The organism is Enterobacter cloacae complex sp. P2B (genome assembly GCF_014895985.1).
Lineage (GTDB): Bacteria > Pseudomonadota > Gammaproteobacteria > Enterobacterales > Enterobacteriaceae > Enterobacter > Enterobacter bugandensis.
The window spans coordinates 113866-171536 of sequence record NZ_JADBQQ010000020.1; the positions used below are offsets into that span (position 1 = coordinate 113866).

At 58.2% G+C, this 57671-nt stretch carries 46 protein-coding genes (2 of these 46 only partly in view); 32 read left to right on the top strand and 14 right to left on the bottom strand.

Features of this window, described 5'->3' with window-relative positions; genetic code table 11:
• The 10 genes from nuoE to nuoN all read left to right on the top strand — a co-directional run.
• Window positions 1-391 carry the 3' portion of an NADH-quinone oxidoreductase subunit NuoE gene (nuoE, locus tag IM313_RS17695; RefSeq protein WP_006176513.1) on the top strand. 110 nt of this gene lie to the left of the window's left edge, so only the last 391 of its 501 coding nucleotides appear in the window; its start codon lies off the left edge, out of view; the stop codon is at window positions 389-391.
• Entirely contained in the window at window positions 388-1725 is a 1338-nt protein-coding gene (gene nuoF / locus IM313_RS17700; protein ID WP_006811381.1) for an NADH-quinone oxidoreductase subunit NuoF, read from the top strand. Before nuoE ends, nuoF begins: the two co-directional genes overlap by 4 nt.
• 55 nt (window positions 1726-1780) lie before the next feature.
• Window positions 1781-4504, top strand: a complete 2724-nt coding sequence (nuoG, locus tag IM313_RS17705; protein WP_192971261.1) for an NADH-quinone oxidoreductase subunit NuoG — start codon at window positions 1781-1783, stop codon at window positions 4502-4504.
• Window positions 4501-5478 carry an NADH-quinone oxidoreductase subunit NuoH gene (nuoH, locus tag IM313_RS17710; protein ID WP_008500211.1) on the top strand — a complete coding sequence of 326 codons (978 nt, stop codon included), beginning with the start codon at window positions 4501-4503 and terminating at the stop codon, window positions 5476-5478. The genes nuoG and nuoH overlap by 4 nt, the downstream gene beginning before the upstream one ends.
• Window positions 5479-5491: 13 nt before the next feature.
• The gene (gene nuoI, locus IM313_RS17715) at window positions 5492-6034 is read left to right on the top strand and encodes an NADH-quinone oxidoreductase subunit NuoI (RefSeq protein WP_003861491.1); all 543 of its coding nucleotides are present in this window, start codon (window positions 5492-5494) and stop codon (window positions 6032-6034) included.
• Between the two features lie 10 nt (window positions 6035-6044).
• Entirely contained in the window at window positions 6045-6599 is a 555-nt protein-coding gene (nuoJ, locus tag IM313_RS17720; protein ID WP_008500212.1) for an NADH-quinone oxidoreductase subunit J, read from the top strand.
• Complete coding sequence (gene nuoK, locus IM313_RS17725) at window positions 6596-6898, top strand: NADH-quinone oxidoreductase subunit NuoK (RefSeq protein ID WP_003861496.1); 303 nt, start codon at window positions 6596-6598, stop codon at window positions 6896-6898. Before nuoJ ends, nuoK begins: the two co-directional genes overlap by 4 nt.
• A complete protein-coding gene (gene nuoL / locus IM313_RS17730) occupies window positions 6895-8736 on the top strand; it encodes an NADH-quinone oxidoreductase subunit L (protein ID WP_045629894.1) in 1842 nt (613 codons plus the stop codon). The genes nuoK and nuoL overlap by 4 nt, the downstream gene beginning before the upstream one ends.
• A gap of 76 nt (window positions 8737-8812) precedes the next feature.
• Complete coding sequence (gene nuoM / locus IM313_RS17735) at window positions 8813-10342, top strand: NADH-quinone oxidoreductase subunit M (protein WP_008500214.1); 1530 nt, start codon at window positions 8813-8815, stop codon at window positions 10340-10342.
• 6 nt (window positions 10343-10348) lie between these two features.
• Entirely contained in the window at window positions 10349-11806 is a 1458-nt protein-coding gene (gene nuoN / locus IM313_RS17740) for an NADH-quinone oxidoreductase subunit NuoN (protein ID WP_028013929.1), read from the top strand.
• A 51-nt stretch (window positions 11807-11857) separates the two neighbouring features.
• On the opposite strand, the gene IM313_RS17745 is transcribed toward nuoN, so the two are convergent.
• A complete protein-coding gene (locus tag IM313_RS17745) occupies window positions 11858-12862 on the bottom strand; it encodes a chemotaxis protein (protein ID WP_008500216.1) in 1005 nt (334 codons plus the stop codon).
• Between the two features lie 64 nt (window positions 12863-12926).
• Window positions 12927-13844, bottom strand: coding sequence for a ribonuclease BN (gene rbn / locus IM313_RS17750; RefSeq protein ID WP_192971262.1), 918 nt, complete (start codon window positions 13842-13844; stop codon window positions 12927-12929).
• A gap of 71 nt (window positions 13845-13915) precedes the next feature.
• Here rbn and IM313_RS17755 point away from each other — a divergent pair, with 71 nt between their 5' ends.
• From IM313_RS17755 to menE, 8 genes are all read left to right on the top strand, one after another.
• A complete protein-coding gene (locus IM313_RS17755) occupies window positions 13916-14377 on the top strand; it encodes a GNAT family N-acetyltransferase (protein WP_045629890.1) in 462 nt (153 codons plus the stop codon).
• 53 nt (window positions 14378-14430) lie between these two features.
• Window positions 14431-14736 (top strand): stress response protein ElaB, encoded by a 306-nt coding sequence (elaB, locus tag IM313_RS17760; protein WP_028013924.1) that lies wholly within the window; start codon window positions 14431-14433, stop codon window positions 14734-14736.
• A gap of 85 nt (window positions 14737-14821) precedes the next feature.
• Complete coding sequence (gene menF, locus IM313_RS17765) at window positions 14822-16117, top strand: isochorismate synthase MenF (protein WP_192971263.1); 1296 nt, start codon at window positions 14822-14824, stop codon at window positions 16115-16117.
• 88 nt (window positions 16118-16205) lie between these two features.
• Entirely contained in the window at window positions 16206-17876 is a 1671-nt protein-coding gene (menD, locus tag IM313_RS17770) for a 2-succinyl-5-enolpyruvyl-6-hydroxy-3-cyclohexene-1-carboxylic-acid synthase (RefSeq protein WP_192971264.1), read from the top strand.
• Complete coding sequence (gene menH / locus IM313_RS17775; protein ID WP_192971265.1) at window positions 17873-18649, top strand: 2-succinyl-6-hydroxy-2,4-cyclohexadiene-1-carboxylate synthase; 777 nt, start codon at window positions 17873-17875, stop codon at window positions 18647-18649. Before menD ends, menH begins: the two co-directional genes overlap by 4 nt.
• A complete protein-coding gene (menB, locus tag IM313_RS17780) occupies window positions 18646-19503 on the top strand; it encodes a 1,4-dihydroxy-2-naphthoyl-CoA synthase (RefSeq protein ID WP_192971266.1) in 858 nt (285 codons plus the stop codon). The genes menH and menB overlap by 4 nt, the downstream gene beginning before the upstream one ends.
• Window positions 19503-20468: an o-succinylbenzoate synthase gene (gene menC, locus IM313_RS17785; protein WP_192971267.1), complete on the top strand. Its 966-nt coding sequence runs from the start codon at window positions 19503-19505 to the stop codon at window positions 20466-20468. Before menB ends, menC begins: the two co-directional genes overlap by 1 nt.
• Window positions 20465-21826 carry an o-succinylbenzoate--CoA ligase gene (gene menE / locus IM313_RS17790; RefSeq protein WP_192971268.1) on the top strand — a complete coding sequence of 454 codons (1362 nt, stop codon included), beginning with the start codon at window positions 20465-20467 and terminating at the stop codon, window positions 21824-21826. Before menC ends, menE begins: the two co-directional genes overlap by 4 nt.
• Here menE and IM313_RS17795 read toward each other — a convergent pair whose 3' ends face one another.
• Genes IM313_RS17795 through IM313_RS17805 form a run of 3 tightly spaced genes read right to left on the bottom strand, consistent with a single transcriptional unit; the run spans window position 21827 to window position 24776 of the window.
• Window positions 21827-23341 (bottom strand): tripartite tricarboxylate transporter permease, encoded by a 1515-nt coding sequence (locus tag IM313_RS17795; RefSeq protein WP_192971269.1) that lies wholly within the window; start codon window positions 23339-23341, stop codon window positions 21827-21829.
• Window positions 23342-23352: 11 nt separating this feature from the next.
• Window positions 23353-23784, bottom strand: a complete 432-nt coding sequence (locus IM313_RS17800; protein WP_014884622.1) for a tripartite tricarboxylate transporter TctB family protein — start codon at window positions 23782-23784, stop codon at window positions 23353-23355.
• A gap of 11 nt (window positions 23785-23795) precedes the next feature.
• The gene (locus IM313_RS17805) at window positions 23796-24776 is read right to left on the bottom strand and encodes a tripartite tricarboxylate transporter substrate binding protein (protein ID WP_192971270.1); all 981 of its coding nucleotides are present in this window, start codon (window positions 24774-24776) and stop codon (window positions 23796-23798) included.
• A gap of 137 nt (window positions 24777-24913) precedes the next feature.
• Between IM313_RS17805 and tctD the strand changes: the two genes are divergently transcribed.
• From tctD to IM313_RS17825, 4 genes are all read left to right on the top strand, one after another.
• On the top strand, window positions 24914-25588 hold the full coding sequence (gene tctD, locus IM313_RS17810) for a transcriptional regulator TctD (protein WP_028013915.1): 675 nt from the start codon (window positions 24914-24916) through the stop codon (window positions 25586-25588).
• Window positions 25575-26984 (top strand): sensor histidine kinase, encoded by a 1410-nt coding sequence (locus IM313_RS17815; protein ID WP_192971271.1) that lies wholly within the window; start codon window positions 25575-25577, stop codon window positions 26982-26984. Before tctD ends, IM313_RS17815 begins: the two co-directional genes overlap by 14 nt.
• A 128-nt stretch (window positions 26985-27112) precedes the next feature.
• Window positions 27113-27652, top strand: coding sequence for a YfaZ family outer membrane protein (locus tag IM313_RS17820; protein ID WP_028013913.1), 540 nt, complete (start codon window positions 27113-27115; stop codon window positions 27650-27652).
• Between the two features lie 93 nt (window positions 27653-27745).
• Window positions 27746-28945: a nicotinamide mononucleotide deamidase-related protein YfaY gene (locus tag IM313_RS17825; RefSeq protein WP_041908955.1), complete on the top strand. Its 1200-nt coding sequence runs from the start codon at window positions 27746-27748 to the stop codon at window positions 28943-28945.
• Between the two features lie 33 nt (window positions 28946-28978).
• Here IM313_RS17825 and glpC read toward each other — a convergent pair whose 3' ends face one another.
• From glpC to glpA, 3 genes are read right to left on the bottom strand one after another with little or no spacing between them, the layout of a single operon-like run.
• On the bottom strand, window positions 28979-30169 hold the full coding sequence (gene glpC / locus IM313_RS17830; RefSeq protein WP_192971272.1) for an anaerobic glycerol-3-phosphate dehydrogenase subunit GlpC: 1191 nt from the start codon (window positions 30167-30169) through the stop codon (window positions 28979-28981).
• On the bottom strand, window positions 30166-31383 hold the full coding sequence (gene glpB, locus IM313_RS17835) for a glycerol-3-phosphate dehydrogenase subunit GlpB (RefSeq protein WP_192971273.1): 1218 nt from the start codon (window positions 31381-31383) through the stop codon (window positions 30166-30168). Before glpB ends, glpC begins: the two co-directional genes overlap by 4 nt.
• Window positions 31373-33001, bottom strand: coding sequence for an anaerobic glycerol-3-phosphate dehydrogenase subunit A (gene glpA / locus IM313_RS17840; protein WP_192971274.1), 1629 nt, complete (start codon window positions 32999-33001; stop codon window positions 31373-31375). Before glpA ends, glpB begins: the two co-directional genes overlap by 11 nt.
• A gap of 250 nt (window positions 33002-33251) precedes the next feature.
• On the opposite strand from glpA, the gene glpT reads away from it, so the two are divergent.
• Together glpT and glpQ are read left to right on the top strand one after the other, a co-directional pair.
• Window positions 33252-34604 (top strand): glycerol-3-phosphate transporter, encoded by a 1353-nt coding sequence (gene glpT, locus IM313_RS17845; protein WP_028013908.1) that lies wholly within the window; start codon window positions 33252-33254, stop codon window positions 34602-34604.
• Window positions 34605-34615: 11 nt separating this feature from the next.
• The gene (gene glpQ / locus IM313_RS17850; RefSeq protein WP_041908960.1) at window positions 34616-35668 is read left to right on the top strand and encodes a glycerophosphodiester phosphodiesterase; all 1053 of its coding nucleotides are present in this window, start codon (window positions 34616-34618) and stop codon (window positions 35666-35668) included.
• 23 nt (window positions 35669-35691) lie between these two features.
• Here glpQ and yfaE read toward each other — a convergent pair whose 3' ends face one another.
• The 4 genes from yfaE to ubiG all read right to left on the bottom strand — a co-directional run bounded on the left by yfaE (window position 35692) and on the right by ubiG (window position 40487).
• Window positions 35692-35946 carry a class I ribonucleotide reductase maintenance protein YfaE gene (gene yfaE, locus IM313_RS17855; RefSeq protein WP_192971275.1) on the bottom strand — a complete coding sequence of 85 codons (255 nt, stop codon included), beginning with the start codon at window positions 35944-35946 and terminating at the stop codon, window positions 35692-35694.
• A complete protein-coding gene (nrdB, locus tag IM313_RS17860; protein WP_041908962.1) occupies window positions 35946-37076 on the bottom strand; it encodes a class Ia ribonucleoside-diphosphate reductase subunit beta in 1131 nt (376 codons plus the stop codon). The genes yfaE and nrdB overlap by 1 nt, the downstream gene beginning before the upstream one ends.
• 49 nt (window positions 37077-37125) lie before the next feature.
• Window positions 37126-39411 (bottom strand): class 1a ribonucleoside-diphosphate reductase subunit alpha, encoded by a 2286-nt coding sequence (gene nrdA / locus IM313_RS17865; protein ID WP_028013905.1) that lies wholly within the window; start codon window positions 39409-39411, stop codon window positions 37126-37128.
• A gap of 347 nt (window positions 39412-39758) precedes the next feature.
• Window positions 39759-40487 carry a bifunctional 2-polyprenyl-6-hydroxyphenol methylase/3-demethylubiquinol 3-O-methyltransferase UbiG gene (ubiG, locus tag IM313_RS17870; protein WP_020690665.1) on the bottom strand — a complete coding sequence of 243 codons (729 nt, stop codon included), beginning with the start codon at window positions 40485-40487 and terminating at the stop codon, window positions 39759-39761.
• A gap of 146 nt (window positions 40488-40633) precedes the next feature.
• Between ubiG and gyrA the strand changes: the two genes are divergently transcribed.
• Window positions 40634-43270: a DNA topoisomerase (ATP-hydrolyzing) subunit A gene (gene gyrA, locus IM313_RS17875; protein WP_028013903.1), complete on the top strand. Its 2637-nt coding sequence runs from the start codon at window positions 40634-40636 to the stop codon at window positions 43268-43270.
• A 134-nt stretch (window positions 43271-43404) separates the two neighbouring features.
• Window positions 43405-46251 (top strand): two-component system sensor histidine kinase RcsC, encoded by a 2847-nt coding sequence (gene rcsC, locus IM313_RS17880; protein WP_047367976.1) that lies wholly within the window; start codon window positions 43405-43407, stop codon window positions 46249-46251.
• 112 nt (window positions 46252-46363) lie between these two features.
• Here rcsC and rcsB read toward each other — a convergent pair whose 3' ends face one another.
• The gene (gene rcsB, locus IM313_RS17885) at window positions 46364-47014 is read right to left on the bottom strand and encodes a response regulator transcription factor RcsB (RefSeq protein WP_006176468.1); all 651 of its coding nucleotides are present in this window, start codon (window positions 47012-47014) and stop codon (window positions 46364-46366) included.
• 16 nt (window positions 47015-47030) lie between these two features.
• The gene (gene rcsD, locus IM313_RS17890) at window positions 47031-49703 is read right to left on the bottom strand and encodes a phosphotransferase RcsD (RefSeq protein WP_047363050.1); all 2673 of its coding nucleotides are present in this window, start codon (window positions 49701-49703) and stop codon (window positions 47031-47033) included.
• 743 nt (window positions 49704-50446) lie between these two features.
• On the opposite strand from rcsD, the gene IM313_RS17895 reads away from it, so the two are divergent.
• From IM313_RS17895 to mgtE, 6 genes are all read left to right on the top strand, one after another.
• Window positions 50447-51559 carry a porin OmpC gene (locus IM313_RS17895; RefSeq protein ID WP_028013899.1) on the top strand — a complete coding sequence of 371 codons (1113 nt, stop codon included), beginning with the start codon at window positions 50447-50449 and terminating at the stop codon, window positions 51557-51559.
• Window positions 51560-51673: 114 nt separating this feature from the next.
• Window positions 51674-52729, top strand: coding sequence for an FAD:protein FMN transferase ApbE (gene apbE / locus IM313_RS17900; protein WP_192971276.1), 1056 nt, complete (start codon window positions 51674-51676; stop codon window positions 52727-52729).
• Window positions 52730-52801: 72 nt separating this feature from the next.
• On the top strand, window positions 52802-53860 hold the full coding sequence (ada, locus tag IM313_RS17905; RefSeq protein WP_192971379.1) for a bifunctional DNA-binding transcriptional regulator/O6-methylguanine-DNA methyltransferase Ada: 1059 nt from the start codon (window positions 52802-52804) through the stop codon (window positions 53858-53860).
• On the top strand, window positions 53860-54516 hold the full coding sequence (alkB, locus tag IM313_RS17910) for a DNA oxidative demethylase AlkB (RefSeq protein ID WP_041908975.1): 657 nt from the start codon (window positions 53860-53862) through the stop codon (window positions 54514-54516). The genes ada and alkB overlap by 1 nt, the downstream gene beginning before the upstream one ends.
• Window positions 54517-54585: 69 nt before the next feature.
• Window positions 54586-56229, top strand: a complete 1644-nt coding sequence (locus IM313_RS17915) for a multidrug ABC transporter permease/ATP-binding protein (RefSeq protein ID WP_192971277.1) — start codon at window positions 54586-54588, stop codon at window positions 56227-56229.
• Window positions 56230-56376: 147 nt separating this feature from the next.
• Window positions 56377-57671, top strand: partial view of a magnesium transporter gene (gene mgtE, locus IM313_RS17920; RefSeq protein ID WP_028013894.1) — the 5' portion only. 142 nt of this gene lie beyond the right edge of the window; 1295 of the gene's 1437 nt are visible here — the first part of the coding sequence; it begins with the start codon at window positions 56377-56379; its stop codon lies off the right edge, out of view.

Genomic DNA, 57671 nt, shown 5'->3' on the forward strand with positions numbered 1-57671 from the left:
TGAAGCGCTGAAAATCGTACAGAAACAGCGTGGTTGGGTGCCGGATGGGGCGATCTATGAGATCGCGAAAGTGCTGGGTATTCCGGCAAGCGACGTAGAAGGCGTGGCCACGTTCTACAGCCAGATCTTCCGTCAGCCGGTTGGCCGCCATGTGATCCGCTACTGTGACAGCGTCGTCTGCCACATTACCGGCTATCAGGGCATTCAGGCTGCGATTGAGAAAAAGCTCAATATCAAGCCGGGCCAGACCACGTTCGATGGACGCTTTACTCTGCTGCCAACCTGCTGCCTGGGTAACTGCGACAAGGGGCCGACCATGATGATTGATGAGGACACTCACAGCCATCTGACGCCGGAAGCGATTCCTGACCTGCTGGAGCAGTACAAATGAAAACTGTAATTCGTACTGCTGAGACGCATCCGCTGACCTGGCGTCTGCGCGATGACAAACAGCCGGTATGGCTCGACGAATACCAGAGCAAAAACGGCTATGCCGGTGCGCGTAAAGCCCTCGGCGGCATGGCGCCGGACGACATCGTTAATGCGGTGAAAGATTCCGGCCTGAAAGGCCGTGGCGGCGCGGGCTTCTCCACCGGTCTGAAGTGGAGCCTGATGCCAAAAGACGAATCCATGAACATCCGTTACCTGCTGTGTAACGCCGATGAAATGGAGCCAGGCACCTATAAAGACCGCCTGCTGATGGAGCAGCTGCCGCACCTGCTGGTGGAAGGCATGCTGATCTCCGCGTTTGCGCTGAAAGCGTACCGTGGCTACATCTTCCTGCGCGGTGAGTACATCGAAGCGGCAGAAAACCTGCGTCGCGCGATTGCCGAAGCCACCGAAGCCGGCCTTCTGGGTAAAAACATCCTGGGTACCGGGTTTGACTTCGAACTGTTCGTGCACACCGGTGCCGGGCGTTACATCTGCGGTGAAGAAACTGCGCTGATTAACTCCCTGGAAGGCCGCCGTGCGAACCCGCGTTCCAAGCCACCGTTCCCGGCAAGCTCCGGCGTGTGGGGTAAACCGACCTGCGTAAACAACGTCGAAACCCTGTGTAACGTCCCGGCTATCCTCGCCAACGGCGTGGAGTGGTATCAGGGCATCTCCTCAAGCAAAGATGCCGGTACCAAGCTGATGGGCTTCTCCGGGCGCGTGAAGAACCCTGGCGTCTGGGAACTGCCGTTCGGTACCACCGCACGCGAAATTCTTGAAGACTACGCCGGCGGCATGCGCGATGGCCTGAAATTCAAAGCCTGGCAGCCGGGTGGGGCAGGGACAGACTTCCTGACCGAAGCCCACCTTGACCTGCCGATGGAATTCGAAAGCATTGGGAAAGCAGGCAGCCGTCTGGGTACGGCGCTGGCGATGGCCGTCGACCACGAGATCGGCATGGTCTCGCTGGTACGTAACCTGGAAGAGTTCTTCGCCCGTGAGTCCTGCGGCTGGTGTACACCGTGCCGTGACGGTCTGCCGTGGAGCGTGAAGATCCTGCGCGCCATCGAGCGCGGCGAAGGCCAGCCGGGCGATATCGAGACGCTTGAGCAACTGTGTCGATTCTTAGGGCCAGGTAAAACCTTCTGCGCCCACGCACCGGGTGCCGTCGAGCCGCTGCAGAGCGCGATTAAATATTTCCGCGACGAATTCGAAGCAGGCATCAAGCAGCCGTTCAGCAATACCCATTCGATCAATGGTATTCAGCCGAACCTGCTGAAAGCGCGCTGGTAACGACAAGAATTTTGATTAACGCTCGGTTTCGACTGAGCCAACTGGAAGCATGCTAATGGCTACGATTCATGTAGACGGCAAAGAATACGAAGTCAACGGGGCGGACAACCTGCTGGAAGCTTGTCTGTCTCTTGGCCTCGATATTCCGTACTTTTGCTGGCATCCGGCGCTGGGCAGCGTCGGTGCTTGCCGCCAGTGTGCGGTGAAGCAATATCAAAACGCGGAAGACACGCGTGGTCGCCTGGTAATGTCCTGTATGACGCCAGCCACCGAAGGCACCTTTATTTCGATTGATGACGAAGAAGCCAAACAGTTCCGCGAAAGCGTGGTGGAGTGGTTGATGACCAACCACCCGCACGACTGTCCGGTTTGTGAAGAGGGCGGTAACTGCCACCTTCAGGATATGACCGTGATGACCGGTCACAGCTTCCGTCGCTATCGCTTTACCAAGCGTACCCACCGTAACCAGGATCTGGGGCCGTTCATCTCTCACGAAATGAACCGCTGCATCGCCTGCTACCGCTGCGTGCGTTACTACAAAGACTACGCGGACGGTCAGGATCTGGGCGTGTATGGCGCACACGACAACGTCTACTTCGGTCGTACGGAAGACGGCGTGCTGGAAAGCGAATTCTCCGGTAACCTGGTCGAAATCTGCCCGACCGGCGTCTTCACGGATAAAACCCACTCCGAGCGTTACAACCGTAAATGGGACATGCAGTTTGCGCCAAGCATCTGCCAGCAGTGTTCCCTCGGCTGTAACACCAGCCCGGGTGAGCGCTACGGTGAACTGCGTCGTATCGAAAACCGTTACAACGGTACCGTAAACCACTACTTCCTGTGCGACCGCGGTCGTTTCGGCTATGGCTATGTGAACCTGAAAGACCGTCCGCGTCAGCCGGTTCAGCGCCGTGGCGACGACTTCATTACCCTGAACGCTGAACAGGCGATGCAGGGCGCGGCAGATATTCTGCGCCAGTCGAAGAAAGTGATCGGCATCGGCTCCCCGCGCGCCAGCATCGAAAGCAACTTCGCGCTGCGCGAGCTGGTCGGGGCGGAAAACTTCTATACCGGCATCGCCCAGGGCGAGCAGGAACGTCTGCAACTGGTACTGAAAGTGCTGCGTGAAGGTGGTATCCATACCCCTGCGCTGCGCGAAATTGAATCCTATGATGCGGTTCTGGTGCTGGGTGAAGACCTGACGCAGACCGGCGCCCGCGCGGCCCTGGCGGTTCGTCAGGCGGTGAAGGGTAAAGCACGTGAAATGGCAGCGGCGCAGAAAGTGGCTGACTGGCAGATTGCGGCAATCCTCAACATCGGCCAGCGCGCTAAGCACCCTCTGTTTGTAACCAACGTCGACAATACCCGTCTGGATGATATCGCGGCGTGGACCTACTGCGCCCCGGTTGAAGATCAGGCGCGCCTCGGCTTTGCCATTGCCCACGCGCTGGACAACAGCTCACCGGCCGTTGAGCTGGATCGCGACCTGCAAAACAAGGTCGACGTGATTGTTCAGGCCCTCGCAGGTGCGAAGAAACCGCTGATTATCTCCGGAACCAACGCCGGGAGCGCTGAAATCATTCAGGCCGCCGCGAACGTTGCCAAAGCCCTGAAAGGCCGCGGTGCAGACGTCGGCGTGACCATGATTGCCCGTGCGGTAAACAGCATCGGTCTGGGCATGATTGGCGGCGGCTCGCTGGAAGAAGCGTTAAGCGAACTGGAATCCGGTGCCGCTGACGCCGTGGTGGTGCTGGAAAACGATCTGCATCGTCATGCGTCTGCCGCTCGCGTTGACGCCGCGCTCTCCAAAGCGCCGCTGGTGATGGTGATTGACCATCAGCGCACCGCGATCATGGACAAAGCGCACCTGGTGCTCTCTGCGGCAAGCTTCGCAGAAAGCGACGGTACCGTTATCAACAACGAAGGCCGCGCCCAGCGTTTCTTCCAGGTTTATGACCCGGCGTACTACGACAGCAACACCGTGATGCTGGAAAGCTGGCGCTGGCTGCACTCCCTGCACAGCACCGTGCAGAGCCGTGAAGTGGACTGGACGCAGCTCGACCACGTTATCGACGCGGTAGTCGAAAAACTGCCTCAGCTGGCAGGCATTAAAGATGCCGCACCTGAAGCCAGCTTCCGCATCCGCGGCCAGAAGCTGGCGCGTGAACCGCACCGCTACAGCGGCCGTACCGCGATGCGTGCCAACATCAGCGTACACGAACCGCGCCAGCCGCAGGATAAAGACACCATGTTCGCCTTCTCCATGGAAGGGAACAACCAGCCGTCTGCCCCGCGTTCGCAAATCCCGTTCGCATGGGCTCCGGGCTGGAACTCCCCGCAGGCGTGGAACAAGTTCCAGGCTGAAGTGGGCGGCTCCCTGCGCCACGGCGATCCGGGCGTGCGTCTGATTGAAGCTTCCGAAACCGGTCTGGACTTCTTCACCACCGTACCGGCGAGCTTCCAGGCGCAGGACGGTAGCTGGCGTATTGCCCCGTACTACCACCTGTTCGGTAGCGACGAGCTGTCCCAGCGTTCACCGGTCTTCCAGACCCGTATGCCGCAGCCTTACATCAAGCTCAACCCGGCGGATGCCGCGAAGCTTGGCGTTAACGCGGGCGCGAACATCGCCTTTAGCTATGACGGCCAGACCATCAGCCTGCCGCTGATTATTTCTGAAAATCTGACAGCAGGGCAGGTCGGTCTGCCGATGGGTATGCCTGGCATCGCGCCGGTTCTGGCGGGTGCGCGTCTTGATAATCTGCAGGAGGCAAAAGCATGAGTTGGTTAACGCCGGATCTTATCGACATCCTGCTGAGCATTCTGAAAGCGATTGTGATCCTGCTGGTGGTGGTCACCTGCGGCGCGTTCATGAGCTTTGGTGAACGTCGTCTGCTCGGTCTGTTCCAGAACCGTTACGGACCGAACCGCGTGGGCTGGGGTGGTTCACTCCAGCTGGTCGCGGACATGATCAAGATGTTCTTTAAAGAGGACTGGATCCCTCGCTTCTCGGATCGCGTGATCTTTACTCTGGCACCGATGATCGCCTTCACCTCGCTGCTGCTGGCGTTTGCTATCGTTCCGGTCAGCCCGACCTGGGTGGTCGCTGACCTGAACATCGGCATTCTGTTCTTCCTGATGATGGCAGGTCTCGCGGTTTACGCGGTCCTGTTCGCAGGCTGGTCCAGTAACAACAAATACTCGCTGCTGGGTGCGATGCGTGCTTCCGCGCAGACGCTGAGCTACGAAGTATTCCTGGGACTCTCCCTGATGGGCGTGGTGGCGCAGGCCGGTTCATTCAACATGACCGACATCGTCAACAACCAGGCCGACATCTGGAACGTTATCCCGCAGTTCTTTGGGTTTATTACCTTTGCTATCGCGGGCGTGGCCGTGTGTCACCGTCACCCGTTTGACCAGCCGGAAGCCGAACAGGAACTGGCCGACGGTTACCACATTGAATATTCCGGCATGAAGTTCGGTCTGTTCTTTGTGGGCGAGTACATCGGTATCGTCACCATTTCCGCGTTGATGGTAACGCTGTTCTTTGGTGGCTGGCATGGCCCGTTCTTACCGCCGTTCATCTGGTTCGCGCTGAAAACCGCGTTCTTCATGATGATGTTCATTTTGATTCGCGCAGCGTTACCGCGTCCACGTTATGACCAGGTAATGTCCTTCGGCTGGAAAGTGTGCCTGCCGCTGACGCTCGTCAACTTGTTGGTAACGGCAGCTGTCATTCTCTGGCAGCAGCCATAAGGGGCTATAGACCATGACCTTAAAAGAATTACTGGTAGGTTTCGGTACCCAGGTACGCAGTATCTGGATGATCGGCCTGCACGCGTTTGCTAAACGCGAAACCCGGATGTACCCGGAAGAGCCGGTATATCTGCCGCCGCGCTACCGTGGCCGTATCGTGCTGACGCGCGACCCGGACGGTTCCGAGCGCTGCGTTGCCTGTAACCTGTGTGCGGTAGCGTGTCCGGTCGGCTGTATCTCTCTGCAGAAAGCCGAGACGGTAGACGGCCGCTGGTACCCTGAGTTCTTCCGCATCAACTTCTCACGCTGCATCTTCTGCGGTCTGTGTGAAGAAGCGTGCCCAACCACGGCGATTCAGCTGACTCCAGACTTTGAGCTGGGTGAGTACAAGCGTCAGGACCTGGTGTACGAGAAAGAGGATCTGCTGATTTCCGGTCCGGGCAAATACCCGGAATATAACTTCTACCGGATGGCGGGTATGGCAATCGACGGCAAAGATAAGGGCGAAGCAGAGAACGAAGCTAAGCCTATCGACGTCAAGAGCCTGTTACCGTAAGGAGAGGGCAATGGAATTCGCTTTTTATATCTGTGGCCTTATCGCCATCCTGGCTACGCTGCGAGTGATTACGCACACCAATCCGGTGCATGCGCTGCTGTACTTAATCATTTCGCTGCTGGCTATTTCCGGGGTGTTCTTCGCGCTGGGCGCGCACTTCGCCGGTGCGCTGGAGATCATCGTTTACGCCGGGGCCATCATGGTGCTGTTCGTGTTCGTCGTGATGATGCTGAACCTGGGCGGCTCTGAAATTGAGCAGGAACGTCAGTGGTTAAAACCGCAGGTGTGGATTGGCCCGGCAATTTTGTCGGCCATCATGCTGGTGGTGATCGTTTACGCCATTCTGGGCGTGAACGATCAGGGCATCGACGGCACGCCAATTGGTGCGAAAGAGGTGGGTATCACGCTCTTTGGCCCATACGTTCTGGCGGTGGAACTGGCCTCTATGCTGCTGCTGGCAGGCCTGGTTGTGGCTTTCCACGTTGGCCGCGAAGAGCGTGCTGGCGAGGTGCTGAGCAACCGCACTGACGACCGCGCGAAAAGAAAAACGGAGGAGCGCGCATGATCCCCTTAACACATGGACTGATCCTCGCTGCGATTTTATTCGTTCTGGGTCTGACCGGTCTGGTTATCCGCCGCAATCTGCTGTTTATGCTGATCGGCCTGGAAATCATGATTAACGCCTCCGCGCTGGCCTTCGTGGTCGCCGGAAGCTACTGGGGCCAGACCGATGGTCAGGTGATGTACATTCTCGCCATCAGCCTCGCGGCTGCTGAAGCGAGTATTGGCCTGGCGCTGTTGCTGCAGCTCCATCGTCGCCGCCAGAATCTGAACATCGATTCAGTAAGTGAGTTGCGTGGATGAACATGCTTGCCTTAACCATTATTTTTCCGCTGATTGGCTTCGTGCTGCTGGCGTTTTCTCGCGGCCGCTGGTCTGAGAATCTGTCCGCGACCGTTGGCATGGGCTCTGTCGGCCTGGCCGCGCTGGTGACAGCGTATGCGGGTATCGACTTCTTTAACAACGGACGCCAGCCTTTCAGCGTGCCGCTGTGGACCTGGATGTCGGTCGGTGATTTCAACATCGGTTTCAACCTGGTGCTGGACGGCCTCTCGCTGACCATGCTCTCCGTGGTCACCGGCGTCGGCTTCCTGATCCACATGTTTGCCTCCTGGTACATGCGCGGTGAAGAGGGTTACTCCCGCTTCTTCGCCTACACCAACCTGTTTATTGCCAGTATGGTCGTTCTGGTGCTGGCCGATAACCTGCTGCTGATGTATCTGGGCTGGGAAGGCGTGGGCCTGTGCTCTTACCTGCTGATCGGTTTCTACTATACCGATCCGAAGAATGGCGCAGCGGCCATGAAAGCGTTCGTCGTGACCCGCGTGGGTGACGTCTTCCTCGCGTTCGCGCTGTTCATTCTCTACAACGAACTGGGCACGCTGAACTTCCGCGAGATGGTGGAACTGGCGCCAGCACACTTCGCCGCAGGCAACAACATGCTGTGGTGGGCAACGCTGATGCTGCTGGGTGGTGCCGTGGGTAAATCCGCACAGCTGCCGCTGCAGACATGGCTGGCCGACGCGATGGCAGGTCCAACCCCTGTCTCCGCGCTGATCCACGCTGCGACCATGGTCACCGCCGGTGTTTACCTGATTGCGCGTACCCATGGCCTGTTCCTGATGACTCCGGAAATTCTGCATCTGGTGGGTATCGTCGGTGCGGTCACGCTGGTGCTGGCAGGCTTTGCCGCGCTGGTTCAGACCGACATCAAGCGCGTTCTCGCGTACTCCACCATGAGCCAGATTGGTTACATGTTCCTGGCGCTGGGCGTTCAGGCGTGGGACGCGGCCATTTTCCACCTGATGACGCACGCGTTCTTCAAAGCGCTGCTGTTCCTCTCATCCGGTTCGGTGATTCTGGCCTGCCATCACGAGCAGAACATCTTCAAGATGGGCGGACTGCGTAAGTCCATCCCGCTGGTCTATGTCTGCTTCCTGGTGGGCGGCGCGGCGCTGGCGGCACTGCCGCTGATCACCGCGGGCTTCTTCAGTAAGGACGAAATCCTTGCGGGTGCCATGGCGAATGGTCATATCAATCTGATGGTTGCGGGTCTGGTCGGTGCGTTCATGACTTCCCTGTATACCTTCCGTATGATTTTCATCGTATTCCACGGTAAAGAACAAATTCACGCTCACGCAGGGAAGGGGATTACCCACCACCTGCCGCTGATTGTGCTGCTGGTACTGTCCACCTTCGTTGGCGCGATGATTGTGCCACCGCTGCAGGGCGTACTGCCAGACACCACCGAGCTTGAGCACGGTCGCGTTCTGACGCTTGAAATCACCTCCGGTGTGGTCGCTATCGCGGGTATCCTGATTGCGGCATGGCTGTGGCTGGGCAAACGTACGCTGGTCACTGCCGTGGCCAACAGTGCGCCGGGCCGCCTGCTGGGCACCTGGTGGTACAACGCGTGGGGCTTCGACTGGCTGTACGACATGATCTTCGTTAAGCCGTTCCTGGGCGTTGCGTGGCTGCTGAAGCGCGACCCGCTGAACAGCCTGATGAACATCCCGGCGATCCTCTCCCGCTTTGCAGGGAAAGGCCTGCTGTACAGCGAGAACGGTTACCTGCGCTGGTATGTGGCATCCATGAGCATCGGTGCGGTTGTGGTGCTGGCGCTGCTGATGGTATTGCGTTGATCGTTAAGTGAATTTTATTCGAATTCGTTGAAAATCAGGCCCCTGCTGGGGGCCTTAAAAAGGAATGTAAATCGCCATGTTACTACCCTGGCTAATATTAATTCCCTTCATCGGCGGCTTCCTGTGCTGGCAGACCGAACGCTTTGGCGTGAAGATGCCGCGCTGGATCGCGCTGATCACCATGGGATTGACGCTCGCGCTTGGCCTGCAACTGTGGTTGCAGGGCGGTTACTCACTGACCCAGTCTGCGGGCATTCCGCAGTGGCAGTCTGAGTTCATCCTGCCGTGGATCCCGCGTTTCGGCATTACGATCCACCTGGCGATTGACGGTCTGTCGCTGCTGATGGTGGTGCTGACCGGTCTGCTCGGCGTTCTGGCGGTACTCTGCTCCTGGCGAGAAATCGAAAAATACCAGGGCTTCTTCCACCTGAACCTGATGTGGATCCTGGGCGGCGTGATCGGCGTGTTCCTTGCTATCGACATGTTCCTGTTCTTCTTCTTCTGGGAGATGATGCTGGTGCCGATGTACTTCCTGATCGCGCTGTGGGGCCACAAGGCGTCCGACGGTAAAACGCGTATCACGGCGGCAACCAAGTTCTTCATCTATACCCAGGCGAGCGGTCTGGTAATGCTGATTGCCATTCTGGCGCTGGTGTTCGTTCATCACAACGCAACCGGCACCTGGACCTTCAACTACGAAGACCTGCTGAAGACCCCGATGTCACACGGCGTTGAATACCTGCTGATGCTGGGCTTCTTCATTGCCTTCGCGGTGAAAATGCCGGTGGTTCCTCTGCACGGCTGGCTGCCAGACGCGCACTCCCAGGCACCAACGGCGGGTTCCGTTGACCTGGCGGGCATCCTGCTGAAAACGGCGGCCTACGGTCTGCTGCGTTTCGCACTGCCGCTGTTCCCGAATGCCTCCGCGGAGTTCGCACCGATTGCCATGTGGCTGGGTGTGATCGGTATCTTCTACGGTGCCTGGATGGCCTTCACGCAATACGACATCAAGCGTCTGATTGCTTATACCTCCGTTTCCCACATGGGCTTCGTGCTGATTGCTATCTACACCGGCAGCCAGCTGGCGTACCAGGGCGCGGTGATCCAGATGATTGCGCACGGTCTGTCCGCAGCCGGTCTCTTCATCCTGTGCGGCCAGCTGTATGAACGTCTGCACACCCGCGACATGCGTATGATGGGTGGCCTGTGGAGCAAAATTAAATGGCTGCCAGCGCTCTCCATGTTCTTCGCGGTGGCTACCCTGGGGATGCCGGGCACCGGTAACTTCGTCGGCGAATTCATGATTCTGTTCGGCAGCTTCAAAGTGGTACCGGTGATTACCGTGATCTCCACCTTTGGTCTGGTGTTCGCTTCCGTGTACTCGCTGGCGATGCTGCACCGCGCTTACTTCGGTAAAGCGAAGAGCGAAATTGCTGCACAAGAACTGCCGGGGATGTCGCTGCGTGAGCTGTTCATCATCCTGCTGCTGGTCGTACTGCTGGTGCTGTTGGGCTTCTTCCCGCAGCCGATTCTGGATACCTCGCACAGCGCGATGGGCAATATCCAGCAGTGGTTTGTTAATTCTGTTTCTACTACAAGGCCGTAATTCGCCATGACAATAACTCCACAACAACTGATCGCGCTGCTACCGCTGCTGATCGTCGGATTGACGGTGGTGGTTGTGATGCTCTCCATTGCGTGGCGACGCAATCACTTCCTGAATGCCACGCTGTCGGTCATCGGCCTGAATGCCGCGTTAGTCTCACTCTGGTTTGTTGGCCAGGGCGGGGCGATGGACGTCACGCCGCTGATGCGCGTTGACGGTTACGCCATGCTGTATACCGGGCTGGTGCTGCTGGCGAGCCTGGCAACCTGTACCTTTGCTTACCCGTGGCTTGAAGGCTACAACGACAACAAAGAAGAGTTTTACCTGCTGGTACTGATTGCCGCGCTGGGCGGCATTCTGCTGGCGAATGCCAACCATCTGGCCGCGCTGTTCCTCGGTATTGAGCTGATCTCTCTGCCGCTGTTCGGCCTGATTGGTTACGCCTTCCGTCAGAAGCGCTCTCTGGAAGCGAGCATCAAGTACACCATTCTGTCTGCTGCCGCGTCATCCTTCCTGCTGTTTGGTATTGCGCTGCTGTACGCTCAGTCCGGTAACCTCTCCTTCATGGCGCTCGGCAAGAGCCTCGGCGACGGCATGCTGCATGAGCCGCTGCTGCTGGCGGGTCTGGGCATGATGATCGTTGGCCTCGGCTTCAAGCTCTCTCTGGTTCCGTTCCACCTGTGGACGCCAGACGTATACCAGGGTGCGCCTGCACCGGTCTCTACCTTCCTGGCGACGGCGAGCAAAATCGCTATCTTCGGTGTGGTCATGCGTCTGTTCCTGTACGCGCCGGTGGGTGATAGTGAAGCCGTTCGCGTGGTGCTGGGCATCATCGCGTTCGTCTCCATCATCTTCGGTAACCTGATGGCGCTGAGCCAGACCAACATCAAGCGTCTGCTGGGCTACTCGTCCATCTCTCATCTGGGCTACCTGCTGGTGGCGCTGATTGCGCTGCAGAGCGGTGAGATGTCGATGGAAGCCGTGGGCGTGTATCTGGCCGGTTACCTGTTCAGCAGCCTCGGCGCCTTCGGCGTGGTGAGCCTGATGTCCAGCCCGTACCGTGGTCCGGATGCCGATTCACTGTTCTCCTACCGTGGTCTGTTCTGGCACCGTCCAATTCTGTCCGCCGTAATGACCGTGATGATGCTCTCTCTGGCGGGTATCCCGATGACGCTGGGCTTTATCGGTAAGTTCTACGTGCTGGCCGTCGGTGTGCAGGCGCACCTGTGGTGGCTGACTGCCGGTGTCGTTATCGGCTCCGCGATTGGCCTCTACTACTACCTGCGCGTGGCCGTGAGCCTGTACCTGAGCGCGCCTCAGCAGCTCAACCGTGATGCTCCAGGCAACTGGCAGTACAGCGCCGGTGGTATCGTGGTGCTTATCTCCGCGCTGCTGGTGCTGATCTTCGGTATCTATCCGCAGCCGCTGATTGATATCGTGCAGCGAGCGATGCCATTAATGTAAAAACAAAAAACCCGCCTCGGCGGGTTTTTTTATGGTTTGCGCCCTCAGGAGCTAAGCCAGCTGCTTCCGGCTAATCAACGGCCCGTCAATCTTCTTCATTGAGCGGTCCAGCACTTCCTCAATCACCGACGACAGCTCGTTCAGCTCAAACTTCGCCACGTACCCGTCCGCCTTCACCTTGCGAATATGATCTTCGTTGGCGTTGCCGGAAAGGGAGGAGTGGATCACCACCGGAATATCCTTCAGAACCGGGTCGGTTTTGATTTTGCGCGTCAGCGTAAATCCGTCCATCTCCGGCATCTCGAGGTCGGTCAGCACCAGAGCGATCTTATCGGTGATCGGCACGCCCTCAGCCTGCGCCTGCGCGGCCAGAACCCCAATTTTTTCCCACGCGTCTTTGCCGGTGATGTGCAGCTGCGCTGGGATCTCCATCGCCTGTAGACCTTTCTCCAGCATCGAACGCGCCACTTTGGAATCTTCCGCCACAATCGCGACTGCGCCCGGCTTGATGTTGAACTTGGTGGTTTTCAGATTGGTGGCGTGCAGATCGTGGTTGGCCGGGGTGATGTCATACAGGATCTGCTCTACGTCCAGCACCATCGCCAGATCGTTGGTATCCGTTTTCTCATCCAGGCAGGCAATGCTGGTGATATAGCGGCCGCTGACGGCGGTTTCCGCCGCGTGCACCTGCTTCCAGTCCAGACGCATGATGTTTTCAACCGACTCCACGGCAAAGGCCTGCACGCTGCGGGCATATTCGGTGATAAGCAGGATGTTCAGCCCGGTGGTAGGCTTACAGCCCGCCACGGCGGCCAGATCGATCACCGGGATCACCTGATCGCGAATATTCACCATCCCCATCAGCGGTGATTTCATCCCGGCGGGTTTTGTGAATTCCGGCATCGGCACAATTTCACGCAGCTTAAAGACGTTAATGCCAAACAGCTCGGATTTATTTTCGTTCAGAGAGGTGCCAAGACGGAACAGCAACAGTTCAAAACGGTTCGACAGGGTGAGATTCGCCCTGTCATCAATATCTTTCTGGAAATTATCCATTCTACCCTCGAGAGAAATGCTGACCTTTTAATCGTTATCGGCATCCTGAGAGAAAAATGAAGGGCTAAACGCTGACCTTAGCGAAATCTTCGGCCAGCTCGCACGCCGGGAACACCGCCAGGCACTCTGCCAGCAGGCCTGCACAGCCCCGCGCATCGTAGCGGGAACTGACGTGAGTGACGATCAGCCTCCCGACGCCTGCGTCGCGGGCAAGCTGCGCCGCCTGACGCGTTGAGCTATGGCCGCGGCCGTTGGCTTTCTCTTCCATCGCCGTTTCCAGCGTGGCTTCGTGCACCATCACGTCAACGCCCCGGGCAAGCTGAAGGGCGGCAGGGCACGGGGCCGTGTCGCCAAAGATAGCCAGCTTCTTGCCCGGCTCGGGCGCGGCGAGATAATCCTGACCGTTGATGACACGACCGTCCTCCAGCGTGACGGTCTCGCCGTGCTTCAGGCGCTGGAACAGCGGTCCGGGTTTTACGCCCGCGGCCATCAGCGCGGCGGCGTCCAGCGCGCCGGGTTTGTCATGCGCTTCAATGCGATAGCCATAGCACTCAACGGGATGATTCAGCGGCTGAGCGCTCACCTTATAATCACCGTCATCGAAAACCAGGCCTTCGCTAATCTCAACGATCTCCAGCGGATAATCCGTCCATGACCCGCTCAGGCGCAGCGCGGTTTCAACAAATTCACGCACACCCGCAGGCCCGTAAATCGTCAGCGGATTGGCGTTGCCGGCCATGGAGCGGCTGCACAGCAGGCCCGGCAGGCCAAACAGATGGTCGCCGTGCAGGTGAGTAATAAAAATTTTATCCAGCTTGCCGGGGTGATACGCGGTGTGCAGCAGCTGATGCTGCGTCCCTTCACCGCAGTCAAACAGCCACAGCCCGCCGCGGGTGGGGTGCTTAAGATCCAGCAGAATTGCCGTCACGTTTCGTGAGCGGGTTGGCACGCCAGCGGACGTACCCAGAAAAATCAGTTCCATAACGCAATCAGCCCTTTGCCGAACGGGGAGGGGTTTAGTATAACGTGGTGAACCCCAGGAAGGAGAATGAGATGATCCAGTGGCAAGATTTACATCATAGTGAGCTCACCGTTCATTCGCTCTACGCGCTGCTTAAACTGCGCTGCGAAGTGTTTGTGGTTGAACAGACGTGCCCGTATCAGGACATCGACGGCGATGACCTCGTTGGCGAAAACCGCCATATCCTCGGCTGGAAGGATAACGAGCTGGTGGCGTATGCGAGGATTCTGAAAAGCGAGGACGATGTCGAGCCCGTGGTGATAGGCCGGGTCATTATCAGCGGTAACGCGCGGGGTGAGAAACTGGGCTATCAGCTGATGGAAAAAACGCTGGAGTCATGCCAGAAACAGTGGCCGGACAAGGCGTTATACCTGGGCGCGCAGGCGCACCTGCAATCCTTCTACGGTCATTTCGGTTTTATGCCGGTCACAGACATCTACGACGAAGACGGTATTCCGCACATCGGCATGGCGCGGGAAGCGAAACAGGCGTAATGGCGCGTCGTTGTCTATAGTTAGCGGACTGGTGTACTAACATGGAGAAAAATATGTCATTTCAATCCTGGGATACCCGTATCGACGACGACCTGACCTTACTGAGCGAAACGCTGGAAGAGGTGTTACGTTCCTCGGGCGACCCTGCCGATCAGAAATATATCGAGCTGAAAGCCCGTGCCGAGCAGGCGCTCCACGACGTAAAAAACCGCGTCAGCCATGCGTCTGATACTTACTACTACCGCGCCAAAAAAGCGGTTTATCGTGCCGATGATTACGTCCATGAAAAACCGTGGCAGGGCATTGGGGTGGGCGCAGCCGTAGGGCTGGTGCTGGGTCTGCTGCTGGCCCGTCGTTAAGCCGTTTAACCACTCCCTATACGTGGGTACTGATATTTCTTATGGTACCCCGTATAATATGAGGTTTTAACAGGGAGAGGTTCGCGTGAATTCGATTTTCCTCGCGCTGGAACAATTGCGTAGCCATCTTTCGCAAGCGTTACCTGCCACATCCGGCCTGCGTCATTTCGACGTCTCTTTCCCGTTAAACGATGCCTTCGATCCCCTTGCCTGGCTGGGCGAGCAGCAGTGCTATCCCCAGTTTTACTGGCAACAGCGTAACGGCGATGAAGAGCTGGCCGCGCTGGGAGCGGTCGTCCAATTCTCCTCTCTGGCGTTAGCCTCGCAGTTTTTAAGTGCGCAACACGCCCCTGAAGATACCCGAATCTGCGGCCTGAACGCGTTTAACCCGGAGCAGGGCAGCCTCTTTTTACCGCGTCTGCTGTGGCGACGTACCGCTGGCAACGCCACGTTGCGTCTGCAGCTGTGGAGCGACAGCTCGCTTGAGGACGATGCCGACACCGCGCGGGCGTTCTTACAGCAACTGCTCCCCGCCAGACCGATCCGTCCGCTCTCCGTGCAGGTTGAGCGCGAAACCCATCACCCGGAAAAACCGCAATGGCTTAGCCTTATCGGCAAAGCGACAAATACGATTGCACGCGGTGATTTCGAAAAGGTCGTTCTCGCCCGAGCCACCGACCTGCAGTGTAAACAGCGCGTTAACCCCGTCGCGCTGATGGCCGCCAGCCGCGCCCTGAATTTAAACTGCTATCATTTCTGCATGATATTCGACGCCAGCAACGCGTTTCTCGGCTCCACGCCCGAGCGTCTCTGGCGGCGGCGCGGCAAGCTGCTGCGCACCGAAGCGCTGGCGGGCACCGTCGCCAGCCATACTGACGATAAACAGGCGCAGCGTCTGGGCGAGTGGCTGTTGAATGACGATAAAAACCAGCGCGAAAATATGCTGGTGGTGGAAGATATCTGCCAGCGTCTTCAACACCATACGCAGACGCTTGAGGTGTTGCCGGCTCAGGTCATCCGCCTGCGCAAAGTGCAGCACTTACGCCGCTGTATCTGGACCGAGCTCAAGCAGGCCGACGATGAGCTGTGCCTGCACGTGCTACAGCCGACGGCGGCGGTTGCCGGGCTTCCGCGACAGCCAGCGCGCGAGTTTATTCAGCACGTTGAACCCTTTAACCGCGAGTGGTACGCCGGTTCGGCCGGGTATTTATCCCCCGAACAAAGCGAATTCTGCGTGGCGCTGCGCTCGGCGCGCGTACAGGAAGACGCTCTGCGGCTTTACGCCGGAGCGGGCATTGTCAGCGGCTCTGACCCGGAGCAGGAGTGGCAGGAGATCGAAAACAAAGCCGCCGGATTGCGCTCTCTGCTCCTAAGGGATTAATACTGATTCGCGCAATCCCGATTCATATCAAAATTCCAATTTTTTCTATTATTTATACTGTGTCGCATTCTTGATACCGGACAATCTCATGTCAGTAAGTTCTTTTAACCGACGCTGGGCGGCGGTGATCCTTGAAGCCCTGACGCGCCATGGCGTCAGGCACGTGTGTATTGCACCGGGTTCTCGCTCAACGCCGCTGACGCTGGCGGCGGCTGAAAACCGGGCGTTTGTTCACCACACCCACTTTGACGAGCGAGGTCTGGGACATCTCGCGCTCGGGCTGGCGAAGGTCAGCAAAGAACCCGTGGCGGTGATTGTCACTTCCGGTACCGCCGTGGCGAACCTCTATCCGGCCCTGATTGAAGCCGGGTTAACCGGTGAAAAACTGATCCTGCTGACGGCCGACCGTCCGCCTGAGCTAATCGACTGCGGCGCCAATCAGGCCATTCGCCAGCCCGGACTTTTTTCTACGCATCCTTCGCAGACGGTTTCGTTACCGCGTCCCACCCAGGATATTCCTGCAAGCTGGCTGGTCTCCACCGTCGATCACGCCATGGCGACATTGCGCAGCGGGGCGCTGCATATCAACTGCCCGTTTGCCGAGCCGCTGTACGGCGAGCTGGACGATACCGGCCTTGACTGGCAGCGGTCGCTCGGCGAATGGTGGCAGAGCGAAAAGCCGTGGCTGCGCGAGCAGACGCATCTTGAGAGAGCGAAACAGCGCGACTGGTTCTTCTGGCGGCAGAAGCGAGGCGTGGTCATCGCCGGGCGCATGAGCGCCGCCGAAGGCAGGCTGGTCGCCGAATGGGCGCAAACCCTCGGCTGGCCGCTGATTGGCGACGTGCTTTCCCAGACCGGCCAGCCGCTGCCGTGCGCCGATCTCTGGCTGGGTAACGCGAAAGCGGTTACTGAGCTTTCGCAGGCGCAGATTGTGGTCCAGATCGGCGCAAGCCTGACCGGAAAACGTCTGCTGCAGTGGCAGGCGACCTGCACGCCGGAAGAGTACTGGGTGGTGGACGCGCTGGAAGGGCGGCTCGACCCGGCGCACCATCGCGGCCGTCGTCTGGTGAGCAAAATTGATAGCTGGCTGGAACTGCACCCGGCGGAAAAACGTCAGCCCTGGGCGGTGGCGATCCCTGAGCTGTCGCGTCAGGCGTGGGAAATCACCAAAGCGCGCTGTGAGACATTCAGCGAGGCCGGGCTGGCGCACCGTATTCGCCAATACCTGCCAGAACAGGGGCAGCTGTTTGTCGGCAACAGCCTGGTCGTGCGGCTGATCGATGCCTTTTCGCAGCTGCCGGTGGGCTACCCGGTGTACAGCAACCGCGGTGCCAGCGGCATCGACGGGCTGATCTCGACGGCGGCGGGGGTGCAGCGCGCCAGCGCGAAATCGACGCTGGCGATCGTGGGCGATCTCTCCGCGCTCTACGATCTTAACGCGCTGGCGCTACTGCGTCAGGCGTCCGCGCCGTTTGTGCTGATTGTGGTCAACAACAACGGCGGGCAGATTTTCTCCCTGTTGCCAACGCCCCAGAGCGAGCGCGAGCGCTTCTATCTGATGCCGCAGAACGTGCAGTTTGAACACGCCGCGGCGATGTTCAGCCTGAAATACCATCGCCCGGAAAGCTGGGAACAGCTGGAAGCGGCGTTAAGCACCGCCTGGAAGCAGCCGGGCGCGACGCTGATTGAGCTGGTGGTGAACGAGGCCGACGGCGCGCAGACCCTGCAAAGCCTGCTGGCGCAGGTGAGCCAGCTGTGATCCTCTCGGGCGTGCAGCAGGCCGGAAAACCAGGCTATCCCTGGCTGGTCTTTTTGCACGGTTTTTCCGGCGACTGCCGCGAGTGGCAGGCTGTCGGGAAGCAACTCGGCGAGTATTCCCGGCTCTGTCTTGACCTGCCGGGCCACGGTGCGTCCGGGGATATTGCCGTGACGGGGTTCGAAGAGATGAGCACGTTACTTACCCGAACTCTACTTAGTTACAACATACTGAACTACTGGCTGGTGGGGTACTCCCTCGGCGGCCGCATTGCGATGTTTCATGCCTGCCAGCAGCCAAAGGGGCTGCTGGGGGTGATCGTTGAAGGTGGACATCCGGGCCTGCTTGATGAGGATGAGCGTCACGCGCGGTGGACATCCGACCGCCGCTGGGCGACGCGTTTTCGCACCGAACCGCTGGAAAAGGTCTTTACCGACTGGTATCAACAGCCGGTATTTGCTTCCCTCACTGACCACCAGCGCAAGGCGCTTATCGCCCTGCGCAGCCAGAACAACGGCGCGACGCTGGCGAAGATGCTCGAAGCAACGTCGCTGGCCGTGCAGCCCGATTTGCGTGCCGCGATTAGCGTATGCAATTTCCCTTTTGACTATCTCTACGGTGAACGTGACCAGAAGTTCGCGGCCCTGGCCGCTGAACTGGACGCCGTTCGCCATGCGATTCCAAACGCCGGACACAACGCCCACCGGGAAAACCCCGACGCGGTTGCCGCGAGTCTGGCTCAGATACTGCGTCTTCGAATAAAGGACACTCTATGATCTATCCTGATGAACACATGCTTTATGCGCCGATTGAATGGCAGGACTGCTCCGAAGGCTACACCGACATTCGTTACCACAAATCCGCCGACGGCATTGCCAAAATCACCATCAACCGTCCGCAGGTGCGTAACGCCTTCCGTCCGCTGACTGTCAAAGAGATGATTCAGGCCCTGGCGGATGCGCGCTACGACGACAGTATCGGCGTGATCGTGCTGACCGGTGAAGGCGAGAAGGCCTTCTGCTCCGGTGGCGATCAGAAGGTGCGCGGCGACTACGGCGGATACCAGGACGATGCGGGTACGCACCACCTGAACGTGCTGGATTTCCAGCGCCAGATCCGCACCTGTCCGAAACCGGTGGTGGCGATGGTGGCGGGCTACTCCATCGGCGGCGGCCACGTGCTGCACATGATGTGCGACCTGACCATCGCTGCTGAAAACGCCATCTTCGGCCAGACCGGCCCGAAAGTGGGCTCCTTCGACGGCGGCTGGGGCGCTTCCTACATGGCGCGCATCGTCGGGCAGAAAAAAGCCCGTGAAATCTGGTTCCTGTGCCGCCAGTACAACGCACAGGAAGCGCTGGATATGGGCCTGGTGAATACCGTGGTGCCGCTTGCCGATCTCGAAAAAGAGACCGTGCGCTGGTGCCGCGAGATGCTGCAAAACAGCCCGATGGCGCTGCGCTGCCTGAAAGCGGCACTTAATGCCGACTGTGACGGTCAGGCGGGTCTGCAGGAGCTGGCGGGTAACGCCACCATGCTGTTCTACATGACCGAAGAGGGTCAGGAAGGACGCAACGCGTTTAACGAAAAACGCCAGCCGGACTTCAGCAAATACAAACGGAACCCGTAATGCGTCGCGCGCAGGTTTACCGCTGGCAGATACCGATGGACGCGGGCGTGGTGCTGCGTGAACGGCGTTTAAAAACCCGTGACGGCTTCTTCGTGCATTTGCAGCAGGACGAGCAGGAAGGCTGGGGCGAGATTTCGCCTCTGCCGGGCTTTAGCCTGGAGTCGCTGGATGAGGCGCAGTCTGCATTGCTGACGTGGGTAAAGGCGTGGCGTGAGGGCGCAAACCCGGCATTACCGGACGCGCCTTCCGCCGCCTTTGGCATCAGCTGCGCGCTGGCGGAGCTGGACGGTAGCCTGCCGGAAGAGGCTAACTATCGCGCGGCACCGCTCTGCACGGGCGACCCGGACGAGCTGTTCGCGCTGCTCGCCGCCATGCCGGGCGAGAAAGTGGCGAAAATCAAAGTCGGTCTCTACGAAGCGGTGCGTGACGGCATGGTCGCCAACCTGCTGCTGGAAGCAATCCCCGATCTGCACCTGCGTCTGGATGCCAACCGCGCGTGGACGCCGCTTAAGGCGCTGCAGTTCGCGAAGTACGTCAACCCGGCGTACCGCAGCCGCATTGCCTTCCTCGAAGAACCGTGCAAAACCCGTGATGATTCGCGCGCCTTTGCCCGCGAAACGGGGATTGCCATCGCCTGGGATGAAAGCCTGCGCGAGGACGATTTTGAATTTGTCGCCGAGCCCGGCGTTAGCGCGGTGGTGATTAAGCCGACGCTAACCGGCAGCCTGGCGAAGGTGCGCGAGCAGGTCTCGGCGGCGCACGCGCTGGGGCTGACGGCGGTGATCAGCTCGTCGATAGAGTCCAGCCTGGGGCTGACCCAACTGGCGCGCATTGCCGCCTGGTTAACGCCTGACACGGTTCCCGGCCTCGACACGCTGAACCTGATGCAGGCTCAGCTTCTCCGCGAGTGGCCTGCCAGCACGCTGCCGTGCCTCGACGCAGAGGCGCTGGAGCCGTTGCTATGAGTTTTACCGACTGGCCCTGGCGTCACTGGCGCGCGCTTTTTGCCGATAAACCGGCCCTGAGACTGAATGATGAAGCGCTTACCTGGCAGCAGTTGTGCGCGCGCGTCGAGCGCCTTGCGGCAGGGTTTCACCAGCAGGGTGTGGCGGAGGGCGACGGCGTACTGCTGCTGGCCTATAACCACCCGCAAACGCTGCTGGCATGGCTGGCGCTGCTTCAGTGCGGGGCACGTATTCTTCCCGTTAATCCGCAGCTGCCGCGCCCGCTGCTCGACGTGCTGATCCCGCAGATGACGCTGCGCTTTGCGCTGGTGCTGGACGGCAGCTACGACGGCCTTCACGGCCTGAGCATGTGCGAGCCAGCAGATGCGTACTGCGCTGCGTGGCAGCCGTCGCGGCTGGCCACCATGACGCTCACCTCCGGCTCCACCGGGCTGCCGAAGGCGGCGGTGCATACCTGCGCCGCCCATCTTGCCAGCGCCCGCGGCGTGCTGTCGCTGATGCCCTACGGGGATAATGACGACTGGCTGCTTTCGCTGCCGCTGTTTCACGTTTCCGGCCAGGGGATTTTATGGCGCTGGCTGCAGGCCGGTGCGCGCTTAACCGTGCGCGAGAAGCAGCCGCTGGAGCAGGCGCTACGCGGCTGCACCCACGCCTCGCTGGTGCCGACCCAGCTCTGGCGTCTCCTCAATAGCGAAAGCCACATCGCACTGAAAGCGGTGCTGCTCGGCGGGGCGGCCATTCCCGTGACGCTGACGCAAAAGGCCCGGGAACAGGGCGTTCGGACGTACTGCGGCTACGGCCTCACCGAGTTTGCCTCTACCGTCTGCGCAAAAGAGGCTGACGGCGATCCGGACGTGGGCCGTGCGCTGCCGGGCAGAGAGGTGCAGGTCGTTAACGGTGAAGTCTGGATCAAAGCGCAGAGCATGGCTTCCGGCTACTGGCGGGACGGCGCGCTGATACCGCTGACCAACGCGCAGGGCTGGTTTGCCACTCGCGATCGCGGGGAATGGCATGGCGACCGTCTGACGATTTTAGGCCGCATGGACAATCTCTTTTTCAGCGGTGGAGAGGGGATCCAGCCGGAATCGCTGGAGCGCGTTATCGCCGCGCATCCGCAGATTAACCAGGTGTTTATCGTCCCGCTGGATGACGCCGAGTTTGGACAGCGTCCGGTGGCGGTGGTGGAGTGCGAGCCGGGAACGGATATCACCCGTTTCCCGACCTGGGTACAGGGCAGGCTGGCGCGCTTTGAGCAGCCCGTTCACTGGCTGGTGCTGCCGGCTGAGCTAAAAAATGGCGGGATTAAGATCTCCCGCCAGGCGTTAAAGCAGTGGGTCAATGCCCAGCTGTCCGTATAGTTAGCCGATATCCGGCTCCGGTTTGCGCTGGCGACGACGCAGCAGGCGCAACACCGGCGGCACCACAATCACCATGACCGCGAGCGCTAACAGAACCTTCGCGACGCTGCTGTCCCACAGTATCGACACATTACCGTTGCTGATGGACAGGGCGCGGCGCAGGTTCTGCTCCAGCATCTCACCCAGCACAAAGCCCAAAATCAGCGGAGACATTGGGAAGTGCATTTTTCGCAGGATGTAGCCGAACACGCCGAGGACCACCATCAGCACGAGGTCAAACGTGGTGCTGTGCACCGCGTAAACCCCCACCGCAGAGACGGCGGCAATGGCGGGCACCAGGAACCACAGCGGAATCGTCAGCATGCGGGTGAACAGCCCAATCAGCGGGATATTCATCACCAGTAGCATGACGTTGGCGATCAGCAGCGCGGCAATCAGCCCCCAGACAATATCAGGCTGCTCGGTAAACATCGCCGGGCCGGGAGTAATGTTATAGAGCGTCAGCGCGCCCATCATCACCGCCGTGGTGCCGGATCCCGGCACGCCCAGGGTCAGCATCGGGATAAACGAACCGCAGGCCGAGGCGTTATTGGCCGCCTCAGGCGCGGCGACGCCGCGAATATCGCCTTTACCAAAGTTGTCGCTATTGCCGCTGAGCTTCTTCTCGGTCATGTAGGTGATGGCGCTGGCGATAGTGGCCCCGGCGCCCGGCAGGATGCCGACGAAGAAGCCAATCACCGACGAGCGCAGCGTGGCGCCGATGCACTGCGCGCCCTCTTTAGCGCTAAAGAGCATCCGGCCGGTTTTGCGCACCAGCGTCTGCCCGCTGCTAGTATGCTCCAACATCAGTAAGATCTCAGAGACAGAGAACAGGCCGATCACGACGACAATGAACTGCACGCCATCGGACAGGTGAACGCTGTCGAAGGTAAAGCGATAGACCCCGGTGTTGGCATCCACGCCGACGGTGGCTAACCCTAAGCCAATCAGCGCGGATAAAAACGACTTCAGCGGATTTTGCGCCATCATGCTGCCGAGGCAGGCAAAGGCGAACACCATCAGGGCAAAATATTCTGCCGGACCAAACGCCAGCGACCACTGGGCCAGCGCAGGAGCGAACAGAATAATGCCGCCAATGGCAATCAGTGAGCCAAAGAATGAACTGACCGCAGAGATGGAGAGCGCCACGCCGCCGCGTCCCTGCCGCGCCATTGGGTAGCCGTCCAGCGCGGTCATGATCGCCGCCGCATCCCCCGGCACGTTAAGCAGGATCGACGAAATGCGTCCGCCATATTCACAGCCGATGTAGACCGTTGCCAGCAGGATCAGCGCCGATTCCGCAGGCAGATGCAGGGCAAACGCCAGCGGGAGTAAAATCGCCACGCCGTTGATCGGCCCAAGGCCCGGCAGCAGGCCGACAATCGTGCCCACGAAACAGCCGATCAGGGCGATCACCAGGTTTTCCGGGGTCATCGCCACGGCGAACCCCTGCGAGAGGTAAATCCAGGTATCCATAGCGTGCTCCGTTAATTAAGCCAGGCGCCGAGCGGTAACGTCACGTCCAGCAGGCGGTCAAAGGCGTACCACAGTAAAATCCCCATCACCACGCCTGAGATCCCCGCCGCGGGGAGGGTGGCGTTAAATAGCATGCCGATGACCATCGTCAGAATGGCGGTCGCCACCGGGAAGCCGAGCCACTCAAAGCCCCAGGCATACATCAGCAGGACAATCACCATCACCAGCAGACGCTGCAGAATGCGACGCGGCGGCCACTCGACGGTATCCGGGTGGCGAAGCAGCAGCGCCACCGAGCAGAGCAGCATCAGGCCGACGATGCCCATCGGGAAGGGGCGGGGTCCCACGGGTTCATAGCTGTATTCGCTGTGGATCTGCCAGGCGACAAACATCCCGCCAACGCAGAGCAGCAGCCATATCCCGGCAAAAATACGATCGCTCATAGCGCCTCCGGTTATTTCGCCAGGCCAAAGGCTTTCGCCTGTTCGCGGTAGCCATTCACCTGTTTTTTGACGTACTCATCCAGTGGCTTCCCGGTCAGGTTAAACTCAAACAGTCCGCGCAGATCGCGCTGTTTCTTAAACTCTTCGGTCTGCTGGAGCTTGTTGAACGCGTCGACCCACCACTGGTACTCGGCGTCGGTCACTTTTGGCCCGACGAAGAAGCCGCGGATGATCGGCCAGACCAGGTTATAACCCTGTTCTTTGGCGGTCGGGACGTTCGCCAGCTGGCCCGGCAGACGTTTTTCCGAGAAGACCGCCAGCACGCGGATTTTATCCCCGCTCAGGTACGGCACCATCTCGCTGAGATCGCCGGAAACGGCCTGAACGTGGTTGCCCATCAGCGCCGTGACCGGTTCGCCGCCGCCCTCAAAGGCCACGTAGCGCATCTTGTGCGGGTCAACCTTCGCCTGCTGGGCGAGAAGGGCCGCTTTCATCCAGTCCTGGCTGCCGATAGACGCCCCTGCGCCAATCACCACGCTGTTCGGATCTTTTTCCATAGCGGTCAGCAGATCTTTCAGGGATTTCCACGGGGAATCGGCACGCACGGCAATCATTCCGTAGTCGGTGCCGACGGTCGCCAGCCAGCGCACGTCGTCCACACCGTAGCGGCCAAACTTGCCCTGCGACAGGTTCAGCAGCGAGCCGCCGGAGAAGGCCACCACCGTTCCCGCTTCCGCCGGACGTTGCGCGACAATCGCGTTATAGGCCACCGCGCCCACGCCGCCTGGCATGTAGGTGACGCGCATCGGTTTCTCAATGGCCTTCGTCTCCAGCAGGCTGACCTGAATAAGCTTGCAGGTGAGATCGAAACCGCCGCCCGGTTTGGCCGGGGCGATACATTCGGTACGGGACGGAGCGTCCTGGGCCTGAACGACAGAGGTACTCAACAGCAATACGCTTGCAGCAAGGGTAGAAAGTAATTGTTTTTTCATCGTTTATCCTCACGCCGGGGGAACGGGTCTTTTTTTCTGATTATGTGAACCACCTTGTAGCGGTTCCGTTGCGTGATTGTTAAAACAATAACCTTTCATTTCCCTTTCAACGGGACACCAACTTTACAGGATGTGACATGCGTCTCTTACTCGCAGAAGATAATCGTGAGCTGGCCCACTGGCTGGAGAAAGCGCTGGTGCAGGAAGGCTTTGCCGTGGACTGCGTCTCCGACGGACGTGCCGCCGACCATCTGCTGCAGGGTGAAAACTACGCGGTCGCTATTCTGGACATCGGCATGCCCGGTTTTGACGGCCTGGAAGTGGTCCACCGCCTCAGAAAACGGGGGCAAACGCTGCCGGTGCTGTTTCTTACCGCCCGCAGCAACGTGGCGGATCGGGTGAAGGGACTGAACGCCGGGGCAGATGACTATCTGCCAAAACCGTTTGAGCTGGAGGAGCTTGACGCGCGTCTGCGCGCCCTGTTGCGCCGAAGCGAGGGTCGAACGCAGGAGCGCCAGCGCCTTGGGGAGCTGGAGTATGACGACGAGGGCTTTTTCCTGCTGCGCGATGAACCGCTTTCCCTGACGCCGCGGGAGCTCTCCCTGCTGAAAGTGCTGATGCACCGCCGGACCCGTCCGGTTTCACGACAGCAGCTTTTCGACCAGGTGTTCAGCCTGAACGACGACGTCAGCCCTGAAAGCATCGATCTCTATATTCACCGGTTGCGTAAGAAGCTGACCGGCAGCGGCGTGCGGATCACCACCCTTCGGGGGCTTGGGTACGTGCTGGAGTGCGGCGATGAGGTGGGTTAAGCCGCAGTCGCTCTATCTGCAGCTGTTGCTTTTCCTGGGTCTGCCGCTGCTGCTGCTGTGGGGATTGTCGGCCTTTAACAGCTACGTTAGCGCGCTGCAGGCGGCCACGCAGGCCTACGATCGCACGCTGTTATCCTCTGCCCGCACCATTTCCGAGCGGCTGGAGGTGCGCAACGGCAGGCTGGCGGTGGGCGTGCCCTGGGTTGTGCTCGACAGCTTTGAGCTCAACATGAACGACCGGCTCTACTATAAGGTGGTCGACCCCGACGGCCGGGTGATCTCCGGCTATGACGATCTGCCGAAGATGCCGCCTGCGACGTCGCGCACCACGCTCTATCCGGCGCTGGCCTGGTTTTACCACACTGAATATCGCGGCCAGGCGATTCGGGTGGCGCGCCTGCTGCAGCCCGTAAATGAAGATAATGTTTTTGGCATGGCGGAGATTTACGTCGCCGAGACGCTCCAGTCCCGCCGCTATCTCGCCAGCCAGCTGCTCTTTTCATCCTGGGTTTCACAGGGGCTGCTGGTGCTGCTGACGCTGGTGCTGACCGCATGGCTGCTGCGCCGCGTGCTGCGCCCAATGCGCCAGCTTTCGTCACTGATGGTGCGGCGCGAGCCGGGCCTGCTCGCACCGCTGCCGGAGCTGCTGCCCTGGTCGGAGACCCGGCTGCTGATAGTCGCCTTTAACCGCTATATCGACCGGCTGCGCGGCGTGCTTTCGCGTCAGGAACGCTTTAACGCGGATGCGTCGCACCAGCTCAAAACGCCGCTGGCGGTGCTTAAAACCCAGGTCTCCGTCGCCCTCGCGCGTCAGGATCCCGCCCTGTGGCAGGAGAGCCTGCGGGCAATGAATGCCACCCTGGACGACACTATCGTGCTCACCGAACGGCTGCTGCAGCTTTCAGCGGTGAAGGGAAAAGAGCAGGGGGATCGTCATTTTACGCCTGTGGATCTGGTTCAGGTGGTGCAGAACTGCTGCTTTTCCCGGCTGGCGCAGGCGCGGAGCAAGGCGATCGATTTAGGATATGACGGTGTACAGCAGCCAGTCACGATCGAAGGCGATGACGTTCTGCTGGGCGAGCTGTGCGCCAACCTGCTGGAGAACGCGATTAAATATACGCCTGCAGGCGGGACCGTGACCGTATTCCTGCGCGTGGATGGCGGCGCCGTTGAGCTGAGCGTTGAGGACAGCGGCCCCGGCATTGAAGAGGATCAGATCTACCAGGCGATGCAGCCTTTCCACCGTCTGGACAACGTCGGGAACGCCGCCGGTTCCGGGATTGGGCTGGCGCTGGCGGGGGATATCGCCCGGCTGCACCGCAGCCATTTGCAGCTGACTCGCAGCGAAACGCTGGGTGGCCTTTGCGTCAAAATGCGCTTTCTGCTGCTTACGTAAAAAAGCCGGGGGTTTCAAATCGTTACAATCTTCCTGTCCGCCGCACGCAGAGTGCTTGATCCCCCGGAGACTCAGGTTAAAATCTCGCGGTTTTGGGGACTTCTCTATAATTATGCAGGATCGCGACAATGAAAAAAGTGGCATTACTGGGCCTCGGCCTGATGGTTGTATCTGCGGCGGCTAACGCCATTAGCATTAATGGTTCGGCGGGTCAGGACTATACCCACCTCGGTTTTGGCATGGGTACTGACACCTCCGGTCTGGCAATGACCGGCGGCTGGACGCACAACGATGACGACGGCGACGCGGCAAGCCTCGGCCTCGGTCTGAATATTCCTCTTGGCCCATTCCTGGCCACCGTTGGCGGTAAAGGTATCTACACCAACCCAAATGACGGTGATGAAGGGTACGCAGCGGCAGTGGGCGGCGGCCTGCAGTGGAAAATTGGCGACAGCTTCGGCCTGTTTGGCGAGTACTACTACTCTCCGGATTCCCTCTCCAGCGGTATCGACAGCTATGAAGAAGCCAACGCCGGCGCGCGCTGGACCATCATGCGTCCGATTACCATCGAAGCGGGCTACCGTTATCTGAACCTGGCCGGTAAAGACGGCAACCGCGATAACGCGCTGGCTGACGGCCCGTACGTGGGCGTGAGCGCAGGCTTCTAATCGTTCCGGCGCGGCGTTCCGTCGCGCCAGTTTCTCTCATCTCCACCCCGCGTTTGCGCTATAGTGTTTTGACCAAATAAGCGGGAGAACACAATGATTAACGTGGAGATGTTATCCACCGGCGACGAAGTGCTGCACGGACAGATTATTGATACCAATGCTGCCTGGCTTGCCGATCTTTTCTTTGAGCAAGGATTACCGTTAACGCGCCGCAATACCGTGGGCGACAATCTGGAGTCACTGGTCGCTGTTCTGCGCGAGCGCAGTGAACAGTGCGACGTGCTGATCGTGAACGGCGGGCTCGGCCCCACCGGTGACGATCTCAGCGCGCTGGCCGCCGCGACCGCAAAAGGCGAAGGGCTGGTGCTGCACGAGGCGTGGCTTTCGCAGATGGAACGCTTCTTCTCCGAACGTGGCCGCGTCATGGCCCCCAGCAACCGCAAGCAGGCTGAAATTCCCGCCAGCGCCGAGCTGGTTGATAACCCGGTCGGTACCGCCTGCGGGTTTGCCATGCAGCTGAACCGCTGCCTGATGTTCTTCACGCCGGGCGTACCCTCCGAATTTAAGGTAATGGTCGAGCAGCAGATCCTGCCGCGCCTTCGCCAGCGTTTTACTCTGCCTGAACCTCCGCTGTGCCTGCGCCTGACCACCTTTGGCCGCTCGGAAAGCGATCTGGCCCAGAGCCTTGACCACCTTCCGCTGCCGCCGGGCGTCTCCATGGGTTATCGCTCCTCTATGCCGATCATTGAACTCAAATTAACAGGACCGGCCACGCAGAAAGAGGCGATGCTGGCCCTGTGGCCTGAGGTGCAGCGCGTGGCGGGCGAAAGCCTGATTTTTGAAGGGACGGAAGGGTTGCCTGAGCAGATTGCAAAACATCTGCAGACTCGCCAGCTCAGCGTGACCTTAAGCGAGCAGTTCACCGGTGGCCTGCTGGCGCTGCAATTGTCGCGCGTCAACGCCCCGCTGCTCGCCAGCGAAGTTGTTCCGTTTCAGCAGGAGACCCTGGCGCAAACCGCCCGCTGGGCTTCCGAAAGAAGGGTGAAGCATTTTGCCGGTCTGGCGCTGTTTGTCGGCGGGCTGGATGAGGATTACCTCAACTTCGCGCTGGCGACGCCGGAAGGCACCTGGGCGCTGCGGGTAAAAATGAGCATCACCCGCCACAGCCTGGCGGTGCGTCAGGAGGTGTGCGCCATGATGGCGCTGAATATGCTGCGCCGCTGGCTCAACGGCAAAGAGGTCGCCAGCGAGCACGGCTGGATTAACGTTGTCGAGTCGCTGTTCGTTGAGTAATGCCTGTGCCGGGGTCTTTCGCCCCGGCAACGTTCAGCCCAGCGCTTTCGCCAGCAGGGTAATCGGATGTTCGCAGCGCTTGCTGGTGGACATCTCAATCTGCCATTTACAGGTTTCGCAGTCCGTCACCACGATATCCGCGCCGCTCTCTTCAATCTGGCGGAACAGCGGGGCGCCAATTGCCTGCGAGGTTTCGTAGTTTTCACGCTTAAAGCCGTAGGTGCCTGCGATGCCGCAGCAGCGCGAATCCAGCACCGTCAGCTCCAGCCCCGGAATTAACCGCAGCAGCTCCAGCGTATAAAGCGACCAGCCCATTTTCTCCATATGACACGGGGTGTGATAGACCACCTTCAGCGGCAATGTTCCCAGCGGCAACGTCTTTCCGCTGTCCAGCTTGCGCCAGAGGAAGCGCGTCGCCAGCTCGATGTGCTCGCGCAGTCCGGCGTTATCCACGTCCAGCAGGTGCGGATACTCATCGCGCAGGGTGAAGGTGCAGGTGGACGACGTCGCCAGCACCGGCATGCCTTTATCCACAATCGCTTCGCGCAGGGAGGTGACGTTGCTTTTGGCCTGCCTGCGCGCTTTATCGGTAAACCCGTTGGCAATCAGCGGCACGCCGCAGCACTTCTCTTTGCTAAGCAGCTGTACGCCGGTTCCCATGGCGTTCAGCACCTTCAGCAGGTCTTTTCCCAGCTGCGGGTGGTTGTAGTTCACATAGCAGCCGTGGAAAAAGGTTACCCGATCGTCGTACTGCGCCTGCTGCTCCGCGACGGTTTTATACCAGCGACGGAAGGTGCCGTGAGAATATTTTGGCAGGCTGCGGTGATGGTCTATTTTAAGCGTGGCATCCAGCAGCTGACGCACCGGCTTGAGTGAGGTTGCGGCATTCACCAGCGGGGCAAACGGCGTGGAGACGCTGCCCATCAGATCGGTATGGCTCAGGATCGCATCGCGCAGTGTCGGCTTTTGCGTGCTGTAGCGCGCCCTGGCGCGCTGGATGATGTCGCCGATTTTTACGTCCGACGGGCAGGCGACCTCGCAGCGCTTGCAGTTGATGCAGTATTTCAGCGCCTCGTCGTACAGCCTGCCGTCCTTCAGGCGCAGGCGCTCGCCGTCCGGCCCGGCCTGCTTTGGCCCAGGGTAGCGCGGGTTTACGCCGCTGACCGGGCAGACGGTGGTACAGACCGTGCATTTAATGCAGCTTTCGAAACGGGTGTCATTCATTGTTCAGCCTCCACGCGCTGGATAATCTGCTCGGCTACATACAGCGCCGTGACGGCGCAAACCCCGCCGCCGCATCCCTGGGGGATCGGATCGTATCCGCCCAGCAGCGAGCCGATGGCAAAAAGATTATCGGCGGGCATACCGGAAAGCTGCGGATGTAGCCGGTTATCGACAATTACGCCAAACTGCTGCCAGGGCTGCGGCGTGAAGAAATCACACTGATACCAGTCCGTGCGGGAAGCGGTTTGCCGCACATCCAGCCCCATAATCGCTTCCCGGATGCCCTCCCGGCTGCTCAGCAGCCCGTTGCTGAAGAAGCTTCCGCTCGCCAGCACCGTATAGCGGGCGCGAAGCGGAATATCCTCGTGGTTGCGCGTCCAGATTTCGCTCACCGCGCCGTCGGTCAGGGTGATTTTTTTCACCTCGTCACCCGCCATCCACACGCCGCCCTGCGCAACAAACTGGCGCTGAAGCTGGGTGTGCAGACGAATGCCGGGTACGGAAGGGGGAAGCGTCGGCAGTAAACCGAGCGTGCAGGGCAGACGATCCGAGAGCCAGCGCCAGAGCCGGTTGTCGTTTAAACCAAAGCAGGCGGGCATTAACAGGGCATCGCAGGTTTCACCGAGCGGCCTGAGCGCGTCATACAGCAGCGGCCATTTGTCCTCGTTATCCAGAAAACGGGCGATATTCACCGCGCGAAACTCGCTCGGGTTATCGCGCAGGATATCCAGCTCGGGCAGCTCTATTTCTGCCGTGTCGGCGTTGATGCCCTGGCGACAGAGCGAGGCCGCAGCGAGATGGGGTTGAAAATCCAGAAAGCCGCTAATACCCACCACCCGCACTCGTCCCGCGTTGACGGGGGCCACGGGGACTTCCTCCGGGCTGAGCCACGCGGAGCGCAGGGTGCCGAGCGGCGTGATGCGCTGGTGATTTTGCCTGGCGCTTCCCTTCAGACGCGCGCCGCAGCCCGCCAGCAGCGCTTCGGCTTCCAGCGCAAAGCGGTCAATATGCTGCGCGCCAACCAGGTGATAGGGGTGCTCCGGCGGCAGCCTGTCGCGGTACGCTTCGTCCACCAGATCCAGCGATCCCGACGAGAAGTGCAGGGCGCTCTGGCCGCGGGTGATAATGGCACAGCGCAGCCCCTGCTTCGTGAGTTTGATGCCGCAGAGCAAGCCTGCCAGCCCGCCGCCGACGATTACGGTATCAAATTTCATCGTGTTGCTCCTTCTCCAGGCCGCAAAGCCCCTGATAGACCCAGCGGGTAAATTCGCTTTCGCGCAGGGCATCGCCCCAGGCGACAGGCTGAATGCCTTTCCAGCGCTCGTTCAAAAACGCGCTGAGCTGATCGAGCGACTGGGTGGCGGTGGTGGTATGAAAACGCTGCAGCAGCCCGGCGGCACGGCAGGCGCACAGCTCGCCCTGACAGGTCCCCATTCCGACGCGGGTGCGGCGGCGGAGATCCAACAGGCTGTTGACCGTCAGGTTCTCTACCGCGTACTGCACTTCGCCTGCGGTAACGGCTTCGCACTCGCACACCAGGCTGCGGCTCAGTCGTCCTTCACCGAGCCACTGCGGCGTTCTGTCGCCGTGGCGGTAGATGGCCGAACCGCGCAGTGGCGCGGGCAGGGAGATGATTTTTTGCAGCGTTTTTTCGGTAGACTGGCGCGATCCCGGCAACGGCTGTTCTGCGGTAACGCACGGTTCGGTATTTCCGAGCTTGCGGCAGACGGCATCGGTCGCCCACTCGGCCATCAGCCGGTAGGTCATCAGCTTGCCGCCGGTAATGGTGATAAACCCGTCCATGCCGTCGCGCTCGGCGTGATCGAGCAGCACGATGCCCCGGCTGACGTTACGTCCGCTCGGATCGTTATCGCTGGCGACAAGGGGACGCACGCCCGCGTAGGCGCGCAGGATACGCGTCTGCGCCATCACCGGCGCCAGCTTTTCCCCTTCGCGCAGCAGAATATCCACTTCTTCGGCGGTGACCCGGTTGACGTCAATGTCGCTGTAGTCAACGTGCGTTGACGTCGTACCGATGAGCGAAATGGTGTCGCCCGGCACCAGAATGTCGGCGTCAGACGGTTTGCGGCAGCGGTTGATGACGTGGTTATTGATGCGGTGGTCAAGGATCAGCAGCGAACCTTTGGCCGGGAACATGCGGATGGATAAGTCGGCGTATTCCGCGATGCGCTGGCCCCAGATCCCCGCCGCGTTGACCAGCACGGCGGCGTGCAGCTCGCTGTGCTCGTTGTACTGTGTATCAAACACCCGCACGCCGCAGATGCGATGACCCTCGCGGATAAGCCCGGTCACTTCATGTCCGGTCAGAATGCGCGCGCCATGCTCGCGGGCGTCCAGCATGTTGGCGGCGGTCAGGCGGAACGGATCGACGGTGCCGTCAGGCACCTTCACCGCGCCGATCATTGTCGGGTTCACCGACGGCTCCAGCCGCCGGGCCAGCGCCGGATCCATAGCCTCAGCCTGAATGCCCGCTGCAGTACAGGCGGTTATGAAGGTTGACTGAAAGGCGAGGTCATCTTCGGGAAGGGTAATAAAGAGGCCGTCGGTCGGCTCTATGCAGTGTCGGGCGATACGCTTGAGGATCTGGTTTTCAGCGATACATTCGCGCGCGGATTCACCGTCGGTGACCGCATACCGCGCGCCGCTGTGCAGCAGGCCGTGGTTACGTCCCGTCGCGCCGGTGGCGATATCGTGGCGCTCCAGAAGCGTGACGCTTAAGCCGCGAAGGGCGCAGTCGCGTGCGATGCCGGCGCCGGTTGCGCCACCGCCAATGATAATCACATCGCTGTAGCGTGGATCGTGAATTGTCATTGCCTTTCCTCTATGTTCGTTTTTTAGCATTTAGCCACATAGATCGTGTGGTTTGTTTGATTTCGAACATAAACGCGCGAAATTCGAAACTGAAACGTGATTTCATGCGCTTTTTTGCGCATTCTGTCATATTTCTGTAACAATCTGTGCGTTGATTCACAGTAACAAACCGCATGTTTTTTTAACATCCCCGCCTCTGTAACCGGGCGCGAGATGCCTGGTCATTTTTTGAAAGGCCACGGAGGCTGTTATGCTCAGTATCTTCAAACCTGCGCCACATCGGGCGCGACTGCCAGAGGCAGAGATCGATCCTCTCTACCGCCGTCTGCGTTGGCAAATCTTCCTCGGGATCTTCTTCGGGTATGCGGCGTACTATCTTGTACGTAAAAACTTTGCGCTCGCCATGCCGTATCTGGTGGAGCAGGGCTTCTCTCGCGGCGACCTGGGCTTCGCGCTGTCGGGGATCTCCATCGCCTACGGTTTTTCTAAATTCATCATGGGTTCCGTGTCGGACCGTTCGAATCCGCGCGTGTTCCTGCCCGCCGGTCTGATCCTCGCGGCAGCGGTCATGCTGTTCATGGGCTTTGTGCCGTGGGCGACGTCCAGCATTGCCATCATGTTCGTGCTGCTGTTCCTCTGCGGCTGGTTCCAGGGGATGGGGTGGCCACCGTGCGGACGTACCATGGTGCACTGGTGGTCGCAGAAGGAGCGTGGCGGCATTGTGTCGGTGTGGAACTGCGCGCATAACGTCGGGGGCGGGCTTCCACCTCTGCTGTTCCTGCTGGGGATGGCCTGGTTCAACGACTGGCACGCGGCGCTCTACATGCCTGCCTTTGGTGCTATTCTGGTGGCGATTATTGCCTTCGCCCTGATGCGCGACACGCCGCAGTCCTGCGGGCTGCCGCCAATCGAAGAGTACAAAAATGACTATCCGGATGACTACAGCGAGAAGCACGAAGAAGAGCTGACCGCGAAACAGATCTTCATGAAGTACGTGCTGCCGAACAAGCTGCTGTGGTACATCGCGGTGGCGAACGTGTTCGTATACCTGCTGCGCTACGGCATCCTTGACTGGTCCCCGACCTACCTGAAAGAGGTGAAGCACTTCGCGCTGGATAAATCCTCCTGGGCGTACTTCCTGTATGAATATGCCGGGATCCCGGGCACGCTGATTTGCGGCTGGATGTCGGACAAAGTGTTTAAAGGCAACCGCGGCGCAACGGGCGTGTTCTTTATGACCCTGGTAACCATCGCGACTGTCGTTTACTGGCTTAACCCGCCGGGTAACCCATCAGTAGACATGGCCTGTATGATCGTTATCGGCTTCCTGATTTACGGCCCGGTGATGCTGATCGGTCTGCACGCGCTTGAGCTGGCGCCGAAAAAAGCGGCGGGCACGGCGGCAGGCTTTACCGGTCTGTTTGGCTACCTCGGTGGTTCCGTCGCGGCGAGCGCTATCGTGGGCTACACCGTTGACTTCTTCGGCTGGGACGGCGGCTTTATGGTGATGATCGGCGGCAGCGTGCTGGCGGTTCTGCTGCTGGTTGTTGTGATGATCGGCGAGAAACGTCACCACGCGGAAGTGCTGGCGCGTCGTCAATAAGGAGCATTGCGATGAAATTAACTCCATTAACCACCGGCCTGCTGCTGGCAGGCCTGATGACTGGCTCTGCCCTGGCGGCCGATAAAATCGTTATCGCCCACCGCGGTGCCAGCGGCTATCTGCCGGAGCATACGCTGCCGGCGAAAGCGATGGCCTATGCCCAGGGGGCGGATTACCTGGAGCAGGATCTGGTGATGACGAAGGACGACCAGCTGGTCGTCCTGCATGACCACTATCTTGACCGCGTCACGGACGTGGCGGAGCGTTTCCCGGACCGCGCGCGCAAAGACGGTCGTTACTACGCCATCGACTTTACCCTGGATGAAATTCGCTCTCTGAAGTTTACCGAAGGCTTTGAGATTGAAAACGGCAAGAAGGTGCAGGTCTACCCGGGACGCTTCCCGATGGGCAAATCTGACTTCCGGATCCATACCTTCCAGGAAGAGATTGAGTTTGTTCAGGGGCTGAACCACTCGACCGGTAAAAATATCGGTATCTACCCGGAAATCAAAGCGCCGTGGTTCCACCATCAGGAAGGGAAGGACATTGCCGCGAAGACGCTGGAGGTGCTGAAACAGTACGGCTACACCAGCAAGAAGGATAAAGTTTACCTGCAGTGTTTTGACGCCGCCGAGCTGAAGCGCATCAAAACCGAGCTGGAGCCGAAGATGGGGATGGATCTCAATCTGGTGCAGCTGATTGCCTACACCGACTGGAACGAAACCCAGGAGAAACAGCCGGACGGGAAGTGGGTGAACTACAGCTACGACTGGATGTTCAAGCCGGGCGCGATGAAGCAGATTGCTCAGTACGCTGACGGCATCGGGCCGGATTATCACATGCTGGTGGCGGAAGGCTCAACGCCTGGCCACGTGAAGCTGACGGCGATGGTGAAAGAGGCGCACGCCAGCAAGATGCAGGTGCATCCGTACACGGTGCGTGCCGACCAGCTGCCGCCATATGCCACCGATGTGAATCAGCTTTACGAGGTGTTGTATAAGCAGGCGGACGTGGACGGGCTGTTTACGGATTTCCCGGATAAAGCGGTGACGTTCTTAAAATAGAAAAAGGGCCGTAAGGCCCTTTTTTACATCTCAATCTCAATATCGCCTTTTGCCCGGCAGCAGCAGGGCAAAATTTCCCCTTCACTGATAAAGGCCAGCGGTTCGGTCAGCCAGTCCACCTGGCCTGCGACCAGACGGCAGCGGCAGGAGCCGCAATAGCCTTCACGACACTGGTACTCTACCTCCACCTGATGCGCTTCAAGCGCCACCAGCAGGGAAGGGTGCTCTTCCTGGCACAGCAGTTCGGTGCCAGAAAGGCTCAGCGTTACGCGCGTCATCAGAGCTGGAAGTCGCTCAGGTCGTCGGTGTTGACTTCAGAATCAATCTGACCGACCAGATAAGAGCTCACTTCCACTTCCTGCGGCGCAACCTGCACGTTATCGGATACCAGCCAGGTGTTGATCCACGGAATCGGGTTAGAGCGCGTCTGGAACGGCAGGTCCAGACCAACCGCCTGCATGCGGATGTTGGTGATGTACTCCACGTACTGGCACAGAATATCTTTGTTCAGGCCAATCATGGAGCCGTCGCGGAACAGGTAGTCTGCCCACTCTTTCTCCTGCTGCGCCGCCAGCACGAACAGGTCGTAGCACTCCTGCTTGCACTCTTCGGCGATTTCCGCCATCTCCGGGTCGTCCGTACCGCTGCGCAGCAGGTTCAGCATGTGCTGGGTGCCGGTCAGGTGCAGGGCTTCGTCACGAGCGATCAGACGGATGATTTTGGCGTTGCCTTCCATCAGCTTGCGCTCGGCAAAGGCGAAGGAGCAGGCGAAGCTCACGTAGAAGCGGATCGCTTCCAGGGCGTTAACGCTCATCAGGCAGAGGTACAGCTGCTTTTTCAGCGCGCGCAGGTTCACGGTAACGGTTTTGCCGTTCACGCTGTGGGTGCCTTCGCCCAGCAGATGCCAGTAGCTGGTCATCTCGATCAGCTCGTCGTAGTAGTGCGCAATGCCTTCCGCGCGCTTCTGGATCTGCTCGTTAGTGACGATATCGTCAAACACCACCGCCGGATCGTTCACGATGTTGCGGATGATGTGGGTATAAGAGCGGGAGTGGATCGTCTCAGAGAACGCCCAGGTTTCCACCCAGGTTTCCAGCTCAGGAATCGAGATCAGCGGCAACAGCGCCACGTTCGGGCTACGGCCCTGAATGGAGTCCAGCAGCGTCTGGTACTTCAGATTGCTGATGAAAATATGCTTTTCGTGATCCGGCAGCGACTGGTAATCAATACGGTCGCGGGAAACGTCAACTTCTTCCGGACGCCAGAAGAAGGAGAGTTGCTTTTCAATCAGCTTTTCGAAGATGTCATATTTTTGCTGATCGTAGCGTGCCACGTTGACCGGCTGGCCGAAGAACATTGGCTCTTTGAGCTGGTCGTTTTTCGTCTGTGAAAAGGTGGTATATGCCATGAGTATGTCCTGTCTTACGAAATAAAGGCGGGGATATCCCCGCCCTTCATTAGATCTTACATGCGCCGCTTTCGCAGCCATCGTCCTGAATTGACGGTACCAGGTCGTCCTGCGCGTCTTCTGCACCGTCACGGGTGTTGTGATAGTACAGCGTTTTCACGCCAAATTTGTAGGCGGTGAGCAGGTCTTTCAACAGCTGCTGCATCGGTACCTTGCCGGACGGGAAGCGCGTCGGGTCGTAGTTAGTATTGGCAGAGATCGACTGGTCGATAAACTTCTGCATGATACCCACCAGCTGCAGGTAGCCGTCGTTGTTTGGCATCTCCCACAGCAGTTCGTAGTTGTTGCCCAGCGTTTCGTAATCCGGCACCACCTGACGCAGCACGCCGTCTTTCGACGCTTTAATGCTGACGTGGCCGCGCGGTGGCTCAATACCGTTGGTGGCGTTGGAGATCTGCGAAGAGGTCTCGGACGGCATCAGGGCAGAGAGCGTGGAGTTACGCAGGCCGTGCGTTTTGATGGACTCGCGCAGGCCTTCCCAGTCCAGGTGCAGCGGCTCGCTGACGATCGCATCCAGGTCTTTCTTATAGGTGTCGATCGGCAGAATGCCTTTTGCATAGGTGGTTTCGTTGAACCACGGGCACGCGCCTTGCTCTTTCGCCAGCTCGTTAGAGGCTTTCATCAGGTAGTACTGAATCGCTTCGAACGTCTGGTGCGTCAGGTTGTTAGCGCTGCCGTCGGAGTAACGCTTGCCGTTTTTCGCCAGCCAGTAGGCGAAGTTGATCACGCCGATACCCAGGGTACGACGGCCCATTGCGCCGCGTTTAGCGGCCGGGATTGGGTAATCCTGGTAGTCCAGCAGGGCATCCAGCGCACGTACCGCCAGCACGGCCAGCTCTTCCAGCTCGTCCAGACTTTTAATCGCACCCAGGTTGAACGCGGAGAGCGTACACAGGGCGATTTCGCCGTTTTCGTCGTTCACGTCTTCCAGCGGTTTGGTTGGCAGGGCGATCTCCAGGCACAGGTTAGACTGGCGCACTGGCGCAACCGCCGGATCAAACGGGCTGTGGGTATTGCAGTGGTCAACGTTCTGGATGTAGATACGGCCGGTAGAGGCGCGCTCCTGCATCATCAGGGAGAACAGGTCTACCGCCTTCAGGCGCTGTTTACGGATGCTGTCGTCTTTTTCATATTTGGTGTACAGACGCTCGAACTCGTCCTGATCGGCGAAGAACGCGTCATACAGGCCCGGGACGTCGGACGGGCTGAACAGGGTGATGTCTTCCCCTTTCAGCAGACGGGTGTACATCAGCTTGTTGATCTGCACGCCGTAGTCCATGTGACGCACGCGGTTGCCTTCCACGCCGCGGTTGTTTTTCAGTACCAGCAGGCTTTCCACTTCCAGGTGCCACATTGGGTAGAACAGGGTCGCTGCGCCGCCGCGCACGCCGCCCTGAGAGCAGGATTTTACCGCCGTCTGGAAGTGCTTGTAGAACGGGATACAGCCGGTGTGGAACGCTTCACCGCCGCGAATCGGGCTGCCCAGCGCGCGGATGCGACCGGCGTTGATGCCGATACCGGCACGCTGGGAGACGTATTTCACGATGGCGCTGGAGGTGGCGTTGATGGAATCCAGGCTGTCACCACACTCGATCAGTACGCAAGAGCTGAACTGACGGGTAGGGGTGCGCACGCCAGACATGATCGGCGTTGGCAGAGAAATTTTGAACGTCGATACCGCATCGTAGAAACGCTTCACGTAGTCCAGACGGGTGTCGCGCGGGTAGTTTGAGAACAGGCAGGCAGCCACCAGAATATAGAGGAACTGGGCGCTTTCGTAGATCTCACCGGTCACACGGTTCTGAACCAGGTATTTGCCTTCGAGCTGCTTCACCGCCGCGTAGGAGAAGTTCATGTCGCGCCAGTGATCGATAAACCCGTTCATCTGCTCGAACTCTTCTTCCGTATAGTCTTCCAGCAGATGCGTGTCGTATTTGCCCAGCTCAACCATTTTCACCACGTGATCGTAAAGCTTCGGCGGCTCGAACTGGCCGTAGGCTTTCTTACGCAGGTGGAAAATCGCCAGACGCGCAGCGAGGTACTGATAATCCGGTGCGTCGCGGGAGATCAGATCCGCCGCTGCTTTGATAATGGTTTCGTGGATATCAGACGTTTTGATGCCGTCGTAGAACTGAATGTGGGAACGCAGTTCAACCTGGGAGATAGATACGTTGTTCAGCCCTTCTGCTGCCCAGTCGAGAACTCGATGGATTTTGTCCAGATTGATACGCTCGGTAGTACCGTCGCGCTTTGTCACCAGCAGACTCTGATTCATGTGGGTTTTACCTGTCCGTGAAATAAAAAATATCCCCCGCTTATCCACAGATCCGTCTTGTGACTAACTCTGTGGATAAATACTACATATAGGGGGTTTGCGATAAGAAAAACGCTATATGGTGAGTATTCTAGTATCGAATCTTTTCAGCACAAGGGTTGATTTTGAGGTTAAATTGAGGTTGTGAAAGGGTAAAAAAGCTTAAGTCCTCGTACTGTAAGGCCTGGAAGAGATGTCAATAATTAAGAAAAAAAATTCAAAATTTGATCGAGTGCTGATTTCTTCAACGGGCGGTCAGAATTGCGCAACATGATGTCGCGCAATCTTTATAAGAATAACGAATGACGTTAGTCGTTTTTGGCGGTTGTGTGCAACATATAGTTAACATCCACGCCCGGTGCGAGTTTGAATTTATCCGTTAGCGGGTTGTAGTGCAGGCCCGTGATGTGCTGCTCCTTAAGCCACGTCTGGTCAACCCAGCCCAGCAGTTCGGCAGGCTTGATAAACTTCTTCACGTCGTGGGTCCCTTTCGGCACCATGCGCAGCACATATTCTGCGCCGACCACGGCCATCAGCCAGGCTTTACCGTTGCGGTTAATTGTCGAGAAGAAGACCTGGCCGCCCGGCTTCACCAGTTTTGCACAGGCGTTTACCACGGACTGCGGATCCGGAACGTGCTCCAGCATCTCCATGCAGGTCACCACATCGTACTGGTGAGCATGTTTTGCCGCGTGCTCTTCCACGGTTTCCTGCACATATTCCACCTGTATACCGGACTCCAGCGCATGAAGACGGGCAACCTGTAGAGGCTCGAAGCCCATGTCCAGGCCGGTGACGGTGGCCCCTTCGCGCGCCATGCTCTCCGCCAGGATGCCGCCGCCGCAGCCGACGTCGAGCACTTTCTTACCGAACAGACCGCCGGAACGCTCCGCGATATAGCCCAGACGCAGCGGGTTAATGCGATGCAGCGGTTTGAACTCACCTTCGAGATCCCACCAGCGGGACGCCACCGCTTCAAATTTGGCAATCTCTTCGTGGTCAACGTTGTGTGCCACCGGGGATTTTTCGGCATTCATGGGCGCTTTTACTCCTTATTTAGCAAGACAAATGAGTATATCAGGCAATCCCTGTGAATAAAGCGTATAGGTTTACCTGTATCACCGCGGCTGTGTTATAATTTGCGACCTTTGAATCCGGGATACAGTAGAGGGATAGCGGTTAGATGAGCGACCTTGCGAGAGAAATTACACCGGTTAACATCGAGGAAGAGCTGAAAAGCTCCTATCTGGACTATGCGATGTCGGTCATTGTTGGCCGTGCGCTGCCGGACGTCCGCGATGGCCTGAAGCCGGTACACCGTCGCGTACTATACGCCATGAACGTATTGGGCAATGACTGGAATAAAGCCTACAAAAAATCTGCCCGTGTCGTTGGTGACGTAATCGGTAAATACCATCCCCATGGTGATTCCGCGGTGTACGACACCATTGTCCGTATGGCGCAGCCGTTCTCGCTGCGTTACATGCTGGTAGATGGTCAGGGTAACTTTGGTTCTATCGACGGCGACTCCGCCGCGGCAATGCGTTATACGGAAATCCGTCTGGCGAAGATTGCCCATGAGCTGATGGCCGACCTGGAAAAAGAGACGGTTGATTTCGTTGATAACTACGACGGCACGGAAAAAATTCCTGACGTCATGCCAACGAAGATCCCTAACCTGCTGGTGAACGGCTCGTCCGGTATCGCCGTGGGTATGGCGACCAACATTCCGCCGCACAACATCACGGAAGTGATCAACGGCTGCCTGGCCTATATCGACGATGAAGACATCAGCATTGAAGGGCTGATGGAACACATCCCGGGCCCGGACTTCCCGACGGCGGCGATCATCAACGGTCGTCGCGGCATTGAAGAAGCGTACCGCACCGGTCGCGGCAAGATTTACATCCGTGCCCGCGCCGAAGTGGAAGCGGACGCCAAAACCGGCCGTGAAACTATCATTGTTCACGAGATCCCGTATCAGGTGAACAAAGCGCGTCTGATTGAAAAAATCGCCGAGCTGGTAAAAGAAAAACGCGTTGAAGGCATCAGCGCGCTGCGTGACGAGTCTGACAAAGACGGTATGCGCATCGTGATTGAAATCAAGCGCGACGCGGTGGGTGAGGTTGTCCTGAACAACCTGTACTCCCAGACTCAGCTTCAGGTCTCCTTCGGTATCAACATGGTTGCGCTGCACCATGGTCAGCCGAAGATCATGAACCTGAAAGAGATCCTGAGCGCGTTCGTGCGTCACCGCCGCGAAGTGGTGACCCGTCGTACCATCTTCGAACTGCGCAAAGCGCGCGATCGCGCTCATATCCTTGAAGCGCTGGCGGTTGCGCTGGCGAACATCGACCCGATCATCGAGCTGATCCGCCGTGCGCCGACGCCGGCAGAAGCGAAAGCGTCGCTGGTTGCGCGTCCGTGGGATCTGGGCAACGTGGCGGCGATGCTGGAACGTGCGGGCGACGACGCCGCGCGTCCTGAGTGGCTCGAGCCTGAATTCGGCGTGCGTGACGGTCAGTACTACCTGACTGAACAGCAGGCCCAGGCGATTCTGGATCTGCGCCTGCAGAAGCTGACCGGCCTTGAGCATGAAAAACTGCTCGACGAGTACAAAGAGCTGCTGGAGCAAATTGCTGAGCTGCTGCACATCCTGGGTAGCGCCGAGCGCCTGATGGAAGTGATCCGCGAAGAGCTGGAGCTGGTCCGCGATCAGTTCGGCGACGAGCGCCGCACCGAAATCACCGCCAACAGCTCTGATATCAACATTGAAGATCTGATCAACCGCGAAGACGTGGTAGTGACCCTGTCTCACCAGGGCTACGTGAAGTATCAGCCGTTGACCGACTACGAAGCACAGCGTCGTGGCGGTAAAGGTAAATCTGCGGCACGTATTAAAGAAGAAGACTTCATTGACCGTCTGCTGGTGGCCAACACCCACGACACGATCCTCTGCTTCTCCAGCCGTGGCCGTCTGTACTGGATGAAGGTCTATCAGCTGCCGGAAGCGAGCCGTGGCGCGCGCGGTCGTCCAATCGTCAACCTGCTGCCGCTGGAAGCGAACGAACGTATCACCGCCATCCTGCCGGTACGCGAGTACGAAGAGGGCGTGAACGTCTTTATGGCGACCGCCAGCGGTACCGTGAAGAAAACCGCACTGACCGAGTTCAGCCGTCCACGTTCCGCCGGGATTATCGCGGTGAACCTGAACGAAGGCGACGAGCTGATCGGTGTGGATCTGACCTCCGGTTCTGATGAAGTGATGCTGTTCTCTGCGGCCGGTAAAGTGGTGCGCTTCAAAGAGAACGCCGTGCGCGCAATGGGTCGTACGGCGACCGGCGTGCGCGGTATTAAGCTGGCGGGTGAAGACTCCGTTGTTTCCCTGATCGTTCCACGTGGCGAAGGCGCAATCCTGACCGTCACCCAGAACGGCTACGGTAAACGTACGGCGGAAAGCGAATACCCGACCAAGTCACGCGGCACGCAGGGCGTTATCTCCATCAAGGTCACCGAGCGCAACGGGTCCGTTGTGGGCGCGGTGCAGGTGGACGATGCCGACCAGATTATGATGATCACCGATGCCGGTACGCTGGTGCGTACGCGCGTATCCGAGATCAGCGTGGTGGGCCGTAACACCCAGGGCGTTATCCTCATCCGTACGGCGGAAGATGAAAACGTGGTCGGTCTGCAGCGCGTTGCTGAGCCGGTGGACGACGAAGAGCTCGATTCCATCGACGGCAGCGTCGCGGAAGGTGATGATGAAATCGCACCGGAAGCAGAGAGCGACGACGACGCAGCGGATGACGCTGACGAGTAATCTCTTCTGACGCATAAAGGGCCGGATTCCGGCCCTTTTCTTTTGCAGATGCAGATACGTGAACGTTGCGACAAGCCGCGTTTACCGCTACCTTAACCACATTCTTTTGACCCCGACGGCGGAGCCTCGCCCCTTTGAAATACCTCGTCTCCTTTCGTACCACGCTGAAAGTTTCTCGCTATCTGTTCCGGGCGCTGGCGCTCCTGCTTTGGCTGCTGGTGGCCTTGCTGTCGGTGTTTTACATCGTCAATGCGCTGAACCAGAAAGAAGCGGAGATCCGCCAGGAGTTTAATTTAAGCTCCGATCAGGCCCAGCGCTACATTCAGCGAACGTCTGACGTGATGAAGGAGCTGAAGTATATTGCCGAAAATCGGCTGACGGCAGAAAACGGTATCCTTGCCCTGCGCGGGCGCAATGACAAAACCGAAGTGCCGGACTTCCAGCCGCTGTTCCCGGACTCTGATTGCTCCACCATGAGCAGCACCTGGCGCGGGTCGCTGGAATCTCTCGCCTGGTTTATGCGCTACTGGCGCGACAACTTCTCCGCCGCTTACGATCTCAACCGCGTATTCCTGATTGGCAGTGAAAACCTCTGCATGGCTGACTTTGGCCTGCGCGATGTGCCCGTCGAGCGCGATGATGCGCTGAAAAGCCTGCACGAGCGTATTGTGAAATATCGCAATGCGCCGCAGGACGAGCGCGGGAACAACATCTTCTGGATTAGCCAGGGGCCGCGCATGGGCGTGGGCTATTTCTACGCGCTGACGCCGGTCTACCTGGGCAATCGTCTGCAGGCGCTGCTGGGGATTGAGCAGACCATCCGCATGGAAAACTTCTTCACGCCGGGCAGCCTGCCGATGGGCGTGACCATTCTGGATGAAAACGGGCATCAGCTGATCTCTCTCGCCGGGCCGGATAAAAGTTTGAACGTCGATCCGCACTGGATGCAGGAACGCTCATGGTTTGGCTACACCTCCGGCTTCCGCGAGCTGGTGCTGAAAAAAAGCCTGCCGCCATCGTCGCTGAGCATTGTTTACTCGCTGCCGGTGGATATGGTCCTTGAGCGGATACGCATTCTTATTATGAATGCGATCCTGCTGAACCTGCTGGTGGGTGGGGCGCTGTTTACGCTGGCGCGGATGTATGAGCGGAGAATCTTTATTCCCGCCGAAAGTGACGCCCAGCGTCTGGAGGAGCACGAGCAGTTCAACCGCAAGATTGTCGCTTCGGCTCCGGTGGGGATCTGCATTCTTCGTACCCAGGACGGGACCAACATCCTGAGTAACGAGCTGGCGCACAACTACCTGAACATGCTGACGCACGAGGACCGGCAAAGGCTGACGCAAATCATCTGCGGCCAGCAGGTGAACTTTGTCGACGTACTCACCAGCACCCACACTAACCTGCAGATCAGCTTTGTTCATTCCCGCTATCGCAATGAAAACGTAGCGATTTGCGTGCTGGTGGATGTCTCCGCGCGCGTGAAGATGGAAGAGTCGCTGCAGGAGATGGCGCAGGCCGCGGAGCAGGCCAGCCAGTCGAAATCCATGTTCCTGGCTACCGTCAGTCACGAGCTGCGTACGCCGCTGTACGGGATTATCGGTAACCTCGATCTGCTGCAGACGAAGGAATTGCCGAAAGGCGTCGACCGGCTGGTAACGGCGATGAACAACTCCTCCAGCCTGCTGCTGAAGATCATCAGCGATATTCTCGACTTCTCTAAAATTGAGTCTGAGCAGCTGAAAATCGAGCCGCGTGAGTTTTCGCCGCGTGAGGTCATGAACCACATAAGCGCCAACTATCTGCCGCTGGTGGTGCGTAAACAGCTGGGGCTCTACTGCTTCATTGAACCGGACGTGCCGCTGACGCTGCACGGCGACCCGATGCGCCTGCAGCAGGTCATCTCTAACCTGCTCAGCAATGCCATCAAATTCACCGATATTGGCTGCATTGTGCTACACGTCTGCCGGGCGGGAGATTATCTCAGCATCCGCGTGCGCGACACGGGGGTGGGCATACCGGCCAAGGAGGTGGTGCGTCTGTTCGACCCGTTCTTCCAGGTCGGCACCGGCGTGCAGCGTAACTTCCAGGGCACCGGTCTGGGGCTGGCGATTTGCGAGAAGCTCGTCAGCATGATGGACGGCGACATTTCCGTGGATACCGAGCCCGGCATGGGCAGCCAGTTCACGATCCGCATTCCGCTCTATTCCGCGCAGTATCCGGCAAAAGCCACGGTTGACGGGCTGAACGATAAGCGCTGCTGGCTGGCGGTCAATAATGCCTCTCTGAATGACTATCTGACGGCGCTGCTCGCCCATAGCGGCGTGAGGGTCTGCCGCTATGAAGGCCAGACGCCGGACGTGGACGATGTGCTCATCGCCGACGAGATGCCGGAACAGCCGTGGCAGGGGAGAGGAACGGTGCTCTTCTGCCGTCGCCACATTGGCATACCGGTTGAACGTGCGCCGGGGGAATGGGTGCACAGCGTCGCAACGCCGCATGAGCTGTTGAGCCTGCTGGCCCGTATCTATAAAGTTGAGCTGGAAGAGAACGACGGTGCAGTCGCGCTGCCGTCACCGGAAGGTCTGGCGTCAGTGAATGACGATATGATGATTCTGGTGGTGGATGACCATCCGATTAACCGCCGCCTGCTGGCTGACCAGCTCGGATCGCTGGGCTATCAGTGCAAAACCGCCAATGACGGCGTGGATGCGCTGAATGTGCTGAGTAAAAATCATATTGATATCGTGCTGAGCGACGTCAACATGCCTAACATGGACGGCTACCGGCTGACGCAGCGCATCCGACAGCTTGGCCTGACGCTGCCGGTCGTGGGCGTAACGGCGAACGCGCTGGCGGAAGAGAAACAGCGCTGTCTGGAGTCAGGCATGGACAGCTGCCTGTCGAAACCGGTGACGCTGGACGTGCTCAAACAAACGCTGTCTGTTTATGCGGATCGCGTGAGAAAAACCAGAATATAAAAAAGGCCCGTAAGGGCCTTTTTTATTTGCCCGGCGGCGCTGCGCTTGCGAGTGCCTACGGGTTCTGTAGGCCGGGTAAGCGTGAGCGCCATCCGGCATTTACAGTGGGGGATCAATCCTTATCCGATGCGCTCAGCGTAACGGAGGAGAGATAGTTCAGCAGGGCAATATCGTTGTCCACGCCCAGCTTCATCATTGCTGATTTTTTCTGGCTGCTGATGGTTTTAATGCTGCGGTTCAGCTTCTTGGCAATCTCGGTCACCAGGAAACCTTCGGCGAACAGGCGCAGAACTTCGCTCTCTTTCGGCGACAGGCGTTTGTCACCGTAGCCACCCGCGCTGATTTTTTCCAGCAGACGAGAGACGCTCTCAGGCGTGAACTTCTTGCCTTTCTGCAGCGCAGCCAGCGCTTTTGGCAGATCGGTCGGGGCGCCTTGCTTCAGCACAATCCCTTCGATATCCAGATCCAGCACGGCGCTCAGGATCGCCGGGTTGTTGTTCATGGTCAGAACAATAATCGAGATGTCCGGGAAGTGACGTTTAATATATTTGATGAGCGTGATCCCATCACCGTATTTGTCTCCAGGCATAGAGAGATCGGTAATGAGCACGTGCGCATCAAGCTTTGGGAGGTTATTGATCAGTGCTGTAGAGTCTTCAAATTCACCGACTACATTCACCCACTCGATCTGTTCAAGTGATTTGCGAATACCGAACAGTACAATCGGATGGTCATCGGCAATAATTACGTTCATATTGTTCATGTATAAGGCTACCTTGCTACAGCAAGCTTTTGACGTAGGCGTCAATGTCGCTGATGTATTTTTCAATGCCAGAGGCATCTTTCTCACGAATTAGATGTTCCAGCGTTTCACATAACTGCTTGCCGGGAACCAGATTAAGCATGGCAAACACCCCTTTAAGCCGGTGTGCTGTCTGTGCCAGCGCTGCAAAATCATTCGCAGCGGACTCAGTATACAACCGCTTCACATCATCTGGTACTGTATCAACAAAGAGGGAATAGTATCCGCTGGCGTGAAGCTCGGCATTTTCATTACCGCCTAACGGGGATTCCGTTATCTCTTCCTGCGCCAGCTGCTCTTCTATTAGTTGTAGTACAGCTTCCTGCATCGCATTGCTTATATTAAAGTTGACGCGCAGCTGGCCAGGGCCGATTTTCCGCACGCGTGACTCATCATCGCTTAAAAGCAAGCCCGAGGCAGTAAGATTAGACGGATTATCAGTTAAAAACAGATCAAATTCTTGACTTGCCAGCCTTTCATCCGGCGTGATGCAGGCCGCGCCCCAGTTTTCGAGCTGACGAACCACAATATTGCGGATCTCGTTTGAGGTCACATCCACCATCACCACGACGTCATCCAGCAGGCGTTCTTCATCTTCTTCCTGCGGATTGGCGGCCATTTTCACGTGGAGAGAGTAACGGGTGCCGAGCGATTCACGGGCCTTGATATTCAGATGGCCGCCGAGCTTACGCGCCAGCTGATCGCACAGCCAGAAGGTCAGGGCGTTAGCCTTGCCGTAATGATCGCTTTGCGTGTCATTCAGGAACGGGAAGTGCAGATTATCAATTTCACTCGCCGTCACGCCTTCCCCGGTGTCCAGAATGCGGAACGTCAGGCGATCTTCCGCCGACTCGTCGGTGCTCACTTCAAGGGTGATCTTGCCGATTTGCGTGGTGGTCACGGCGTACTGAATAATCATCAGCAGAATACGACGCAGCGCCTCGCGGTCGCCGTGACGTTCGTCATTGGCGGGTAAATGGTTGTTGATTAGCAGCTGCAGCCCTTTGCGCTTAATTACGGGCAGGACTTCCGGAACCACTTCATCGATCAGATCCTGAATGGAGAAGAGAGAAGGGGTGCCTTTCCAGAAATCATTCTCCAGCATATTTGCCAGCTGGATCTCATCCACCATGCGGACCAGCGAGTCGGCCTGGCAGGCGAGCTGGTGGCTTTCAGACGTGTTTAACGCTGCCGCCTGGGTCGCCAGCGTTTTTAACGGCTGCTTGAAGGCATCGCCAATATTCTGCATGAATGCCGCGCGCCCCTGCTGGTTCTTCTCATACAGCCTTTGCGCCTGCTTGAGCTTTTTATTCACCAGCACTTCGCGATCCTGATCGCGAATGATGAAGATTTGCGTACGCGGTGCCACCTGGCTGCGGAACTGACGGATCTCGTACAGTTCATTGTTAATGGTGGCCTGAATAACCCCCTGGTGCTGATCCGCCATAGTGGTGATGTTTTGCAGGTTAAGGTGCGGCAGCAGATGGTCAGCAATTTTATTGCTCATCACCGTGCGATTCGCTTCCTGATCGTGAACTAACACCCCTAGCGGTAGCACGGAGACAATCTCTTCATTGAGCGCGCGCAATACGCGCAGCTCGTTGGTGTTGCCTGCGGAGACCGCAGACGCGTCGCTCTGGCGTCCCGGCTGGAAGCGGAATGTGCTGTAGCCAAACAGGGCCAGCGCCAGCAGACCAATATTCAGCAGCAGCGGCAGCAGAATATTTTGCAGGGTATCAAGCAGTAGCGTGCCGAACGGTACCTGCCACACCAGACGCATGCCGGTTGAGTTCAGCGACGAGGCAATTTCAATTTTCGAGCCGTTAAAGGAGATGGTGACGCTCTCTGCGGCCTCTTTGTCGGACGCCGCACGCATGTTCTGGGTGCTGCTGTCCGGCTCCAGACGGAAGCTGTCGAGCGGCATATCCGGCGGGATCAAATCATTAATGGGTAAATCGAAGGCCACGACCGTCGCCAGATGACCCGGCTGGTTAAAGGTGGTACGCAGGGTAAAATAGTGACCATTCTGCCAGGCCAGCCGGCGCAGCGATGAGAAGCTCTCACGTTCATCAAGGGCGTTGGCCTGCTGCAGCATTTCTGCCCGGCGGGAGTCGACAATGCTGCCGACCGTCGTCTCTTTAAATCCGGAAGAGAGATCTTTTAACGGCAGCGTCGAAATCAGGATCATGCTGTTGTCCTGACCGTTCAGATAGTACATCGACCACGGCACCGTTTCGGCGCCCCAGAGGGTATCCAGGTAGGTCGAAATACGCTGCGTCATCTCAAGGGTCGCGCTGTCGTGAGAGCCAAAGATAAGCGCTTCAGTCTTACGCTGCGGTTTTTCGAGATAGTAGACATCCTGCTTCAGCCGCGTCTCCTGAAGCCCATCTCCGGATGAGCTGGCAGGCGCTGCCGCAATGTTGTCGTAAATCTGCCAGGTGGCGTAGCGCCAGGTATCAATGCGCTTGTGTACGGCGTGGGTAATATCCACCACCTGATAGCTCTTATCCTTCAGCCAGGCGTTAACCGCGCTCTGCACCATCACGCCCATTGTGACTAACAGCACCACGATCAAAAGAAGAAAGAAACGGGTGATGCTTCCGGGCAGGAGGGAGAATTTGCTCTGGGCGGTAGTTTCAGTCTGACTCATTGATATCTTTAACCCGTGATGGTCGTGCTCTGTGGCGATAGGGCAGTATAAAGGGTAATAACTGAATTTCCAGCGCCACTGTCCTTCAACAAGCGACTTTTTCGATGACCCGTGCGAGAGAGGAAGTACGCCTTAAATGTGTACAAGCACATAGTGCATGTACAAATAAAAAATGAATTTAGTCAGAAAATAGCACGAATTAACAAGAAATTAAGTTTTGAGCGAATTTTTCCGTTATGTACAGGGGCGAGCGTGAATTTAGTTAATAGTCGTTACAATTACGCGGCGGTAGCACAAAAAAGGAAAAGTTACGTAAAGAAGGGTAAAAAAAAACCGAATGCGATGCATCCGGTTGAATTAGGGATAAACAGACATTCAAAGCTGAATGACGGTAATAAATAAAGTTAATGATGATAGCGAGAGTTATTTTAGAGACTGGAGTCGATCTTGTTTTGTCATTCAGTGCGGTAACGTTTTTTATTTTAACTCTTTGATATGTATTGGGTCATTTTTCGTTTTGATTATAAGTGCTAAATTTCTAAGCTTTTTGTGCTTTGTAAAAGTTCCTTTTCATTTACATTTTGAAACATGTTGATGGATAAATGAAACATCTTCAAAGTTTTCGTATCATATTCGCATTGGATTATTCTGTAATTTTGCGGAGAATGAATTTGCCGACTGGTTAATGAGGGTTAACCAGTAAGCAGTGGCAATTATAAGGCATATAACAGAGGGTTAATAAAATGAAAGTTAAAGTACTGTCCCTCCTGGTACCAGCACTGCTGGTAGCAGGCGCAGCAAATGCGGCCGAAATTTATAATAAAGATGGCAACAAATTAGATCTGTACGGCAAAGTTGATGGTCTGCACTATTTCTCTGACGACAAGAGTGCTGACGGCGACCAGACCTACATGCGTCTTGGCTTCAAAGGCGAAACTCAGGTTAACGATCAGCTGACCGGTTACGGCCAGTGGGAATACCAGATCCAGGGCAACACGACTGAAAGCGATAACCAGTCCTGGACGCGTGTGGCGTTTGCTGGTCTGAAATTCGCTGAAGCGGGCTCTTTCGATTACGGTCGTAACTACGGCGTGATCTACGACGTAACTTCCTGGACTGACGTTCTGCCAGAATTTGGCGGCGATACCTACGGCTCAGACAACTTCCTGCAGTCTCGTGCTAACGGCGTGGCGACCTATCGTAACCAGGACTTCTTTGGTCTGGTGGATGGCCTGAACTTTGCGCTGCAGTATCAGGGTAAAAACGGTAGCGTAAGCGGCGAAAACGTCGGTGGACGCAGCCTGCTAAAACAGAACGGCGACGGCTACGGTGCATCCGTAACCTATAACCTGGGCGAAGGCTTCAGCGTGGGTGGTGCGATGTCCTCCTCCAAACGTACCGCTGACCAGAACGCACCGGGCGTTTACGGTAACGGCGATCACGCAGAAGTCTATTCTGGCGGCCTGAAATATGATGCCAACAACATCTACCTGGCTGCGCAGTACTCTCAGACCTACAACGCAACCCGCTTCGGTACCTCTAACGGCAGCAGCCCGACTACCGCTTACGGTTTTGCTAACAAAGCGCAGAACTTCGAAGTGGTTGCTCAGTACCAGTTCGATTTCGGCCTGCGTCCATCCGTGGCTTACCTGCAGTCCAAAGGTAAAGACATCGAAGGTTACGGCGATCAGGATCTGCTGAAATATGTTGATGTGGGTGCGACTTACTACTTCAACAAAAACATGTCCACCTACGTGGATTACAAAATCAACCTGGTTGATGAAAATGAGTTCACCCGTCAGGCCGGTATCGGCACTGATGATATCGTCGCGCTGGGTCTGGTTTACCAGTTCTAATCGCGTCATCGTGTGACTAAGGGGCCTGAAGGCCCCTTTTTTGTGCTTTTTTTTGGCCTCACAATGCAACCGTTTTGGTGTACTCTTGCCGCCCTGGCATGAGGATAATAATGAATGGACATGACTTTTTTACGCGCCAGCTTTCTGGCTATGCTTTTTTTCCTGACCGCGTGTGACGATTCCGCGCCCGTGGCGAAAACCGATGCACCCGCCGCGACGGTGCTCGAAGGCAAAACGATGGGCACCTTCTGGCGCGTCAGCGTGATGGGCCTGGATAAAACGCGCGCTGATGAACTTCGCGGTAAAATCCAGTCTCAGCTGGACGCCGACGACCAGCTGCTCTCAACCTATAAAAATGACTCGGCGCTGATGCGCTTTAATCTTTCCACCAGTACCTCCCTATGGCCGGTGAGCGAAGCGATGGCCGATATCGTCACCGAATCAATGCGCGTGGGATATAAAACCAATGGCGCGATGGATGTCACCGTCGGGCCTCTGGTCAATCTCTGGGGATTTGGCCCGAACAAACAGCCGGATACCACACCCGATCAGGCGGCCATTGATGATGCCCGCGCCCGGACAGGGCTAAAGCATCTGACGGTGATCAACCAGTACGGCCAGCAGTATCTGCAGAAAGACATCCCCGATCTGTTTGTCGATCTGTCGACGGTAGGTGAAGGTTACGCGGCGGATCACCTTGCCGCGCTGATGACGCAGGAAGGGATATCGCGCTACCTGGTCTCCGTGGGCGGCGCGTTAGTCAGCCGGGGCATGAACGCCAGCGGTAAACCGTGGCGCGTGGCGATTCAAAAACCGACCGATCGGCAAAACGCCGTACAGGCCATTGTGGATATTAACGGGCACGGCATCAGCACTTCCGGGAGCTACCGTAACTATTACGAACTCGAGGGGAAGCGTATTTCGCACGTGATCGATCCGCTGACCGGACGTCCCATCACGCATAACCTGGTCTCGGTGACCGTGATTGCGCCGACTGCGCTGGAAGCCGACGCCTGGGATACCGGATTAATGGTTCTCGGTCCGGAAAAAGCCAAAGAGGTGGTTCGTCAGGAAGGGCTGGCGGTTTATATGATCACTAAAGAGGGCGACGGGTTCAAAACCTGGAGCTCGCCGCAGTTCAACAGCTTCCTGGTGAGCGACAAAAATTAAAAAGCAAGGTTGCGGGTTTTTTATCACTGGCACTCGGGCACGCTAAAGGTATGCTTGTAAGAGGAGCTGATGATGAAAAATCCAACCTATATGAATGATGAGGATCGCTGGCAGGCCGTTCTGGCTCGCGATCCGCGCGCTGACGATCGGTTTGTCTTTGCCGTGCAGACGACGGGGATTTTCTGCCGCCCGTCATGCCGCGCCCGTCACGCGCTGCGTAAAAACGTCTGCTTTTATCCCGATGTCCAGCATGCCGTTCAGGCAGGGTTTCGCCCGTGCAAGCGCTGCATGCCGGACAAACGCGATCCGAATCAGCAAAAGCTGGCGAAAGTGGAGCACGCCTGTCGCCTTCTGGAGCAGGATTCCGCGCTGACGCTTGAAGGTCTGGCGCAGCAGGTCGCCATGAGTCCTTTCCATTTTCACCGGCTGTTTAAGTCCGTCACCGGGATGACGCCAAAAGCCTGGCAGCAGGCGGCGCGGGGGCAGCGTCTGCGCGCGGCGCTTGCGCAGGGAAACAAAATTACCGATGCCGTGCTGGCGGCAGGGTTTCCCGACAGCAGCAGCTATTACCGCAAAGCCAACGATGCGCTGGGCATGACGGCGAAGCAGTACCGCAAAGGCGAGGTGGCGGTGCGTTACGCCATCGGCGACTGTTCGCTGGGACGCTGCCTGGTTGCGGAAAGCGAGCGGGGGATTTGCGCGATACTGCTGGGCGACAACGATACCAAACTGGCAGAAGAATTTGCGACGCTGTTTCCAAACGCGGAGCATGCCCCGCAGGAAGATGCCTTTGCCCAGCGTATCAGCCAGGTCATTGCCAGTATTGATAACCACGCGGTGCCGCTGGCGCTGCCGCTGGATATACGCGGCACCGCGTTCCAGCAGCGGGTCTGGCAGGCCCTTCGTGACATCCCCTGCGGGGAAACGGCCAGCTATCAGCAGGTGGCGAAGGCGATTGGCCAGCCCAACGCGGTGCGTGCCGTCGCCGGTGCGTGTGCGGCAAACAGGCTGGCGATTGTGATCCCTTGTCACCGCGTGGTCCGCAACGACGGCGCGCTGTCGGGCTATCGCTGGGGGGCGGCGCGAAAAGCGCTATTACTGAAACGTGAGGCGAAACGCCGGGAGGGATAATGCTCGATCTTTTTGCGGATGCTGAACCGTGGCAGGAGCCGCTTGCGCCCGGGGCAGTTATCCTGCGCCGCTTTGCACTCTCCCGTGCGGCGGCATTGCTTGCCGGTATTGAAGAGGTCACGGCGGTTTCACCGTTTCGCCATATGGTGACGCCGGGCGGCTACACCATGTCGGTGGCCATGGCCAACTGCGGCGAACTGGGGTGGGCGACAAACGAACGTGGGTATGTGTATGCCCCGAACGATCCCACGACCGGCCGGCCGTGGCCCCCGATGCCGGCAGTTTTTCAGGCGCTCTGCCACGAGGCTGCTGTGGCGGCGGATTATCCTGACTTCCGGCCTGATGCCTGCCTGATTAACCGCTACGCCATCGGTGCGAAGCTCTCCCTGCATCAGGACAAAGATGAGCCCGATCTGCGCGCGCCTATCGTCTCGGTATCGTTGGGTCTGCCCGCCGTCTTCCAGTTTGGCGGATTGCGCCGCAACGATCCGCTCAGGCGCATTATGCTGGAGCACGGCGACGTGGTGGTGTGGGGCAGGGAGTCACGGCTGTACTATCACGGCATTCAGCCCCTGAAGCCCGGGGTTCATCCCCTCACTGGCGAGTACCGCTATAATCTGACTTTCCGTCAGGCGGGATTGAACAAACAAAAATAAGAATTATTCTTGATGTCCGCTCAGGGCAGTTTACACTGCTGGCTGATTTTTATTGTCCGGATTGCCTGCATGCAACTACTTCTTCTTGTCTGGCGTCAGTACCGCTGGCCCTTCATTGCCGTAATGGCCTTAAGCCTTGCCAGCGCGGCGCTGGGTATTGGCCTGATCGCGTTTATAAACGTGCGGCTGATCGAAATGGTCGATACCTCACTCTCGGTTCTGCCGGAGTTTCTCGGCCTGCTGCTGCTGTTGATGGCGGTTACGCTCGGCTCTCAGCTGGCGCTGACCGCGCTCGGCCACCATTTCGTTTTCCGCCTGCGCAGCGAGTTCATCAAGCGGATCCTCGACACGCAGGTTGAGCGCGTGGAGCAGCTCGGCAGCGCCTCCCTGCTGGCGGGGCTGACCAGCGACGTGCGTGCGATTACCATCGCGTTTGTCCGCCTGCCGGAGCTGGTGCAGGGGATCATCCTGACCTTTGGCTCGGCGGCCTATCTCGCCTGGCTTTCGACCAAAATGCTGGCGGTGACCGCGGTGTGGATTGCCATCACCATCTGGGGCGGTTTCATGCTGGTGTCGCGCGTCTATAAACACATGGCGGTCCTGCGCGAAACGGAAGATAAGCTCTATAACGATTACCAGACGGTACTGGAAGGGCGCAAAGAGCTGACCCTCAACCGCGAGCGTGCCGAGCATATCTTCAATAACCTCTATATCCCGGACGCGCGCGAATACCGGCACCACATTATTCGCGCCGATACCTTCCACCTGAGCGCGGTGAACTGGTCCAACATTATGATGCTGGGCGCCATTGGCCTGGTATTCTGGATGGCGAACAGCCTGGGCTGGGCGGACACCAACGTGGCGGCGACCTACTCGCTGACCCTGCTGTTCCTGCGTACGCCGCTGCTCTCGGCCGTCGGCGCATTGCCCACCTTGCTGAGCGCGCAGGTGGCGTTTAACAAGCTTAAGAAGTTCGATCTGGCGCCATTTAAGGCTGAATTCCCGCGCCCGCAGGCCTTCCCGAACTGGCAGACCCTGGAGCTGCGCGACGTGACGTTCCGCTATCAGGACAACGCCTTCTCCGTGGGACCGGTCAACCTGACGATTCACCGCGGCGAACTGCTGTTTCTCATCGGCGGCAACGGTAGCGGAAAATCCACGCTGGCGATGTTGCTCACCGGACTTTACCAGCCGCAGTCGGGCGAGATCCTGCTGGACGGTAAGGCGCTGAGCGCGGAGAAACCCGAGGATTACCGCAAGCTTTTTTCAGCGGTATTCACCGATGTCTGGCTGTTTGACCAGCTGCTGGGGCCGGAAGGGCAGCAGGCCAATCCGGCGCTGGTTGAGAAATGGCTTGCGCAGCTGCAGATGTCGCACAAGCTGGAGCTCCAGGACGGCAAAATCCTGAACCTCAAGCTCTCTAAGGGGCAGAAGAAGCGCGTGGCGCTGCTGCTGGCGCTGGCGGAAGAGCGTGACATCATCCTGCTGGATGAATGGGCGGCGGATCAGGACCCGCACTTCCGTCGCGAGTTTTATCAGGTGCTGCTGCCGCTTATGCAGGAGATGGGCAAGACCATTTTCGCCATCAGCCACGACGATCATTACTTCATTCACGCCGACCGTCTGCTGGAGATGCGCGACGGCAGGCTGAGCGAGCTTACCGGCGACGAGCGCGATGCGGCGTCGCGTGACGCGGTGGCGCGCACGGCCTGATGCCCTCACTCTAACCCTCTCCCACGGGGAGAGGGGATAATCGTGGCCTTAATGCCGCTTTTTTCTCCATCCCGCCTCGCTGTTTATTCTTATTTACATATCCTCGCGCTATGCTTAGTCTCAACTCATTTAATGGATTTATGATTGATGTCGGTATTAAAGAAAAACAGCGCCAGGCAGCGTGACCAGGAACGTGCGCGACTCATCTGGCTTCTCACGACCGATAAAGCGGTCACGTCTACGTTATTAGGCAAACTGACCCTGGCTGAGCAATATGATGTCGGCACCTTAGCCGACGATATTGCTGAGGTAGGTGCGCTGGTTGCTCATTTACCGCCGCCGGATCTGGCGGATACCCTGGAAGCGCTTCCTTCGGAAGAGCGTCACGCCCTCTGGCGCCTGGTACAGGATCACGAGCGCGGCCAGGTTCTGCTTGAAGCCTCGGAAAACGTCTGGGATGACCTGATCGATGAGATGAGCGATCGGGATATCCTCGACGCCCTGCAAACCCTGGATATCGACGAGCAGATTTACCTTGTACAGCATCTGCCGCGTAACCTGACTGGCCGCCTGCTGGCCTCTCTGCCTGCCGATGAACGTGCGCGCGTGCGTCAGGTGATGCACTACGAGAAAAACAGCGTCGGCGCGATCATGGAGTTCGGCGTTATCACGGTACGTCCGGACGTCACGCTCGGTACCGTGCAGCGCTACCTGCGCCGCCTGGGCAAAATGCCGGACAACACCGATAAGCTGTTTGTCACCTCGCGGGATAAAACCCTGCTTGGCGAGCTGGAGCTGAAAACCATCCTGCTCAACAGCGCCCAGCAGCGGGTGAGCGAGGTGATGGAAAACGAGCCGATGGTCTTCTCCCCGGAAGACGATGCGGAAAAAGCGGCGCGTACCTTTGAACGTGATGACCTTGTGAGTGCGGCGGTCGTAGACTCCGTTGGCAAGCTGATGGGCCGTCTGACCATCGATGAAATCGTTGACGTGGTTTATGAAGAGACCGATAACGACCTGCGCGCGCTAGGCGGGATCAGCGCCGAAGATGACGTCCACGCTTCCGTCGGTAAGGCGGTGAAAACCCGCTGGGCCTGGCTGGCTATTAACCTGTGTACCGCCTTCATCGCCTCCCGTGTGATTGACGGCTTTGAACACACCATTTCGCAGCTGGTGGCGCTGGCCTCGCTGATGCCGATTGTGGCCGGAATTGGCGGCAACACCGGAAACCAGACCATCACCATGATCGTCCGCGCGCTGGCGCTGGAAAATATTCAGCCCGGTAACTTCGCCTTTCTGATCTTCAGGGAAATGGGCGTGGCGCTGATTAACGGCCTGGTATGGGGCGGCATTATGGGCGGCATCACATGGTGGCTGTATGACGATATGGCCTTAGGCGGCGTGATGATGCTGGCGATGGTGCTGAATTTGCTGGTGGCATC

Bases quoted from the DNA above. Each gene is read 5' to 3' on its own strand.
- rbn (WP_192971262.1), bottom strand. From the start codon at position 13,844: ATGGAACTGATTTTTCTGGGTACGTCCGCTGGCGTGCCAACCCGCTCA.
- nuoN (WP_028013929.1), top strand. From the start codon at position 10,349: ATGACAATAACTCCACAACAACTGATCGCGCTGCTACCGCTGCTGATC.
- nuoK (WP_003861496.1), top strand. From the start codon at position 6,596: ATGATCCCCTTAACACATGGACTGATCCTCGCTGCGATTTTATTCGTT.
- glpT (WP_028013908.1), top strand. From the start codon at position 33,252: ATGCTCAGTATCTTCAAACCTGCGCCACATCGGGCGCGACTGCCAGAG.
- glpC (WP_192971272.1), bottom strand. From the start codon at position 30,169: ATGAATGACACCCGTTTCGAAAGCTGCATTAAATGCACGGTCTGTACC.
- IM313_RS17745 (WP_008500216.1), bottom strand. From the start codon at position 12,862: ATGGATAATTTCCAGAAAGATATTGATGACAGGGCGAATCTCACCCTG.
- ubiG (WP_020690665.1), bottom strand. From the start codon at position 40,487: ATGAATGCCGAAAAATCCCCGGTGGCACACAACGTTGACCACGAAGAG.
- IM313_RS17915 (WP_192971277.1), top strand. From the start codon at position 54,586: ATGCAACTACTTCTTCTTGTCTGGCGTCAGTACCGCTGGCCCTTCATT.
- yfaE (WP_192971275.1), bottom strand. From the start codon at position 35,946: ATGACGCGCGTAACGCTGAGCCTTTCTGGCACCGAACTGCTGTGCCAG.
- glpQ (WP_041908960.1), top strand. From the start codon at position 34,616: ATGAAATTAACTCCATTAACCACCGGCCTGCTGCTGGCAGGCCTGATG.
- alkB (WP_041908975.1), top strand. From the start codon at position 53,860: ATGCTCGATCTTTTTGCGGATGCTGAACCGTGGCAGGAGCCGCTTGCG.
- rcsD (WP_047363050.1), bottom strand. From the start codon at position 49,703: ATGAGTCAGACTGAAACTACCGCCCAGAGCAAATTCTCCCTCCTGCCC.
- IM313_RS17815 (WP_192971271.1), top strand. From the start codon at position 25,575: ATGAGGTGGGTTAAGCCGCAGTCGCTCTATCTGCAGCTGTTGCTTTTC.
- ada (WP_192971379.1), top strand. From the start codon at position 52,802: ATGAAAAATCCAACCTATATGAATGATGAGGATCGCTGGCAGGCCGTT.
- glpB (WP_192971273.1), bottom strand. From the start codon at position 31,383: ATGAAATTTGATACCGTAATCGTCGGCGGCGGGCTGGCAGGCTTGCTC.
- tctD (WP_028013915.1), top strand. From the start codon at position 24,914: ATGCGTCTCTTACTCGCAGAAGATAATCGTGAGCTGGCCCACTGGCTG.
- menC (WP_192971267.1), top strand. From the start codon at position 19,503: ATGCGTCGCGCGCAGGTTTACCGCTGGCAGATACCGATGGACGCGGGC.
- nrdA (WP_028013905.1), bottom strand. From the start codon at position 39,411: ATGAATCAGAGTCTGCTGGTGACAAAGCGCGACGGTACTACCGAGCGT.
- apbE (WP_192971276.1), top strand. From the start codon at position 51,674: ATGGACATGACTTTTTTACGCGCCAGCTTTCTGGCTATGCTTTTTTTC.
- nuoI (WP_003861491.1), top strand. From the start codon at position 5,492: ATGACCTTAAAAGAATTACTGGTAGGTTTCGGTACCCAGGTACGCAGT.
- IM313_RS17820 (WP_028013913.1), top strand. From the start codon at position 27,113: ATGAAAAAAGTGGCATTACTGGGCCTCGGCCTGATGGTTGTATCTGCG.
- menD (WP_192971264.1), top strand. From the start codon at position 16,206: ATGTCAGTAAGTTCTTTTAACCGACGCTGGGCGGCGGTGATCCTTGAA.
- nrdB (WP_041908962.1), bottom strand. From the start codon at position 37,076: ATGGCATATACCACCTTTTCACAGACGAAAAACGACCAGCTCAAAGAG.
- menE (WP_192971268.1), top strand. From the start codon at position 20,465: ATGAGTTTTACCGACTGGCCCTGGCGTCACTGGCGCGCGCTTTTTGCC.
- IM313_RS17755 (WP_045629890.1), top strand. From the start codon at position 13,916: ATGATCCAGTGGCAAGATTTACATCATAGTGAGCTCACCGTTCATTCG.
- IM313_RS17895 (WP_028013899.1), top strand. From the start codon at position 50,447: ATGAAAGTTAAAGTACTGTCCCTCCTGGTACCAGCACTGCTGGTAGCA.
- menB (WP_192971266.1), top strand. From the start codon at position 18,646: ATGATCTATCCTGATGAACACATGCTTTATGCGCCGATTGAATGGCAG.
- nuoF (WP_006811381.1), top strand. From the start codon at position 388: ATGAAAACTGTAATTCGTACTGCTGAGACGCATCCGCTGACCTGGCGT.
- rcsB (WP_006176468.1), bottom strand. From the start codon at position 47,014: ATGAACAATATGAACGTAATTATTGCCGATGACCATCCGATTGTACTG.
- nuoJ (WP_008500212.1), top strand. From the start codon at position 6,045: ATGGAATTCGCTTTTTATATCTGTGGCCTTATCGCCATCCTGGCTACG.
- IM313_RS17805 (WP_192971270.1), bottom strand. From the start codon at position 24,776: ATGAAAAAACAATTACTTTCTACCCTTGCTGCAAGCGTATTGCTGTTG.
- nuoG (WP_192971261.1), top strand. From the start codon at position 1,781: ATGGCTACGATTCATGTAGACGGCAAAGAATACGAAGTCAACGGGGCG.
- IM313_RS17795 (WP_192971269.1), bottom strand. From the start codon at position 23,341: ATGGATACCTGGATTTACCTCTCGCAGGGGTTCGCCGTGGCGATGACC.
- nuoM (WP_008500214.1), top strand. From the start codon at position 8,813: ATGTTACTACCCTGGCTAATATTAATTCCCTTCATCGGCGGCTTCCTG.
- gyrA (WP_028013903.1), top strand. From the start codon at position 40,634: ATGAGCGACCTTGCGAGAGAAATTACACCGGTTAACATCGAGGAAGAG.
- glpA (WP_192971274.1), bottom strand. From the start codon at position 33,001: ATGACAATTCACGATCCACGCTACAGCGATGTGATTATCATTGGCGGT.
- IM313_RS17825 (WP_041908955.1), top strand. From the start codon at position 27,746: ATGATTAACGTGGAGATGTTATCCACCGGCGACGAAGTGCTGCACGGA.
- nuoH (WP_008500211.1), top strand. From the start codon at position 4,501: ATGAGTTGGTTAACGCCGGATCTTATCGACATCCTGCTGAGCATTCTG.
- elaB (WP_028013924.1), top strand. From the start codon at position 14,431: ATGTCATTTCAATCCTGGGATACCCGTATCGACGACGACCTGACCTTA.
- nuoL (WP_045629894.1), top strand. From the start codon at position 6,895: ATGAACATGCTTGCCTTAACCATTATTTTTCCGCTGATTGGCTTCGTG.
- IM313_RS17800 (WP_014884622.1), bottom strand. From the start codon at position 23,784: ATGAGCGATCGTATTTTTGCCGGGATATGGCTGCTGCTCTGCGTTGGC.